This window comes from Vibrio sp. Vb2880 (assembly GCF_033337975.1).
In the GTDB taxonomy this organism is placed as follows: Bacteria; Pseudomonadota; Gammaproteobacteria; order Enterobacterales; family Vibrionaceae; genus Vibrio; species Vibrio alginolyticus.
On the sequence record NZ_JAWORT010000019.1, the window covers coordinates 1 to 57,671 of the forward strand.

A 57,671-nucleotide genomic window follows, 5' to 3' on the forward strand; every position below is an offset into this window, starting at 1 on the left:
TCGTTTCCGCTCGACTTGCATGTGTTAGGCCTGCCGCCAGCGTTCAATCTGAGCCATGATCAAACTCTTCAATTTAAGATTTTGTTCGGCTCAATGAATACTGAACATTACATAAAGTAATGCTTGAATTGACTGTGCTCTTATTGGTTTTTACTTTTGAAAAAGTAAAACAAAACAGCTCAAGGCTGCTTCCCAATTCGAATGGTCACTTCGTTTCATTGAAACCTAATTTGATACCGAAGTATCTAATTTGGATTATCATCAACGAGTGCCCACACAGATTGATAGGTCTATATTGTTAAAGAGCTTGCTTTGCGAGAAGTTTTTCTCTCAAAGCGGAGGTGCATTCTAGCGATTTAGTTGTTAGTGTCAAACACTTTTTTAAACTAATTTTTTGTAGAAGCTTTTTACCTCTTCGACCCTGCTGAAGCCTTGTGACGTCTGCCGTGTCGATGGATGCGCATTATAGGGAGAAGATTTTCTTTGGCAATACTAAAAATGCATTTTTTCTAAAAAAACATGCCAAATGGATACTTTCCATCCAACCCCAAAATTACCCAGAAATAACACTCAGGATTTATACAATTTACCCACAAAAAGCTGTGGATAACTACTCATCGCTATCAAAGAAATAAGAAATACGCGAACGCGGATTTAGATACTCTTTTACTTTATCCGGTAATTTTGACGGATGAATCGCGTTAACTATCTTTATATCTTTTGACGCAAGATCAATGATTGGCGCTTGCGTCCTTGGTACTGATGGATCGTAAACCAAGACATTCGGGAATAATAAATGCGATGCATTCACTGAGATAACCAGGCCGACCATATTATTAGAAAGCTGAACTACGGTACCCGGAGGAAACACGCCCATAAACTTAATTAGGATGTTCAGGTTCTCTTCTTTATATAGGTGTTTACAGTTCTTATATAAATGAGAGAGTGCGGTATAAGGAATCTTTTGGTCTGAGACTATCGGGGTATGACACAAGTTATCAAACGCATTGGCTACAGCAATAATTTGAGCAAACTCGTTGATCTCATCTCCTTTCAGGCCTTTAGGATAACCAGACCCATCTCTTAGCTCATGGTGCTGCGCAATCACAATTCTCGCGACTTCGGGAAAAGCCTCGATTTGACTCGCAAGATCGACGCCATATTTAGTGTGCAACTTTAAGTAGTTGGTTTCTGGCTCTGTTAGAGGTAGTTGCTTTCTTAATATTGCAGTCGGGATTTTTATTTTCCCGATATCATGGAATAGTGCGGAGAAGGAAAGCTCTTTCAACTGTGCTGCTGAGTACCCTTTAGCACGGCCAATCATCATCGAGATAACAGCCACGTTCAATGAGTGGAAATAAATATCTTCAAACTCATTTTTTCCGTTCATCAGATGTAACGTAACATTATCATCGCACATTAACTTCTCGACGATATCTTCAATAAGAAGCTTTGCTTCATCAACTGCTGCTGTCGGACGGTTACGGATTTTAGTCATGACTGAACGCATACGTGCCAGAGAGCGCTCAAACTCTTTTTCACACTGAATCACGCGTCGACGGTATGCACTTAACTTCTCTATGCGGTTCTGTTTTTCTTGCCACATTTTTTGAGTTTCATGATCTAACGACGCTTCATTTGTTACTCTGTCAGCTTGTCTTTGATCAACAGGGAGTGGAACGGCATCGCTTTGCTCTGGATTAAAGTAAACGAACTTTACGCCGAGGTGGCGGATCATCTCGACTTGCTCTTGGTCTTTAATCTTAAAGCTATTGAGTAGAAAGGGGTGATCGTTCCACTTTAGCGGAAGACGGATATGTAGTCCGGGTTGAATACGATCGACCGTTAGTTTAATGGCTGCCACTTATTCACTACTGATTTATATTTCTTAAGAGAGTTAGAATACTAGTAAATTTTGTGAATAAATTCATCAGTAACTATCAAAACATCAAACCGTTATTTCTAAGCGACTCACTTAATTAGATAGAAGTAAGCTACTTTAAGGAGCGATCTGCTTTGCGTATTTTAAGCTTGGCCTCGAACACTGGCTTGTCTATTACTTCTTGATCTTTGACTAGTCCCATTAACGTTTGTACCGCTACACGGGCCATGTCACTGATAGGAAAGTGCACTGCTGATACTGTAGGGTAAAGACTTTCACAAAGATCAACACTGTCAAAGCTAGTTAATGAGATTTGCTCTGGTACAGAAATACTGTGCTCGTGTAAGTACTGCATTGCGCCAACCGTCATTTCTTCACTGCACGAAAAGACAGCCGTCACATCAGGGTGTCGTTGTAAAATTGCAGCCATTGCATCATAACCACTTTGCCGGCCATAATTCCCTTCTTCACACCAGCTTTCATCAATATCTATACCAGCATCCTTCATTGCATCAATATACCCAAGCTTTCTCAATACACTGTTATGACGTTGGGATGGACCGGCAATACAAGCAATCTTTCGATGAGCACCAGCTAAAAGGTGCTCAACGGCAATACGACTTGCATGATGATGGTTAAAGGTAACACAACGCTCTTCTATTCCTTCCACGTAGCGATCCAGGAGAACGAAAGGTGTTGGCTGTTTAGCTAGTTCACGTAAGTCATCATCTGACAAATAACGACTATGAAGTACATAGCCGTCACAACGTAAATCATTAAAACGCTGAATTGCCTCTTTTTCACCTTGTGCAGAATGATGGCCTTGAGCTGTAATCAAAAACTTCTTATGAATATCCAGCTCGGTCTGAACCTGCTCCATCATCTCGCCAAAGAAGCCCCCCGTATAGTAAGTCACCAATAACCCAACCATATTACTGGATGAGGTTGCGAGTGAACGAGCAATTGCACTGGGACGATAATTCAATTGCGCCATAGCTTGCTCTACTTTTTTTCGAGTTTCCTCGCGAAATTTCCCCTCTCCATTAATAATTCGAGAAACGGTAGAGCGATTTACACCGGCGAGTTCGGCTACATCTTTAATCCTTGCCATAATGCTATTGGGTCCAACTGCAATTGTTATTAAATATTCGTTTGTGTAGAACGGCTGCCAGCAATTCGTAAGGTGCTATAGGGGGCGAAGCTGGCAGCCTTTAATCATACACCGACCATTTGATTGGTAGAAACAAGCTCAGAGTAATCCGTGACAGTTATACCATGCTGAGCTAACTGTTCTTTTAAAATGGGAGAGGTAAGAACTTGTAACTCTAGCTCTCGCTGAAGCGCATAGCCACTCTTTAAGATAAGCGCCTGATCGGCCTCTGCCGGGTGGCACATCACCTCAACCAAGTCATAGTCAGCTTTTAAGCTCAATAAATGTGCCATTAAACCATCCAAGCTCACTTTTTGGTCATAAAACTCATCAGTAAAGATATACCTGATTGTCATCGATTCTTGACACAAGCCAGTGCCCCGCAGTGGCACTCGGTATTCATTCGCTACTTCTTTAATAACGGGCAAAATTTGAGGGTGAGTATGCGCGTGATGATGGCTATCTAAGTGGCTTAGCTCTAACCCAAGCGATAAAAAATGTTCCACCTGAGCTTTTGTTTCATCATAAACGACCTGAGTTTCGAAGTCCTGCTTACTCCAAAGTTCGTCATAGTTGATAAAGTACGATCGGCCGTTGGTCAAGTTAGGATGCTTCGTTATAGGCACACCTGCTGTAAACCTAAGATGAACGCCAATTTTCAAGTCTGGATTATGGCGAGCTAGTTCTAAGGCATGTTGCTCAGCATCCATACCCACCATCATGGTGGTTGAACGAACCACACCTTGCTGATGAGCTTTAACGATGCCGCTATTTACACCTCTCGTTAAACCAAAATCATCAGCATTAAAAATGACTTTCATCGGCGCCCTTCCTTAGTCTTACAACGTCGTTAGTTTAAATTGAGGTAAATACGGAGCGTTCACCGCCAGAATATCATCCAGGATTGACTTGGCGCGGCCAATGTCAGGCACCAATGCGTTATTGGTTAATGCCATAAGCGCCTTGTCATAATTACCTTCGACAGCAGCTTCTATTGTTAGCTGCTCATACGCTTTAACTTGATAGAGTAATCCTTTGATATTGTTTGACAACTCGCCAACCGCAAGAGGTTTCGCCCCCCAGCTACCAATCACCGCACTACATTCAATCACAGCATCGTCAGGTAGGCCGTTGATCGCTCCATTATTTAAAACGTTAACAACATGAATACTATTACGATTGTTATAAATTGAATCAACTAGGTTCAGTGATGCATCAGAATAATAAGCACCACCCCGCTCCTCTAACTCTTTCGGCTTATGATCGAGGGTAGGATCTTGATAGAGCTTAAATAGCGCATTTTCTGTTTCCATTACCTGCTCAGCACGAGTGCCTTTTTCATCGGCACTTTGTTTCTCTTCAGCAAGCATGGCATCAGTTTGGTAGAAGTAGCGATGATAAGGACATGGTATCGCCCCCAGTGCTTTTAGAAATGCAGGATCCCACGGCTCTTCCCAGATATTCTTCATACTGAAGTTGGCACCATCACCGACTTTCTCTAATACCGTTTGAGTAATATCTTCCCCATTGAGCCATGCTTTGTGTACCCACACGAGATGGTTTAACCCAGCAAACTCAAGTTGTAGCTCTTTTGGCTCGCACTCCATCATTTCTGCAATCATCATTTCCATTGAAACGGGCACATTGCATAAACCAATACTCTTTACTTTGGTGTACTTACTGACCGCTTCGGAAACTAAACCCGCTGGGTTGGTGAAATTGAGCATCCATGCGTTTGGAGCCAACTCTTCAATGTCTTTACAGATATCAAGAATGACCGGAATGGTTCGCAGTGCTTTAGCAAAACCACCAGGGCCCGTTGTTTCTTGGCCGATGACGTCGTACTTGATTGGGATTCGCTCATCGTTAGCGCGTGCAGCAAGGCCACCAACACGAAACTGCGTCATCACAAAATCCGCATCTTTTATCGCAGCACGGCGATCGAAACCGGCTTTTATCTCAATTTTTGCTCCGGCTTTATCGACCATTCGCTGAGCCAATCCTTTGATGATCTCAAGCTTCTCAGCTCCTGACTCAATGTCCACAAAATGGATTTTCTTAACGGGTAAATATTCTAAGCGCTTAATAACCCCTTCAACCAATTCCGGGGTATAGCTACTACCACCGCCAATAATGGCAAGTTTGATCGCCTCTCTAGACATTTTCATCCCCCTTTATTTGTTCGAGATTTTTTTGTTCAGTGCGACGATTTCTACAGCCATCTCTTGAGCCAAAATCGTAGTCATTAGGTGATCTTGAGCATGCACCATCACTAACGTCATCGGGACTTTCCCTTCTCCCTGATCTTCTTCAATAAGCTGAGTCTGTATTAAGTGGGCTTTATTAATGCACTCTCTTGCTTGAGAGAGCCTCTCATCAGCCGCTTCAAAATCTTGTTCTCGAGATAAACGCAATGCCTCGTAGCTTAAACTTCTGGCTTCACCAGCATTGCAAATGATCTCCATTACAACCAATTCTTGTTCCATCATTTTCTCTCCGAAAATCGGGCCGCGGTAATTGCGGCCCATTAAGCACAGTTAAGCAGTAACGCCTTCGCCTGACGGCTGCGTATCACCTTTAGTTTCCTTCGTCGTTGGTAGTTCTTGCTCCAACATTTGCTTCTCAAACATTTTGAAGAATGGGAAGTAGATGATTAGATCAAGAATTAATAAACCAATGACGAGCAATACTGGCGCAAAGGTCCAACCGCTACCCCACGAAGCACCTATCAGTGCCGGTGTTGTCCAAGGTGTTGTAGCGACCCCCATACCCACAAAGCCGACATGCACAGCAAAATACGCAATCGTAGCGTTGATGACTGGAGCGAAGACGAACGGGATAAACAAGGTCGGGTTCATCACAACTGGGCTACCGAAGATCACAGGTTCGTTGATTTGGAAAAAGCCAGGCACCGCACTCATTCGACCAATGCTCTTAAGGTGAACAGAACGGCTAAACGACATCAGCATAACAAGAGCAAGTGTTGCACCAGAGCCGCCAATAAAGATGTAAAAATCCCAGAACGGTTGAGTAAATACGTTTGGAATCGGTTCACCTGCAACAAAGGCTTCAATGTTGGCACCAATGTTGGTCAAAAAGATTGGAGAAAGCAGTCCAACAACAATTGCAGCACCATGAATACCCGCAAACCAAAGCAGCTGGCAAAGCAATAAAGCGCCAATAATGGCAGGCAATGAGTTAGACGCACTAATTAGCGGTTTAAAGATAGCCATAACAGCATCTGGAATCAGCATGTCGTACTGGGTTTGTACAAAAAGGCTAAGTGGATATAAGGTAATGAATATCGCTAAGACTGGTAGCAATACTTCAAATGATCGCGCAATCGCCGGTGGCACCTGCTCTGGCATGCGAATCGTAATATTGTGCTTTTTCATAAAACGGTAGAGCTCCACCGAGAAAAATGCACACATCACTGCGGTGAAGATCCCGGTTCCGCCCATGTGAGACATAGACAACGCGCCATCTTTAGCTGGGGCCGCAATGAGTAAAAAAGACATTAGTGACAATACAGCACTCGTGATCCCATCCATCTTGTAAGCCTTCGCTAAACTATAAGCAACGCCCAGCGAAACAAAAATGGTCATGACCCCCATCGACATGTTGTATGGCATCATTATGGTATCAAAATGTGTAGTGGCGAAATCGAGCCAAATTCGACCAAAAGTAAAGGTTGTATCTTCGGCAAATGGGGGGAATGCAAAAATCAAAATGAAACTACCGACAATAATAAACGGCATTGCGACAATAAAACCGTCTCTCATTGCGCGAACATGGGGCTGATTCCCCACTTTAGCTGCTATAGGGGCTATATGCTTTTCGACTGCGCCTATAATTGCGTCATAAAGCTTCATAGAATCCATCCTTATTTTAGGCAAAAGAATCCCGCATCAAATATTTATATTTGATGTACAGTTATCTTTTTAATTTAAAACTATAGTTTAGTTAATTAATTCTAATGCTTGCTCTAGTACTTCTTCTCCCTTCATCATTCCATAATGCTGAGGAGAAATAGCATCAATGTTTTTACCATGCTCTTGCGCCGTTTTTCTTAGCTCTTCTAGCTGAAAACGTACTTGAGGCCCGAGAAGACAAACATCGTACTCTTTAATTGCATCTTCAAACGCATTCACTGACATTGCATCAATTTTGCACTCAATTCCTTTATTTTCAGCAGCTTGCTCCATTTTCTTAACAAGCATACTGGTGGACATCCCTGCGCTACAGCATAAAAGGATCTTTTTCATAGCCTTACTCCCGTTGTGTAAATTTCAACCTGTAAAAACTGTAGCAAAAATAACCAAGACAAAAAAGCGCAACCGGTTGCATTATTCGTGAACACAATCCCAATTTAGAAAATACCACCTATTTTTTTGTAATTATTTAGGTCTAGGATAAAAGTCATAAAATAATTTAAGACATCACATTAAGTTTCAAATTATCAATATTTTACTACTGACAACGTCGTTATTAATTTCTTAAAAGGAATAGAGAATGAAATTTAATAAATTGGCTATTGCAACGCTTGTAAGTGCCGCACTATCACAACACTCATTTGCTCAAACCGACTCTAAAGGCACAATTTATCTAACGTTTGATGATGGACCAATCAATGCATCTATTGACGTTATTCAAGTACTTAACCAGGAAGATATCAAAGCGACGTTTTACTTTAATGCTTGGCATTTAGATGGAATTGGTGATGAGAATGAAGACCGTTCCCTAGAAGCCTTAAAGCTCGCATTAGACACTGGTCATATTGTTGCGAACCACAGTTACGATCACATGGTGCACAACTGCGTGGATGAGTTTGGACCGAACAGTGCTGCGGAGTGTAATGCGACCGGGGACCACCAGCTTAACTCGTATCAAGACCCTGTTTACGATGCCTCAATGTTTACGGAAAACTTATCTGTGTTAGCAAAGTATTTGCCGAACATTACAAGCTACCCGAACTACAAGGCAACAGAGTTTGCTAGACTGCCCTACACCAACGGTTGGCGCGTGACGAAAGACTTCAAAGCAGATGGGTTATGTGCCACGTCTGATGACCTGAAACCTTGGGAACCAGGATATGTATGCGATACATCCAACCCATCCAACAGTGTAAAAGCAGCTATCGAGGTTCAAAATATCCTAGCGAATAACGGCTATCAAACTCACGGTTGGGATGTGGACTGGGCACCTGAAAATTGGGGCATTGAAATGCCAGCAAACAGCCTTACAGAAGCAGAAGCATTTCTTGGATATGTGGATTCCGCGTTAAACACTTGTGCACCAACAACGATTAACCCGATCAACTCCAAAGCTCAAGAGTTCCCATGTGGTACACCTTTACACGCCGATAAAGTTATCGTATTAACTCACGAGTTCCTATTTGAAGATGGTAAGCGTGGCATGGGGGCAACGCAAAACCTACCTAAGCTCGCTAAGTTTATACAGTTAGCAAAACAAGCGGGTTATGACTTCGACACAATGGATAACTACACACCGAACTGGCAAATTGGTCATAACTACGACGCTGGCGATTACGTCTTACACCTAGGTACTGTATACCAGGCTGTAACAAACCATACTGCACAACAAGATTGGGCACCGTCTCCAACCTCTAGCCTCTGGACAAATGCGGACCCAGCCACTAACTGGACTCAGAATGTTTCCTATAAACAAGGCGATGTGGTGACTTATCAAGGCTTGCGTTATCTAGTTGATGTACCGCACGTGTCCCAAGCAGACTGGACTCCGAACACTCAAAATACCTTGTTCACAGCTCTATAGGCTGTTCCTACTATCACCATGTAGTAGTTTGCGCGAGGCATACCCCTCGCGCTTTTTTGTTTTGAAGATCCAGATACAACAAAGCCCCGACTCTCATCGAGGCTCTGTCTTAAAATATGGTACCGGTGGACGGAGTTGATTGGACTGGCATTCCTGCCGCCACCGCGAAGGCAACGCTAACTTTCTTTTGATATTTACGAACACCTAAAACGACGAAAGGCCGCTATAAAAGCGACCTTTCTAATATGGTACCGGTGGGCGGACTTGAACCGCCACGCCCGAAGGCAACGGATTTTGAATCCGTCGTGTATACCAATTTCACCACACCGGCATCTTTGGGCTATTGCCCTTTGATGGTTGGCATTATACGTAAGCTTTTGACCTGCGCAAGCAGAAATACCTTAAATAACTATCGTTTGCTGATAATTTCGCCACAAAGTGTGACAAAGCTGTACTCATAAGAAACGTACGCTCCATTTTCTACTACTCTTCCAGATGAAAATGAGTATACGAAACTCTTTTTAAGTTCTATTCACTGTAATATCAGAAACATAACCATTCCCAATGCTCGACAACGCATTATGGAGCATCTCTGCGGTATCTTCTGCTTGCATGAAGTGACTCGTGTCTATCGTGTTGCCGCTTGTTTTCCAGAATTCCGTATCCATTCCACCAGGATAAACCGCGATAATTTTCATAGGTTTTCCTTTTAGCTCCAAACGAACCGACTCAATTAATCCTTTGACGGCCCATTTCACTGCACAATACGTAGACTCTTGCGCTTTAGGTTGTTGCGCGGCTGTGGACATGATCATGACCACTTTTATTGGATGATCTTTGTAACGCTTTACTAACTCTCTTAGCACATGAATCGCAGTATTCAGGTTGTTATCAATCAACTTTTGAATCTCTTCCGGCTCCTGCTCTTCCAGTAAGCCAAAATAACCACTTCCCGCACTATGAATGACCATTTCAGGCGGCTGTTTCATCCCATCAAAGAGCTGTTTCACACCTTGATGTAATGAGAGGTTGCAAGCTTGATAACCAACGTTATGAGAGAGTTGTTTTGCTAGTGCGGATAGTTTTTCTGTATTTCTTCCTATTACATACGTCTCTTTGCCTTCCGCATCATAACGCTTTGCTAGTTCCGCCCCTAAACCGCTACTTGCACCTGTAATTACAATCATGCGCTACCTCTTTTCAATCACATACTTTTAATTCATCTATCAATTAAGGTAACAGAATCGTGGTAATTCACACCTCAAGAGCACCATTCTTTGAAGCAAGCAGCTTTCTTACTTTCGTGATGCATGAAATATCAAGCAGAACGACGGGCATTTAACCTATGCTTAAGCAAGAATAACTTTCTGAATTTTCTATCGACTTTCTAGTGAGAACTGAATAGGAGCAAAGAATGACTGGGTCAAAATGGCAGTGGTTACTGAAACAGATGACACGAAAACTGTGGGTCCGGACGTCACTCTACGCATTACTAGCTGTTGCTACCGCCTTAATGTCGATTGTTTTAAACCAGTTCATTACTCTGCCCCCTGCCATCAACGTCAGCAAGGATTTGTTGAACAACATATTAAATATCCTCGCAACCTCCATGCTTGCAGTGACTACATTCTCTCTCAATATTATGGTCTCAGCGTACAGTGCCGCTAGTGCAGGGGTAACGCCGCGAGCGACAAAACTGTTGATGGAAGACAGCACAACACAAAATGCCTTAGCAACCTTTCTTGGCTCTTTTCTATTTAGTTTGGTAGGAATTATCGCGCTAGGTATTGGGGCCTATCATCAACAAGCACAAATTTATCTGTTCATCGTGACTATCGCCGTAATCGTGATGATCATACTCACTCTGCTACGTTGGATTCAGCACCTTTCCGTACTAGGAAGGGTCAGTGAAACCACTTCATACGTGGAGCAAGCCTTGTTAGATGCGATAAGAAAACGGGGCAAAGAGCGTTGGCTAGGTGCTCACCCGTGGAGCCACCCAGAACATAAACCCAGAGGAAGTAAACCTATTTTGAGCCAAGAAATTGGCTACTTACAGCATGTTGATATGCATCATCTCGATAGTATTGCTGAAGCAAACCAATGCACCATCTACCTTGAGCGACAACCGGGAAGTTTTGTGTACGTAGGTCAACCATTGGCTTGGGTTTGTGGAGAATTGCCAGACGAAAGCGAAGTAACGGCAGCCTTCACGATTCGAACAGAGCGTTCATATGATCAGGACCCTCGCTTTGGTTTAGTCGTTATGGCGGAAATCGCCTCACGAGCACTATCTCCGGCTGTAAATGATAATGGCACCGCGATTGACGTTCTTGGGCGTTCTGTACGAGCACTTTCATTATGGGGAGACCTACTCAGTGAGCCGCCTACCAAAACTCGATATCCTAGACTATTTGTGCCCGCATTGAGCTGCCAGGATTTGTTTGATGATGTCTTTTTGCCGATAGCACACGATGGTGCAGCGCAACTCCAAATACAGATTCGCCTACAAAAGGCCTTGCTAGCTCTCTCTAGTATGCACCCTAAGTTATTTTTGTCACCAGCAATCAAGCTGTCAGAAAAAGCTTTAGAGCTTTCATTAAGCCAACATTATACCGAAGATGAGAAACACCAACTCTCTCAGCTATCTAATCTGGTCACAGACCAAAAAGCCAATGGTTAAGAGAGTCGAATTCAGTTGAAACATATTGCTGCACGGCCTCGTGTATCATGACATGTGCTGATAACGTAGGGCAGAAAAGTCTCTTCGTTTATACACAATTAAAGACTCTGTGCGTTAGGTCTCTTTTCTCTTGGTGAGGGAATCTATATTCTGACGCACAATTTTTAAGGTAAGTGATGGAATAATGACAACGTCTACAACTCTTCCACCTGCTGGTCTCTTTCGTCGACTTGCAGCGTTGATTTACGACACATTGATTATTATCGCAATTGAAATGATGGCCGCAGGTATTGTTATGGCCGTTGTGTTTGCACTAAATGCAGCAGGATTGTTGAGCTATGGCGAGTACGCTGATGCCGCAGATATGCTCGGAAAGCACCCTGTATTGAGCCCTCTATTTACACTTTATCTTGCGGGTGTGTGGATATATTTCTTTGTGTTCTTCTGGACGCGAGCAGGACAAACTCTTGGGATGCGCGCTTGGAAGCTTCGAGTTCGCAATGCCAAAGACGGAGCACCAATTACGGTAACTCAAGCTCTGATTCGTATTTCGACATCTGGCTTTGGCTTGGCAAATTTGACTGTACCGATTGATCCGAAGAAACGTGGTTTCCACGACATTTGGGCCAAAACAGAGGTTGTTGTATTACCTAAGGCAAATTAACTTGTCTAGGAACACAAAAAAGGAAGGCGTAATGCCTTCCTTTTACATTTGGTTCGGTAAAACTTGGTTTATTCGATGATGCTTCAGTTATAGCTTTCTTCGTAGCAGTGCAATCGCAATAGCTAAGAACACCAAACTCGGGGCCAAAGCACCAAACACTGGGGATATGCCATACACCAAGCTTAATGGGCCAAAGAACTCACTGGATATGTAAAAAGTAAACCCGGCAACCACGCCCGACAATACCCTTGCCCCCATGGTCACGCTTCTGAGTGGACCGAAAACAAAAGATAGCGCCATTAACATCATCACAGCAATTGAAAGCGGCTGAGTCAACTTACGCCAAAACGCCAACTCATAGCGAGATGCATCTTGTTCCGATGCTTTCAGGTAAGTCACATAATCATACAAACCGCTCAGTGACAATTCCTCTGGCTTCACGGTCACCACAGCTAGCTTATCTGGTGCCAAAGAGGTGTGCCACTCCATCTGTTCGATGTCTTGCTTTGAAATTACGTTTTCATTTTCCATGTCCGTAATCTGTACGTAGCGCATCAGCCAGTTGTTATCTTGTTGGTAGTCGACTTCTTCGGCGAAAATAACTTTTTGTAGATTCTTATCATCATCAAAACGCCACATATTTAAAGCATAAAGCTTGTCGTCTTCGACTTTACCGATAAAGATAAAGTCGTTTGCGTCACGAGCCCACACACCTGAGCGCACAGACACAATGCTACCACCTGATATCGCAAACGCACGTAAGTCACGGGCCATCTTCTGGGCCTCAGGAGCGCCCCATTGACCTAACGCCATAACGACAATCATGAGCGGGACGGCCGTTTTTAGTACCGATAACCCGATATCCAGCTTAGAGAAACCAGCAGCTTGCATCACCACCAGCTCAGAGCTTGAAGCCAACATACCTAAGCCGATCAGGGCACCGAGTAATGCCGCCATTGGAAAGAACATTTCGATATCACGCGGCACACTGAGTAACACAAAGTACAACGCATGAGTGAGGTCGTATACACCTCGCCCTACTTTACGTAGCTGTTCTACATATTTGATGATGCCCGATAAGCCAACAAACGTCGCTAAAACCAAGGCAGTGGTAGAGATGATGGTTCTACCGATGTAAAGGTCTAAGATTTTGAACACAGCTTACGCGAGCCTCTTCTTGCGGAATTTGTCTTTTATTCGTCTAGCAGCAACGCTGTCCATCATATTCGCCATGATAGCAACAATCAGCAACATCGCATTGATTGGCCACATACCAATAGCAGCCGGGATGTCACCATCTTCTAATGCAGATTTGGTTGCACTGATCGCCAAGAAATACGCTAGATAGATCAGAATCGCAGGCCCCATTTTGGCAAACCGTCCCTGACGCGGATTCACCGCAGACAAAGGAATAACGAGCATTGTTAAGAGTGGAATACACACAAATAACGAAATTCGCCATTGTAGCTCCGCTTGCGCCTCTGGATCTGGGTGACCTATCAAGTCAACCGTTGGGTATGCTTCCCAGTCTCGCCCTTTCTTTTTGACCTCACGTTGGCCGATAACACCTTCGTATTCATCGAATTTCGTGATCATATATTCAACGCGAGTAGGCACACCTTCATAACGCGTACCTTCTTTCATAGTGATGATCTGACGACCGTCCGAAAGCTCTTTTACTTCACCAGAAGATGAGAACATCACACTCGGTAACACTGAATCTCGAGGGCGCATCTGCGCAACAAAAACGTTGCTCAAGGTATTGTCTTTAATGTCATCGATGAACACAACCGATGAACCGTCTGGTGTACCTTGGAACTGACCTTTTTTAAGTAGGTCAACGCTGTTTTCTGACGCTACCTGCTCATAAAGCTGCTCAACGCGGTCTTGAGACCACGGCGATAGCCACAACGCATTGAAAGCCGCCACCGCTGAAGTAATCAACGCTAGGTATAAGGCCGCTTGAACCAAGAATTTATTACCAATACCTGTCGCGTTCATTACGACAATTTCGCTCTCTGCATACAGACGACCAAATGTGATCAATATGCCGATATACAGACTTAAAGGCAGCATTAACAGACCCATTGCTGGCATGTTCAAACCAACAATCGAGAAAATCAATCCAGCAGGAATATCCCCATCAGAAGCATCAGCAAGAACACTTATGAATTTCTGGCTTACAAACACCAAAAAAAGTACGAAAAAAATCGCAAATTGGCTCTTGAGTGTTTCGCGGATCAAATATCTAACAATAATCACGCTGAAATTACCTATACAAAACTTGTTTTTTTGGTCGAATCACTATAGTTTCCCGTTGAACCATTTATTTTTTTAAAAATTATAAACTAGATGTTAGTCGCTTAATCAGCTCTGCATGTAAGCCTGGAGCTAAAATTCAACAAGTAAGCGATCATTATCTAACATTTAGAGCAATTTGTCTTCAGGATGTAGGAGTACGCATGGAGTTCAGTGTAAAAAGTGGCAGTCCAGAGAAACAACGTAGCGCATGTATCGTTGTTGGTGTGTTTGAACCACGTCGCCTTTCTCCAGTAGCCGAACAACTTGATAAAATCAGTGACGGTTACATCAGTTCACTACTTCGCCGTGGTGATCTAGAGGGTAAACCTGGTCAGATGCTGCTACTGCATCAAGTACCAGGTGTTTTGTCAGAGCGCGTTTTACTTGTCGGTTGCGGCAAAGAGCGTGAACTTGGCGAGCGCCAGTACAAGGAAATCATTCAAAAGACGATCAGCACACTTAACGAGACAGGCTCAATGGAAGCGGTATGTTTCCTAACTGAACTGCATGTTAAGGGTCGTGATACATACTGGAAAGTGCGCCAGGCTGTAGAAGCGACTAAAGATGGTCTATACACATTTAATCAATTCAAGAGCGTGAAACCTGAGACTCGCCGCCCACTGCGCAAGCTTGTTTTCAACGTACCAACGCGTCGTGAATTGAACTTGGGTGAAAAAGCAATCACTCATGGTCTTGCTATCGCATCAGGTGTCAAAGCCTCAAAAGACCTTGGCAACATGCCGCCAAACGTAGCTAATCCAGCTTACCTTGCTTCTCAAGCTCGTCGTCTAGCGGACGATTACGAAACCGTAACCACCAAAATCATTGGTGAGCAAGAGATGGAAAAACTGGGTATGACCTCTTACCTAGCAGTAGGCCGTGGTTCTAAAAACGAATCTATGATGTCTATCATCGAGTACAAAGGTAACCCTGACTCAGATGCAAAACCGATTGTGCTCGTAGGTAAAGGTCTAACCTTCGACTCAGGCGGTATCTCTCTAAAGCCGGGCGAAGGTATGGATGAGATGAAGTACGACATGTGTGGTGCGGCATCGGTATTCGGTACAATGAAAGCGCTAGCGAAGCTAAACCTACCAATCAACGTTATTGGTGTTCTAGCGGGCTGTGAAAACATGCCTGGCAGCAACGCTTACCGTCCAGGTGACATCCTAACGACCATGTCTGGTCAAACTGTAGAAGTTCTGAACACGGATGCTGAAGGCCGTCTTGTTCTTTGTGACGCACTGACTTACGTAGAGCGTTTCGAACCAGACTGCGTGGTTGACGTTGCAACGCTAACTGGTGCTTGTGTTATCGCACTAGGCCACCATATCAGCGGCGTAATCTCTAACCACAACCCTCTTTCTCATGAGCTAGTAAACGCTTCTGAGCAAGCGAGTGACCGTGCATGGCGTCTACCAATGGCAGACGAGTACCACGAACAGTTGAAGAGCCCGTTTGCGGATATGGCAAACATTGGTGGTCGCCCTGGTGGCACAATTACTGCGGGTTGCTTCTTATCTAAGTTCGCGAAGAAGTACAACTGGGCACACGTCGATATCGCAGGTACCGCGTGGAAATCAGGCGCAGCGAAAGGCTCAACGGGCCGTCCTGTCTCAATGCTTGTCCAATTCCTTTTGAACCGCAGCGGCCAAGAGACAGAAGAGTAATTTCTGAACAGAATCTAAAAGGGCCGCAAGGCCCTTTTTTATTATCCTAATTTTCTAAAATGAAAGTGGGACTTAAGATGGTCTTAGGAAGAGACCCAAGGCAAGTGAGAGAATGATGCAAACTGCAACCTTCTACATCATTAACGAAGAGAGCCCGCAAGCAACGGTGGCTGGCTTTGAAGAATACATCGTGTTTTTGGCTCAGCACTTTGCTCGCCAAGGCGCTAAAGTGTATTTAAACTGCCAAGACAAACCACACGCCGAGCAGCTCGCTGAAGCCTTTTGGCAAGTTGATGCAGACAAGTTCATGGCACATAACCTCGTAGGCGAGGGACCGAAATACGCCACCAATATTGAAATCGGCCATGAAGGTGTAAAACCTAATTGGAACCGTCAGCTGGTAATTAATTTGGCGGAAAATGAGACAACCTTTGCGAACAAGTTTGCTCAAGTGGTAGACTTCGTGCCCTGCGAAGAAAAAGCTAAACAACTCGCAAGAGAAAGATATAAAATTTACCGTCAAGCAGGTTACCAGCTGCAAACGATCGAAATTCAATATCCTTAACGGTCAATCCTTATAGTTAAGGCGATCTTGTTAAGATCCCTCACTTATAAAGATTGACTAAGATTCAACCATCAACGTATCCATTAAAAGAGCGCTATGGAAAAGACATACAACCCAACTTCAATCGAACAAGCTCTGTATCAGACTTGGGAAGAGAAAGGCTACTTTAAGCCACACGGTGACACTACTAAAGAATCATACAGCATCATGATCCCGCCACCGAACGTCACTGGTAGCCTACACATGGGCCACGCGTTCCAAGATACGATCATGGATACGCTTATCCGTTGTGAACGTATGAAGGGTAAAAACACCCTTTGGCAAGTAGGTACTGACCACGCTGGTATCGCAACTCAGATGGTTGTTGAGCGTAAGATCGCTGCAGAAGAAGGCAAAACAAAACACGATTACGGTCGTGAAGCTTTCATCGACAAAATCTGGGAATGGAAAGGCGAATCTGGCGGCACTATCACTAAGCAGCTTCGTCGTCTTGGCGCATCTGTAGACTGGGATCGTGAACGCTTCACGATGGACGATGGTCTATCTAACGCCGTTCAAGAAGTGTTCGTACGTCTATACGAAGACGATCTAATCTACCGCGGTAAGCGTCTAGTTAACTGGGATCCAAAGCTACACACAGCGATTTCAGATCTAGAAGTAGAGAACAAAGACACTAAAGGCCACATGTGGCACTTCCGCTACCCACTAGCAGATGGCGCTAAAACAGCGGATGGCAAAGACTACATCGTTGTTGCAACGACTCGTCCAGAGACCGTGCTAGGCGATACGGGTGTTGCAGTTAACCCAGAAGATCCACGTTACAAAGATCTTATCGGTAAAGAAATCATCCTTCCTATCGTTGATCGTCGCATCCCAATCGTGGGCGATGAGCACGCAGATATGGAAAAAGGTACTGGCTGTGTGAAAATCACACCTGCGCACGACTTCAACGACTACGAAGTAGGTAAGCGCCACCAGCTACCAATGATCAACATTCTGACTTTCGACGCGAACATCCGCGACTCAGCAGAAGTATTCAACACTAACGGCGAAGCAAGCGAAGCTTACAGCACTGAACTACCAGATAAATACCACGGTATGGAGCGTTTTGCCGCTCGTAAAGCTATCGTTGCTGAATTCGACGAGCTAGGTCTACTTGAAGAAGTGAAAGATCACGATCTACAAGTTCCTTACGGCGACCGTGGTGGCGTGGTTATCGAACCAATGCTAACTGACCAATGGTACGTGCGTACTGCGCCTCTAGCGAAAACTGCAGTTGAAGCAGTAGAAAACGGCGACATCCAATTCGTTCCTAAGCAATACGAAAACATGTACTTCTCTTGGATGCGTGACGTTCAAGACTGGTGTATCTCTCGTCAGCTATGGTGGGGTCACCGCATCCCAGCTTGGTACGACAACCAAGGTAATGTTTACGTAGGTCGCACTGAAGAAGAAGTTCGTAAGAACAACAACCTAGAGTCAGTCATTGAACTGCACCAAGACGAAGACGTACTGGATACGTGGTTCTCTTCTGCACTATGGACGTTCGGTACTCAAGGTTGGCCAGAGCAAACTGACGACCTGAAAGTATTCCACCCTTCAGACGTTCTAGTAACTGGTTTCGACATCATCTTCTTCTGGGTTGCGCGCATGATCATGATGACCATGCACTTCGTGAAAGACGAAAACGGCAATCCACAAGTACCATTTAAAACGGTTTACGTTACTGGTCTAATCCGTGACGAAAACGGCGACAAGATGTCCAAGTCGAAAGGTAACGTACTTGACCCAATCGACATGATTGATGGTATCGACCTAGAGTCTCTCGTAGAGAAGCGTTGTGGCAACATGATGCAGCCTCAACTAGCGAAGAAGATCGAGAAGAACACTCGTAAGACGTTTGAAAACGGTATCGAAGCATACGGTACAGACGCACTGCGTTTCACTCTTGCAGCAATGGCATCAACAGGTCGTGATATCAACTGGGATATGAAACGTCTTGAGGGTTACCGTAACTTCTGTAACAAACTATGGAACGCAAGCCGTTACGTAATGATGAACACAGAAGAGCAAGATTGTGGCTTCAACGGTGGTGAGATTGAATACTCACTAGCAGACAAGTGGATCGAGTCTCAGTTTGAACTCGCAGCGAAAGCGTTTAACAACCATATCGACAACTTCCGTCTAGATATGGCTGCGAACACGCTTTACGAATTCATCTGGAACCAATTCTGTGACTGGTACCTAGAGCTTACTAAGCCAGTTCTATGGAAAGGTACTGAAGCACAACAGCGTGGTACTCGTCGTACATTAATCACGGTTCTTGAGAAGACTCTACGTCTAGCTCACCCAGTGATTCCTTACATCACTGAAACTATCTGGCAAAGCATCAAGCCATTAGTTGAAGGTGTAGAAGGCGAGACAATCATGCTGCAAGCACTGCCTCAATTCGACGAAGCAAACTTCAACCAAGAAGCGCTAGACGACATTGAATGGGTGAAAGCGTTTATTACCAGCATCCGTAACCTACGTGCTGAATACGACATCAACCCTGGTAAGCCGCTTGACGTTATGCTGAAAGCAGCAAATGCAGAAGATGCCTCTCGTCTAGAAGCAAGCAAGCAAGTACTGATGTCACTAGCGAAGCTAGAAGCAGTACGCGTGCTTGAAACTGGCGAACAAACTCCTGCATGTGCGACAGCACTGGTTGGTAAGTCTGAGTTGATGATCCCAATGGCAGGTCTGATCGACAAAGATGCTGAGCTTGCTCGTCTAGATGGCGAAATCAAGAAGACTCACGGCGAAATCAAGCGTATCGAAGGCAAACTAGGTAACGAAGGCTTCGTAGCGAAAGCACCTGAAGCAGTTGTTGCTAAAGAGCGTGAGAAGCTTGAAGGCTACAAAGAGACACTAGCTAAGCTAGAAGAGCAGAAGACAACGATCGCTGCGCTTTAAGCCTCAGTGAAAGAGAAGAATTAACACTTCTCACTTTTGGTTCAAAGGTTGGTCATCATGGCCAACCTTTTTTGTATACATTTCACCAAAACCATCATCAATAGCTTCCCCCTATCACAACAATACTCATTACCCATTAGCATTAATGAGAATTATTATCGATAATGAACTCATCGAAACAAACACGATTGAGTAATTATCATGAAAAAGACACTAACTTTCGCAGCACTGCATTTTACTATCGCATTTAGTGTCGCTTACGTACTCACAGGCGACATTCTAATTGGTAGTTTAATTGCCATGATTGAGCCTTCAGTGAACACCGTAGCCTTCTACTTTCATGAAAAGGCATGGGCAAAAGTCCCAGCACTTAAAGCTCGTCAGTGGATGACCAAATTAAAAACCGCAAGCTTTGCGACCGTGCACTTCAGCGTCGCTTTTACCGTGGTTTACTTACTAACAGGTGATGCATTTGTCGGCGGCGTAATGGCGATGCTAGAGCCGAGTTTGAACACGGTGGCTTACTACTTCCACGAGAAAGTATGGATGCGTAAATCATCAGAAAAAGCTCCAGCACCGCAGTTTTGTTTACATCACCACGCTTAAACATGGAGGCTCACTACGTCTCCTAACGAGAAAAATGACATTTACCATTGACAAGGTTGCGCACCGCAATTAATTTAATTGCGGTGCGCAACTTTATTTTTAGAGGTAAGTGATAATGAACGCTCGTCAACTTCGACACTACTCCCGTCAAGCCGTCCGATTGCTTGGTATGCTTGATAAACAATGCGGCGATGTCGCTCTCACTCCAGTGCAAGCGCACGCATTGGGTGAAATCCAATTGCAGCCATTGACCATCAATCAGCTGGCACAGCAGCTTAATGTCGACAAGTCCAACGCGAGCCGAACCGTTACTGGTTTGATTAAATTAGGTTTGGTCGAGAGCATCGAAAACCCAAAAGACAAACGTAGTCAACTCGTAGCGATTACAGAGCAAGGCCAACAGGCGTTATCACAACTGGACCAACAGCAAAACCACTTCTTTGAACAACTGCTTACCCAACTCGATGACAGCGAGCAAGAGCAACTCAAACTTGGTCTAGAGACTTACCTAAAAGGGCTAACAAAAGTGTGTCAGTCTGAGGAATACGTTCTTCGGCCTCTTACTAAAGCAGACAACCCGCAAGTCGCAGATGTGATTCGTAAAGTCTCTGCAGAATACGGCTTAACCGCAGACAAAGGTTATGGTGTGGCCGATCCAACGCTTGATGATATGTATTCGGTTTACAATCAATGCGGGGCCGCCTATTGGGTCATTGAACATCGCGGAGAGATCGTTGGTGGCGGTGGCTTTGCCCCTTTAGCTGGCGAGCCAAATGTGTGTGAACTACAAAAGATGTACTTCTTACCTCAAACACGAGGACACGGTTTAGCCAAACGCATCGTCGCATTGAGCTTACAATTGGCGGAACAATTTGGGTATCAGCAGTGCTATTTAGAGACAACTGAATGTCTGAGAGAAGCGGTAAGCTTGTATGAAAAGCTAGGCTTTGAGCATCTCGATGCCCCGCTTGGACAAACAGGGCATGATGCATGTGAAGTCGTAATGCTTAAGATGCTGTAATAGATAATATTATTAGAAGTTAAAGCACAACATGGGTAACACAAAGCTCCTGGCTCAAGGCAACAGTGAAGTTTTGGTGCTGCCCATCCAACTCAACAGACAATTGGTAGAGATCACTTGGATCAGGATCAGTAAGATCGGCATACTTTGGCGCTTCGATCTGGAATAAAGCGCTCGCATGCTCCGCTCGGACATCAATAGGAATATGGTAAGTCATACCATTAAACTTAACCGATGCCGATACTAAACCCGGCGCAAAAGTTTGGTAGTACAAATCCACCTTAAACTCACAACCACCACCGTGGTGCCAAATCTGCTCGGTTGCCACGCGGTCTAAACGTACATTGCGAATGAACTGCAGATACGGTTCTTGCCATACCCCTAAGCGCTCATCACTTTTTTTATATTCATGATCGGACAGAGAGCACAGCTCAGGTTTATCTTCATCAAACAGAAGATCCTCTTCTTCCTCTAAGAACAAGATTTCAAAGCGGTTACGCCCCATTTGCATGAACGGGCGAATGTCTTTCTTGTAGACATTTTGAGAACCGTCACAGTCAAACAATGCTACTCCGTTCAAACGCACTTCTGCATGGTAATCCACACCACCCAACACCATTTCTACCGCTGGGAATGCCATCATGGATTCATCCACTTCAATGTCATGCATCAGGTGCCACTCTTGCTGACGAATTGCTTCTTCTGTCATTTCAACTGGCAATACCTGACTCAAAGGAGCAGGGAAAGTAATGTCATCCTGTGGGATAGAAAGGTCCGTCAGTGGAGAGACTTGCCATAAACCGGCGAGTGAGAGTTGCATATACACCTTGAGCTAGATCAATTTTCACGCATTATAGGGAGAAATCCCCTATAAACTCAATGTGAATTATTTATCGCCTCCACATTCGTCAGTTTTTCAAGGTATAAAAAAACCAGCGTTAAACGCTGGTTTTTCCAAAAGTAGTGAGCTTTGATTACTCGTCGTCTTCATCTTCTTCAGGGTAAAGCGCATCTTCGCCTTCGTAGTACGTACCCCAACCGTCATAGATGATGTCGTATTTTTCTGCCAAGTGAATCAATTTTTCAACTTGCGCATCAATCGCTTCTGCATCTAGTGCGGACTCCATAGTCGCATCACAGCAAAGCAACTTGTTACCATCTTCATCTTCAGTTTCTTCTGCTTCAAGAACTTCAAAGCCCATCTTGAATGCTTCAACTACCGCTTTTTCTAGCGTGTCAAAATCTTCTGCAAACAGGTGGTGCTCAATTTCGTATAGCGAATCTGGATCGCTGCCATCTTCTAGCAATGCTGCAATGATATCGCGAGTCTCTTCCTTTTGAATCTCAATTAATTCTTCTACTGATAGATATTCATCTTCGTGAGACATGTTTTGGCTCCAGATTAGTTACTTGATGGAAACACAATACCCTATACTGAGTATGCTGATCCGGTGAAATATGGCATGGATTGCGATGAAAAGCCACAAACAAACATCATACCACTGCGATTCTTATCGGTTATTTGAATCTAAATATTAAACCGACCACACAAAGAAACAAAAAATTAACAAAGAATGGCGTTTTTTAATATTCAGAACATCCTAATTGACACTTAATGTGGTTATTTTCTCTTTCTATGCGTGTTTATGATGCTTTCTTGAATACACTCACGTGTAAAACGAAGATGCATAACGAATAAATTCACTTTAATAATGCATAATTTAGAATAAAAATGCACGTTTTATGCACTGTGCATGTATTCTTTCTCAACGGGAAAATTAGAATAAAAACGCACGCACTCTAATTTTAGTAAAATAGCATTTATATCTAATAATAAATTTCATAAGAATAAAAATAAAAATAAAAAACTCACAAAACCAGAAATACCAGAATATAAACAAAGCTTGATAACTTGCATCTTTCTAGGAAGCTTGTCATAACTAATGGCTGGAAAATTTGTAAGGATACAAAATGAGCAAGCTGTACGTTGGATCAGAAGTTGGTCAACTTCGACGAGTTCTATTAAATCGCCCTGAACGCGCCCTAACCCACTTAACTCCGTCAAACTGTCATGAGTTGCTATTTGATGACGTTCTTGCTGTAGAAGCGGCAGGTGAAGAGCACGATGCATTCGCACGTACGCTGCGCGAGCAAGACGTTGAAGTGCTTCTCCTCCACGATTTACTGGTCGAAACCCTCGCTGTTCCAAAAGCAAAACAATGGCTGCTGAACACTCAGATTTCTGACTTTCGTTACGGGCCAACCTTTGCGCGAGACCTACGCCAATACTTTTCAGAAATGGATGATGAACATCTTGCCTGCATCTTTTTAGGTGGCTTAGCTTACTCAGAGCTACCGATCTCCTCATCTTCTATGCTGCCAAAAATGAAGCGTCCTCTCGACTTTGTTATTGAGCCACTGCCCAATCACCTCTTCACTCGTGATACCTCATGTTGGGTTTATGGTGGTGTATCGCTCAACCCAATGATGATGCCTGCACGCCAACGTGAAACAAACCACTTACGTGCGATTTATCGTTGGCACCCAATTTTTGCTGGCCAAGATTTTATCAAATACTTCGGTGACGATGATCTGCATTATGATAATGCGAATGTCGAAGGCGGTGATGTGTTGGTTATTGGTAAAGGTGCAGTTCTTATCGGTATGTCTGAGCGTACGACTGCTCAAGGTGTAGAGAACCTTGCAGCGAGCCTATTTAAAGCAGGCCAAGCTACCGAAGTTATTGCAATTGATCTGCCTAAACACCGTTCATGTATGCATTTAGACACTGTGATGACCCATATGGATGTAGATACTTTCTCTGTCTACCCAGAGATCATGCGCAAAGATCTCGACACATGGCGCTTAACACCAAAAGGCAACGGTGAAATGCATGTTGAAGCCTCACATAACTATCTGCACGCGATTGAGTCCGCTCTTGGCTTAGATCAGCTGAAAATCATCACCACGGGTGGTGACAGCTATGAAGCGGAACGCGAACAATGGAATGATGCCAATAACGTTCTAACTGTAAAACCGGGCGTAGTAATTGGTTACGAACGCAATGTATACACCAACGAAAAATACGATAAAGCTGGCATCAAAGTACTGACAGTACCTGGTAACGAGCTTGGTCGTGGTCGCGGTGGCGCTCGCTGTATGAGCTGTCCAATAGAACGAGACGATATATAACTTACTCGTCCCTTTACATTAGGTGAATCAAAACTAAGGTTGATGTGAATACATCAACCTTTTTTAGCTTTAATTAAAAATAATTATTCACAATAAAAGCATTTATATGTTTTAATGAATTCTATTAATCTAATCACATGTACTAAGGGACGAGCTATGGCTTTCAATTTACGTAACCGCAACTTTTTGAAGCTATTGGACTTCTCAACCAAAGAAATCCAGTTTTTGCTCGAACTGTCTGCAGAGCTAAAAAAAGCTAAATATGCAGGAACAGAGCAGAAGAAACTTCAAGGTAAAAACATCGCACTAATCTTTGAGAAATCTTCGACTCGTACCCGATGTGCGTTTGAAGTCGCTGCCTTTGACCAAGGTGCTCAAGTCTCTTACATCGGCCCTTCTGGCTCGCAAATCGGTCATAAGGAATCGATGAAAGACACCGCTCGTGTTCTTGGTCGTATGTACGACGGGATTGAATACCGAGGCTTTGGCCAATCCATTGTTGAAGAGCTTGGTACTTATGCTGGTGTTCCAGTGTGGAATGGTTTAACGGATGAGTTCCACCCAACCCAGATCCTTGCTGACTTCCTGACTATGCAAGAGCACGGCCGTGGTAAACAGCTACATGAAGTAACCTTCGCTTACCTAGGTGATGCGCGCAACAACATGGGTAACTCACTTATGGTGGGCGCAGCGAAAATGGGCATGGATATTCGCCTTGTCGCGCCAAAAGCGTTCTGGCCTGAAGAAGATCTCGTGGCAACTTGTCAAACTATCGCGCAACAAACCGGTGCAAAAATCACGTTAACAGAAAGCGTTGAGGAAGGTGTGAAAGGTTGTGACTTCCTATACACCGACGTTTGGGTGTCTATGGGTGAGTCTGCCGAGGCATGGGATGAACGTGTAGCGTTAATGACACCTTATCAAATCAATATGGACGTGATTAAGCAAACGGGTAATCCACATGTGAAATTCATGCACTGCCTTCCAGCTTTCCACAATGATGAAACCACCGTCGGCAAAGAAGTCGCTGAAAAATACGGTATGAAAGGCCTTGAAGTAACAGAAGAGGTATTTGAATCGGAATACTCCATCGTATTCGACGAAGCTGAAAACCGTATGCATACCATCAAAGCCGTGATGGTTGCGACGCTAGGAAGCTAAACCAGCGCGCAAAAACAGCCGATAAAAACCATGATGTAATCGCTTGCGCTCACGAAAGTTAAGCGTATAATGCTCGGCAATTTGTCTGAGGATTAAGAAATGACCACGCTGATTGCTGACGTAAAAACGCGATTTGCTCTCGCTAAGCGACTACGCTTACGTGGTGTTATTTTCGTTAATTCTATTGAATTTTAAAACCTCCCCATTGGGGAGGTTTTTTTATGTCCAAAATTCCTTTCGGTTATTTGGATGTAGTCATCAATGTTATAGGGAAGAAGATCATGGCGAACTCGCTTTACCAGAAGCACATCATCTCTATTCCAGAGCTTTCACGCGAAGAACTGGAACTTATCGTAGAAACAGCAGGTAGCCTTAAAAAAGCACCTCGACCAGAACTGATTAAAAACAAAGTCGTTGCAAGTTGTTTCTTTGAACCATCAACACGTACACGTTTATCGTTTGAAACAGCGATTCAGCGCATTGGTGGTGACGTGATTGGCTTTGATAATGATGGTAATACCTCTCTGGCGAAAAAAGGCGAAACACTCGCAGATTCAGTACAAGTCATCTCTTCTTACGTCGATGCCTTTGTGATGCGTCATCCACAAGAAGGCGCCGCTCGCTTGGCCTCTGAATTTTCAAATGGCGTGCCAGTGATCAACGCGGGCGACGGTGCAAACCAACACCCAACTCAAACGCTACTCGACCTATACACCATCGCGGAAACACAAGGGCGTCTAGACAACCTGAACGTCGCATTCGTAGGTGACCTAAAATATGGCCGCACAGTGCACTCACTGACTCAAGCCTTAGCAAAGTTTAACAACATCCGCTTCTTCTTTGTTGCACCAGATGCGCTGGCAATGCCAGATTACATCTGCGAAGAACTAGATGAAGCTGGAATTCAATATAGCCTACACACAGACATGGAAAGTGTGATTCCTGAACTGGATATTCTGTACATGACACGCGTACAGAAAGAACGTTTTGACGAATCGGAATACGCACATATTAAGTCGGCTTACATCCTAACGGCGGCACTACTAGAAGGCGCGCGTGAGAACTTGAAAGTGCTGCACCCACTACCACGTGTGGATGAAATTACAACTGATGTTGATAAAACGCCTCATGCTTACTTCTTCCAGCAAGCTCAAAATGGCGTGTATGCTCGCCAAGCACTGCTGGCGCTTGTTCTAAACGAAACACTGTAATCGAGGGGAAAAATCATGGCTAAAGAAACTCAATTGCAGGTAGAAGCAATCAAAAATGGTACGGTCATCGACCACATCCCTGCGCAAATCGGCATCAAAGTATTAAGACTGTTCGATATGCACAATTCATCACAACGCGTAACGATTGGACTGAACTTGCCATCATCAGCACTCGGTCATAAAGATCTACTCAAAATCGAAAATGTGTTTATCAATGAAGAGCAAGCGAGCAAGCTAGCGTTGTATGCTCCTCACGCGACCGTGAATCAAATCGAGAATTATGAAGTGGTGAAAAAGCTCGCGTTAGAGCTTCCTGAGCGCATCAATGATGTATTTGAATGCCCGAATTCAAACTGTATTTCTCATAATGAACCAGTAGAAAGCAGCTTTAGCGTGTTCGAGAAGAAACAAGAAATCCGCCTAAAGTGTAAATACTGCGAGAAAGTGTTCTCACGCGAGATCGTAACCGAGCGATAAACACGCCGCACGACTAGGCTGTGATACGTTTAAAATACCCTGCAATGTCAGGGTATTTTGCTCTTTACCTACCGAGGGTTTAGAGGCAAACTGAGAATCTTTATTCCCTACAACTGATGGAAAAAATCAAATGACGAAAGTACTTCACACTGAGTCTGCACCAGCAGCAATCGGTCCTTACGTTCAAGGCGTAGATCTAGGTAACATGGTTCTTACTTCAGGCCAAATCCCAGTAAACCCAGCGACAGGTGAAGTGTCTGCTGATATCGCAGAACAAGCTCGTCAGTCTCTAGAAAACGTAAAGGCTGTAGTTGAATCTTCAGGTCTTAAAGTATCTGATATTGTAAAGCTAACGGTTTTTGTTAAAGACCTAAATGACTTTGGCACAGTGAACGAAGTTTACGGCAAGTTCTTTGATGAGCACGGCGTAGCAAACTACCCTGCACGCTCTTGTGTAGAAGTGGCTCGCCTACCAAAAGATGTTGGCATCGAGATTGAAGCAATCGCTGTTCGCAAATAATTGCACTTGCTGACAAACATAAAAAAACGGGTAGCTCAGGCTACCCGTTTTTTATTGTCTTTTCGTGATGATATCGCAGTAAAACTTAAGCAGCATTACGCTGTTTGACTTCTTCATCTAACGATTCAAGCTTCTCTTTCATCTGTTCACGACAGATATTCGCTAACTCGCGAATGCCCTCTTTACCATAGCCTTCAGTGCTGATTGGAGGTAGCATTTCAACAATCACATGACCATTGTTCCAACGGTTCAGCTTAATTTTATTCGTCGAGCTACATACGATAGGAATGATTGGCACACCTGCTCCAATTGCCGCATGAAAAGCACCTGTTTTGAATGGCAGCAAACCACGCCCACGAGAACGCGTGCCTTCTGGGAACATCCACACCGAAACATCACTTTCTTTCATGCTGCTCACGACCTGATCGATAGTACCTTTTGCTTTAGAGCGATTCGCTCGGTCAATCAGAATGTTACCCGTAAGCCAGTAAAGCTGACCAAACAGTGGCATCCAAGCCAAGCTCTTTTTACCTACTGTCACAACTTTCGGAGTCACAGCCGCAGAAACAGTAAACATGTCCCAGTTGTTCTGGTGGTTAGCAATGTAAACATGTTGGCCGCGTGAATACGCATCTTCAGGGATACGCAACTCTAACTTAATCCCAAACACACGAGACATCTTGGCAAACAAACGGCCAAAAGTGAAAACGTGCTTAGGGTTTCTAGGGCTTAATAGGCAGTAACCACAACCACCAATAAACATAACAATCGCAAAGATAGCGACAGCAAATACACGTAACAGTGCAATCATTCTTGTTCTCCAGGAACCGGCTTTTGCCAGATACAGCTATTAATATCTCTCTTTCCATAAAGGGAAAATATGGTCATGAGAGTGATATAAAAAAGCCGAAACTCAGGTTTCGGCTCTCTTGATATCCAAGTTACCTGCGGTGCAGTTTAACTTGCCTAGCTCACTCGCTCAATATTTGCGCCAAGTGCAGCCAGTTTATTTTCGATTTTGTCGTAACCACGGTCGATATGGTAAATACGATCAACGACGGTTTCGCCTTTAGCAATGCAACCTGCAATAACCAAACTAGCCGAAGCTCGTAGATCGGTTGCCATCACTTGCGCACCGCTGAGTGACTCAACATCACCACAGATAACCGTATTGCCTTCGATCTCAGCTTTAGCGCCCATACGCATGAGTTCTGGTACGTGCATAAAGCGGTTTTCAAAGATAGTCTCAGTGATTACGCCGCCACCTTTCGCCATCATGTTCAGTAGCGTAAATTGAGCTTGCATATCCGTCGGGAAACCAGGATGTGGCGCAGTACGTACACTTACCGCTTTTAGCTCGCGGTCGGTCATATCAACGGAGATCCAATCTTCACCCGTTTCGACAAGCGCGCCAGCTTCTTCCAGCTTGGCGAGAACCGCTTCAAGCAAATGAGCATTAGTGTTGCGACATACCACTTTACCGCCAGATACTGCTGCTGCGACAAGGAATGTTCCCGTCTCAATACGGTCAGCAACCACGTTGTGTTTACAACCGCCTAGGCGCTCAACACCTTCAATCGTAATGGTATCTGTGCCAGCGCCAGAGATTTTTGCGCCAAGCTTATTTAGGAAATCAGCGGTATCGACGATTTCAGGCTCACGCGCAGCGTTATCTAGTGTTGTTGTGCCTTCCGCCAGCGCTGCGGCACACATGATGGTGATCGTCGCGCCTACGCTGACTTTATCCATCACGATGTGCGCGCCTTTTAGACGACCATCCACTTCTGCTTTCACATAACCATCTTCTAATGTAATGGTTGCGCCAAGCTGCTCTAAACCAGAAATATGCAGATCCACAGGACGAGCGCCAATAGCACAACCGCCTGGTAAAGAAACCTGACCTTGACCAAAGCGCGCCACCAAAGGACCCAAAGCCCAAATAGAAGCACGCATGGTTTTCACCAAATCATAAGGCGCGCAGTATTCTGTAATACTGCTTGGGTCAACATGAACAGAGCCATTGCGGCTTACTTTCGCGCCTAAACGCTTAAGCAATTCCATGGTTGTATCGATATCACGAAGGTGTGGTACGTTTGCCACTTCTACTGGCTCTTCCGCCAAGATAGACGCAAATAAAATCGGCAGTGCTGCGTTTTTTGCACCTGAAATGGTCACTTCACCAACTAGTGGTTTATCTGACCCAATAACTCGAAACTTTTCCATCAATAAACCTTAAAGCGACATCAATTTCTTATCACGAGCCCACTCTTCTGGTGTGAACGCTTTGATTGATAATGCGTGAATGTCGTTACGCTGGATGTATTCCATCAGAGGAGCATAAATTAGCTGCTGCTTCTTAACGCGGCTCATTCCATCGAAACAAGCATCAACAGCAACCACTTCATAGTGGCTACCTTCACCTTTCACATGCACTTCTTGAAGGTTTAGTGCTTCTTCTAATAACTGTTGTACTTTTGCGCTATCCACAATTTACCCCTGATAATTCTGTATGTGTTTGGCCACTAAAGATTCAACATTGCTCAGTTGAAACAAAGTGCGCAGTTGCGCCGGCACGAAACTGAGCATTATATGACAGTTTTGCTTTTTTGCATGCTCTAATAAGTGGATTAACATCACCATTCCTGCAGAGTCGACGCGCTCTATCTCTTTTAGCGAGCATTCCAGCTCCGATTGAGCAGGTTGCCATTGCTGTGCATACGCCCACAATGAAGGCACTGTATCTCTATCAAGTGCCCCTGTTAGCTTAAGAATGTTTTGATCCAATTGCCACTGAGCGGGAGTCTGGGCCATTATTTCTTCGCCTCGAAGCGGATCGGTTCTGCGGCCAATTTTTCTAGGTCTTTAGCAACAGATAGAATGCCTTCTTGACGAATTTTACTGTTCCATTCGGATTGTTTACTAGAAAGCAAACTAATGCCCTCTGCAATCATATCGAATGCTTCCCACTCACCAGACTGGTTGTCTTTACGCAGTTTAAACTCAAGTTTGATGTTTGGACGCGGAGTATCGATGATATCAACTTTAATGCTTGTAATACGCTTAGAGTCATCAATGCTAGGCTCAGGACCAAACTCAATTTTTTGGTCAGAGTATTGCGTCAACACTTGTGCATAAGACGCAATCAGGTACGCACGAAATGCATCGATAAACTCAAGTACATCTTCACGCTTAGCACCTTTTAAGTTTGGACCAAGAAGTTTTAACCCTGCATAGCGGTAGTTGACGTAAGGCATTAGCTCTTCTTCAACGATCACTTTAAGTAAATTTGGATCTTGTTTGATTTTCGGCTGTTCGGCTTTCAATCTTTCGAACGTGACTTCAGCTACCTGCTTCATCATCTTATAAGGTTCAGTTTTATCCACCTCTGCTGCTATTGCTCCAAAGACGCTAAACACAGCACAAACTGAAAGTAGTAATCTCGCTAACATAGTTATTCCTTACTTGAGTCGTCTGAACCACCTACGCTGTATAGTACTTGACCAATTAAGTCTTCAAGCACAAGCGCCGATTTGGTGTCTTCGATGGTATCACCATCCACCAGCATGACTTCATCATCAAAAACGAAGCCAGGTACTAAACCAATGTATTGCTCACCAATCAGGCCAGATGTCAAAATTTGTACGCTCGACGTTTCTGGGAACTGATTGTATTTGCTATTGATAGATAGTGTTACAACTGGCAATAAGTTGTCTGGGTTAAGCGAAATACTACTTACTCGACCAATCACAACGCCCCCCACTTTTACGGGAGAACGAACTTTTAAACTGCCAATATTATCGAACTCGGCTTTGAGGGTATAAGTATCACCAGAGCCAATGCTTTTTACGTCAGCAACTTGAAAAATCATCACAAGAATCGCGCAAATTCCCGCTAATACAAAGCTGCCAACCCATAATTCAGTTTTACGTGTTTGTTGCATGATTAATTCCCAAACATCAATGCGGTCAGTACAAAGTCTAATCCTAGTACTGCTAAAGAAGAATGCACAACAGTGCGCGTAGTTGCTCGGCTGATCCCTTCCGATGTTGGAATAGCATCATAACCGTTAAATAGAGCGACCCAAGTAACCGTAATTGCAAACGCAAAACATTTGATCATACTGTTACCAATGTCTTGCCCTAGCTCAACAGAGGACTGCATCGCTGACCAAAAACTGCCGTGATCAACGCCTTTCCAGTCAACACCAACAAGCTGAGCGCCCCAAATTCCCACAGCCATGAAAATCATAGCCAGTAAAGGCATTGAGATAACCCCAGCCCAAAACCGTGGTGCAATCACTCGTTTCAATGGGTCTACCGCCATCATTTCAAGGCTAGACAGTTGTTCCGTTGCTTTCATTAGACCTATCTCTGCGGTTAACGCAGAACCGGCACGACCAGCAAACAAAAGTGCAGTAACAACGGGTCCTAATTCACGGAGTAACGAAAGCGCTACCATTTGCCCCAAACTGCCTTCTGCGCCGTAATCCACCAACACAACATAGCCTTGTAGACTCAAAACCATTCCAATGAACAGACCAGATACGACGATGATCGCCAGCGACTGAACACCAACAGAATAAAGTTGCTTAACAAGCAGAGGAAAGCTTCTGATCGGTTGTGGCTTAGAAAATAGCGCCCCAATCAACATGAAAGTCGCACGACCAAATGCTCCGCAAATAGAAAGCGTGCGTCGACCCAGCGAGGCGACAAAGTGAATGAAGTTATCGACCATCAAATAAGTCCTTTTCGATACTTTGAGAAGGGAAACGAAACGGTACAGGACCGTCGGCATCACCTTGTAAGAACTGCTGGACACGAGGATCAGAGTTTTGAGTCAGCTCTTCTGGCGTACCATAGGCGATGATTTTTCCATCGGCCATCAGGTATACCCAGTCAGCAATACTCATGACTTCAGGTACGTCGTGAGAAACCACAATAGAGGTCAAACCTAACGCTTGGTTTAGATTACTAATTAGCTCAACCAAAACGCCCATAGTGATTGGGTCTTGCCCCACAAACGGCTCATCGTACATGATCAGGTCAGGGTCAAGTGCGATTGCACGAGCCAAAGCTGCGCGTCTTGCCATACCACCTGAAAGCTCACTCGGCATTAATTGCGCCGCGCCGCGTAGACCGACAGCTTCGAGCTTGAGTAACACCATGGTGCGAATCAAATCTTCCGATAAATCGGTATGCTCTCTCAATGGAAAGGCGACATTATCAAAAACATTCAAATCAGTGAATAAAGCCCCTGACTGGAACAACATGCTCATTTTCTTTCGAGCATGGTAGAGTTTTTTACGCGAGAGAGAGGGAATATTGTCGCCATCAAACCAGATCTCTCCTTGCTCGGGATACAACTGACCACCAATCAAACGCAGCAATGTTGTTTTACCAATTCCCGATGGTCCCATAATGGCCGTCACTTTGCCCTCAGGAACATGCAGATCAATATCATCAAAGATCATGCGTTCTCCCCGTGAAAAAGTGAGGTTGTTCACGGTGACTAAATCGTTGTTCGACATATCATCTCTTCTACTGTAGGAGCGTTGCAACTCACGGAATCATCAAGCAGATACTCATCGGAGTTGAATTCTACGTTTAATAAAGTAACGTCGGTACATTTATTAGGCTGCAATCATAAGCACATTGGCGTTGAATTTAAAGCACTGTTCAATTAAATAAAGTCGACTATATCCCTGCAATTTCTCATGGTTTATGACCTAATTAGCACGAAGTGTTTAAATCCTAGACCAGAATTGCTCATTTAAATGAGTGAGATTTACATACATTTTCGTTACTAACCTTTAATTTATTCTTCGTTTATCTTCCATTTTAGGCCGCAAAAGGTCAAAATTAGCGGTTATTCATTTTACTTATTTAATACTTAGGAATTCTCATGCTCGAAGCCGTTGCGTTGCTTATAGTCGGTCTTGTTTTGCTTGTTTGGAGTGCAGATAAACTTGTTTTTGGCTCTGCAGCGATAGCCCGCAACGTCGGTATTTCCCCGCTTGTCATCGGCATGACAATCCTTGCGATGGGCTCATCCGCCCCTGAGATGATGGTATCTGCAACCGCCGCTTGGGATGGCAAAACAGATACAGCGGTGGGTAACGTATTAGGCTCAAACATAGCGAACATTGCGTTAATCTTAGGTATTACAGCGCTGATCAAGCCTTTGTCGATTAGCTCCGCCGTCATCCGCCGAGAACTTCCACTCATGATAGCCGTAACCGTACTCGCTGGTATTCTGCTTTGGAATAGCCATCTCGGTTTTTATGAGGGTGTCTTATTGTTTGTACTCTTTGGGGCATTTTTATTTGCTATGTTGCAAATCAGCCGCAAAGAGCAAAAATCAGGTGATGTTTTTCTTGATGACCAAGAGTCAGAGATCCCAGAAGGCGTCAGTAACCCTAAAGCAATCATGTGGGTGGTTATTGGCTTGATACTGCTTCCTTTGGCAGCCAGCATGCTGGTTGATAACGCGGTAATCATTGCTAAACACTTCGGTATGAGCGACCTTGTTATCGGTCTAACTATTATCGCCATTGGCACTAGCCTGCCTGAACTGGCCGCATCACTTGCGGGTGTTTTAAAGGGTGAAGACGACATGGCGGTCGGTAACATTATCGGTTCGAATGTGTTTAACATTCTGGCGGTAATGGGGATTCCTGGCATCATTAATCCATCGGTGCTCAGTGAGTACGCGATGGGACGTGACTTCTGGGTCATGTTAGGCGTTTCATTGTTACTTGTCGCGATGTGTTTGGGTAAATCACGCAGTATTAACCGTATTGAAGGTGCCATCTTGTTTGTGTGCTTCTTAGGTTACCAAGTGTACTTATTCGCAAACATGACCGCTTAATTACCACGATCAATAAGTAGAGATCTGATATGTCCAATCAATTTGATTTTCGCGCTGCTGCTAAACAAGTTCTTGATATCGAAGTTGCTGCTCTGCAAGAGCTAGATACCTACTTTGATGATCAATTTGAAAAAGCGTGTGAACTTATCCTTTCCAACAACGGCAAAGTTGTCGTTATGGGTATTGGCAAGTCAGGCCATATTGGTAACAAGATTGCCGCCACTCTGGCAAGCACTGGGACTTCTGCGTTTTTCGTTCATCCAGGCGAAGCCGCACATGGCGACTTGGGTATGATTAGCCCTGGTGACATTGTGCTGGCAATTTCTAACTCTGGTGAATCAAACGAAATTCTGTCTCTATTTCCAGTATTAAAGCGCCTGAATATTAAGATCATCAGCATGACAGGTAAGCCAGAATCAAATATGGCCAAGCTGTCTGACTTACACCTGCAAATTACGGTACCTCAAGAAGCTTGTCCGTTAGGCCTGGCGCCAACTAGCAGTACGACTGCCACATTAGTGATGGGAGATGCATTAGCCGTAGCTCTGCTTCAAGCTCGTGGTTTTTCTGCCGAAGATTTTGCCCTGTCTCACCCAGGTGGTGCACTGGGGAGAAAACTGCTACTTAAGTTGTCTGATATTATGCACTTTGGAGAAGCGTTACCTAAAGTTTCTCCTGACGCATTAATTCGCGATGCCCTGCTCGAAATTTCAGAAAAGGGGTTAGGCATGACAGCTATAGTCGATGAGCACGATGCTATGCTTGGTATATTCACCGATGGTGATTTACGTCGTACCTTAGACAAGCGTATCGATATTCATACGACGGCAATTGGCGAGGTCATGACGACAAACCCAACCACAGCACACCCTGATATGCTGGCGGTTGAAGGTTTGAACTTGATGCAGAATAAAAACATTAACGCTCTGATTTTATGTAAAGACGAAAAAATTGTGGGTGCACTGAACATGCACGATTTACTAAAAGCTGGCGTGATGTAATATCAGCACAAACATTTAAATCATTTATTAGACGAATAAAGGCAATGGTCAGGGAAGTACTGAGCTAAACGATAGGCCTTCATTATATGAGTTTTACTCGCCTTATTTATTTGCTCTTGATCTTCGTTGTAGCGTGGTGCGGTTATTACCTACTAACCCCTAAAGGCAACGACGCAATTCAAGTAGCACCAGATTCTGAACTGCCCATGTTCAGTGGTTCTGGATTAGAAAACATCACCTACGGTGAAGATGGTGTCCGCAGTTACATCATTCGCTCCACTAACTTAGACCATTATGCTAAGAGTGGAGATACTATTTTTAATAATCCGACTTTGATGGTTTACCGTGAAGGTAGCGTCATTGAATGGAAGGTGACTGCCACAAGAGCAGTGTTAGATGAAGACCAAGTTTTGACTTTATATGACAAAGTCTTAATGCAAAATCTTCTGCCTGGTGCGAGTTTTGATACCATGGCAACAGACAAATTGGTCATTAATCTAACCAATCGTGATTTTAAAGCTGACCAACAAGTAATGTTGGTTGGGCCACAATTTGAAACTACTGGAGGCGCAATGCAAGGCAACTTAAAACAGCATACTGCGACTCTGACAGATGAAGTTCAAGGTCGATATGAAACCGTTACACCTTAGCCTACTGGCACTGGTATTGGCGGCGCCTCAAGCGCTGGCACTCAAGTCGGATACTCAACAGCCGGTTTACATAAACTCAGACACCCAACAGGTGGATATGAAGAGTAACCAGGTTGTTTTTGAAGGCGATGTATCTCTTAAGCAAGGGAGCATCAATATCGATGCTGATAGAATCGTGGTAACTCGCGATCCTAAAACCGAAGCAATTAAACAGATTCAAGCATTTGGTAAACCTGCGAAGTTTTCTCAGCTGATGGACGATGGTAAAACACTTAGTGGTCAAGCTACGGAGTTGGATTACCGTATTTCTACAGACGAACTGACCATGAAAGGTCAAGCGCAGCTGGCGCAAGACAACAACACCATCAAAGGTTCTTCGATTCGTTACCAAATTGGTAAACAAAAGCTAGTCGCAGATAGCTCTAAGGAAGAGCGCGTTACGACCATTTTGCAACCCAATCAGATAGAGAACTAATATGGCAGTACTGAGTGCGAAAAACTTGGCGAAAAGCTACAAAAAACGCAAAGTCGTCACTGATGTTAGCTTAGAAGTTGAATCTGGTCAGATTGTTGGGCTGCTCGGTCCAAACGGTGCGGGTAAAACCACCTCGTTTTACATGATTGTCGGCTTAGTACCTCGAGATGAAGGCACCATTACCATTGACGACAATGACATCAGTATTTTGCCGATGCATAGCCGTTCACGACTTGGCATTGGCTATCTTCCGCAAGAAGCGTCGATTTTCCGTAAGCTTTCAGTAGAAGATAACATCATGGCCGTACTTGAAACTCGTCAAGAAATGACGAGGGAAGAGCGCCAAGATAAACTGGAAGATTTGTTGGAAGAATTCCACATCCAGCACATCAGAACCAGTGCTGGTATGGCACTATCAGGGGGTGAGCGACGCAGGGTGGAAATCGCTCGAGCTTTAGCGGCCAACCCTCAGTTCATTTTATTGGATGAACCTTTCGCTGGTGTTGACCCAATTTCGGTTAATGACATCAAGAAAATCATTGAGCATCTGCGCGATCGTGGTCTCGGAGTGTTAATCACTGACCATAATGTACGTGAAACACTGGACGTATGTGAAAAAGCCTATATCGTGAGCCAAGGGCACCTAATTGCATCGGGAACTCCGGCAGAAGTTCTCAATAATGAACAGGTGAAACAAGTTTATCTCGGCGAACAATTCCGTCTATGATTATATTAGGAACGGTAAGATTCTGAGCATTACAAGGTAAGTAACACTGAATGAAACCTTCATTACAACTCAAGCTAGGTCAGCAGTTAGCCATGACGCCACAGTTGCAGCAAGCGATTCGCTTATTGCAATTGTCGACACTCGATCTTCAACAAGAAATCCAAGAAGCGTTGGACTCAAACCCATTATTGGAAGTTGAAGAAGGCCAAGACGAGCCTCTAGCAAACGGTGAAGATAAGTCAGCGGTCGAGGCTGCTGATAGCAACAGTGCTAGCGAACCAACAGAAATTGACGTTCCAGATAGCTCCGATGTGATAGAGAAATCAGAAATTAGCTCTGAACTTGAAATCGACACGACTTGGGATGACGTCTACAGCGCGAATACTGGTAGCACTGGCTTAGCTCTTGATGATGATATGCCCGTCTACCAAGGCGAAACCACTGAATCATTACATGATTACCTCATGTGGCAGCTTGACCTAACACCATTCAGTGAAACCGACCGCACGATTGCATTAGCGATTATTGACGCTGTTGACGACTACGGCTATTTAACTTTGTCGCCTGAAGAGATTCATGAGAGCTTCGATAATGAAGAGATAGAGTTAGACGAAGTAGAAGCTGTTCGTAAACGCATTCAACAATTCGATCCTCTTGGCGTTGCATCGCGTAACTTACAAGAATGTTTGTTACTGCAACTGACGACCTTCCCAGAAGACACGCCGTGGCTTGCTGAAGCCAAAATGATACTTGCGGATCATATTGATCACCTAGGCAACCGAGACTACAAGCTCGTCATCAAAGAGACTAAGCTGAAAGAAGCCGACCTTCGTGAAGTCTTAAAGCTTATCCAACAGTTAGATCCTCGTCCAGGTAGTCGCATCACTCCTGATGATACCGAGTACGTAATTCCAGACGTATCCGTTTTTAAAGACAATGGCAAATGGACCGCTTCTATAAACCCGGATAGCGTGCCAAAATTAAAAGTAAATCAACAATATGCTCAATTAGGCAAAGGTAATAGCGCGGATAGCCAGTACATCCGCAGCAATTTGCAAGAGGCAAAATGGTTAATTAAGAGCTTAGAGAGTAGAAACGAGACGCTACTCAAAGTTGCAAGATGTATTGTTGAACATCAACAAGATTTCTTCGAGTATGGTGAGGAAGCCATGAAGCCAATGGTGCTCAATGATGTCGCTTTGGCTGTGGACATGCATGAATCCACGATTTCTCGTGTAACAACGCAAAAATTTATGCATACACCACGTGGTATTTTTGAATTGAAGTACTTCTTCTCTAGCCATGTTAGTACTGACAACGGCGGAGAATGTTCGTCAACAGCAATTCGTGCACTCATTAAAAAACTGGTCGCAGCAGAGAATACTGCCAAACCACTGAGTGATAGCAAGATTGCTGCTCTTCTGGCTGACCAAGGGATTCAGGTCGCAAGACGTACGATAGCCAAATATCGCGAATCCTTGGGAATTGCCCCTTCAAGTCAGCGTAAACGCCTATTATAAGGCACTAACTGAAAAGGAAAGTCTATGCAAATCAATATTCAAGGCCATCACGTTGATCTTACCGATTCAATGCAAGACTATGTAAATTCTAAGTTTCAGAAGCTCGAAAGGTTCTTCGACCACATCAATCAAGTGCATGTTGTACTAAAAGTTGAAAAAATTACTCAAATCGCGGAAGCTACGCTTCACATAAATCAAGGCGAAATCCACGCATCAGCCGATGACGAAAATATGTATGCCGCGATCGATTCGCTGGTAGATAAATTGGTTCGCCAACTTAATAAGCACAAAGAAAAACTAAACAGTCATTAATCATGCAACTGAGCGAAATACTGTCATTGGACTGCACCAAAAGTGCGGTCCACTGCACGAGTAAAAAACGCGCCCTTGAAATGATCAGCCGTATCGTGGCTGATCAAACGGGCCAAGATTCTACCGAGCTGTTCGAATGCATGCTCAATAGAGAAAAAATGGGCAGTACCGGTATCGGAAACGGTATTGCGATCCCTCACGCGAGAATGCAATCAAGCGACAAGGCCATTGCTGTCTTACTGCAATGTGATGAAGCAATCGAATTTGATGCGATTGACAATCGACCTGTCGATCTTCTTTTTGCGCTCCTTGTACCAGAAGAACAGTGCAAAGAGCACCTCAAGACTCTATCCTCTATGGCAGAACGTCTGAGCGATAAGCAAGTATTGAAACTACTGCGTAATGCTCAGAGTGATGAAGAACTTTACGACATCATGATTCACCAATAAGCAGGACTAACTTCATGCGACTAATCGTTGTTAGCGGGCACTCAGGTGCCGGTAAAAGTATTGCGCTTCGTGTACTGGAAGACTTAGGTTACTACTGTGTTGATAACCTACCAGTTAACTTGCTGGACGCATTTGTTCATTCTGTTGCTGACAGCAAACAGAATGTTGCAGTCAGCATTGATATTCGAAATATTCCTAAAAAGCTAAAAGAACTGACGAGTACACTAGAACAGTTAAAAACTGAGCTTGATGTGACCGTGCTTTTCTTGGACGCCAATAAAGAAACGCTACTCAAACGCTACAGCGAAACACGCCGAATTCACCCGTTATCTTTAGGTGGCACCTCCCTCACGCTCGATCAAGCCATCGAGCGTGAGAAGCAAATTTTGACGCCACTCAAAGCGCATGCAGATCTGGTCCTAAATAGTAGTGGGCAGTCTTTGCATGAATTGAGTGAAACCGTGCGTATGCGTGTTGAAGGCAGAGATCGCAAAGGGCTCGTTATGGTATTTGAGTCTTTTGGTTTTAAATACGGCCTGCCTTCCGATGCCGATTACGTATTCGACGTTCGCTTCTTACCTAACCCACATTGGGAACCAGCACTACGCCCGCTTACAGGTCTGGATGCTCCTATCGCCGCATTTTTAGAGCAACACCAATCGGTGTTAAGTTTGAAATATCAAATTGAAAGCTTTATAGAGAATTGGTTACCTCTGCTTGAGAAAAACAACCGCAGCTACCTGACCGTTGCAATCGGTTGTACTGGTGGTAAGCACCGCTCGGTGTACTTAACTCAGCAAATCGGTGAATACTTCGCCAACAAAGGACACCAAGTACAAATTCGCCATACCTCACTAGAGAAAAACGCTAAGGAGTAGCCGTGGAGTTAAGTCGTAAAGTATTGATTCAAAACCGCCTTGGCTTACATGCTCGTGCAGCAGTCAAACTGGTCGAACTGGCACAGAGCTTTGAAGCGGTCATCACCATCGACAATGAAGAAGACAAAACCGCCACAGCAGACAGCGTAATGGGCCTGTTAATGCTAGAGTCCGCTCAAGGACAATACGTCACGATCCACGCAACGGGTGGGCAAGCGGAAGAAGCACTGGATGCCGTTTGCCACTTGATCGAAGATAAATTTGATGAAGGCGAGTAGTTTACTCGCTTTTTTCTTACCTCCCATTATCTTTCTCTTCCCTGACCTAATAAATAAATTTGCTTAGTATCATAAGTTGTTATTAAAAGGCGCCTAGAATTAAGTTATTATTCAACGCATTGTAAATATCAGGAATTGGGAGGAATGAATGGCAGAGCAAATTGAATTCGACCAAGCTCACCAAGCCCTCCAAGAAGTCACAGAAGCGCTAGAAAATGGCCGCTTCGTCCATGTTCGTCGTCAATTACAGGACATGGAACCTGAGGATATCGCTCACCTTTTAGAAGCCTCCCCACGGAAGAGCCGTGAAGTTCTTTGGCAACTCACCGACCCTGAAGATTATGGTGAAATCCTTGACGAGCTGAACGAAGACGTCAAAGACAGCCTCGTATCCAAAATGGCACCAGAAGCGCTTGCAGAAGCGACAGAAGGCATGGATACCGATGACGTGGCTTACGTACTGCGTAGCTTGCCTGACAACCTGTCACGCGAAGTCCTGTCGCAAATGGACTCCTCTGACCGTCTACGGGTCGAAACCGCCCTATCCTACCCAGAAGACACCGCGGGTGGACTGATGAACACCGACGTCATCACAATTCGTGGTGACGTCGATGTGGACGTAGTTTTGCGTTATCTACGTATGAAAGGCGAGCTTCCAGAAGCTACGGATGCCCTGTATGTGATCGATGAAGAGAGTAAGCTCATCGGTGAACTGCCGATCACGACGCTTATTACCACTCAGCCAGACGTAAAAATCATTGATGTAATGGAAGACGCGGACGAGGCCATCACCGTCGATACTAGCGACTCAGATGTTGCGAGTCTGTTCGAACGCCGTAATTGGGTATCTGCACCTGTTGTTGATGAAAACTTGCATTTGGTCGGCCGTATCACCATCGATGACGTGGTTGACGTTATTCGTGAAGACGCGGAACACTCGATGATGAGTATGGCGGGTATGGACGATGACGAAGATACTTTCGCGCCTGTTGTAAAATCAGCTCGCAAACGCAGTATCTGGCTTGGCGCTAACGTATTAGCCGCCCTTGCTGCTGCTTCCGTTTCTAACATGTTTGAGGCCACATTAGATCAAATGGCGGCCATTGCGGTATTGATGACGATTGTTCCGTCCATGGGTGGTGTCGCTGGTAACCAAACCGTCGCACTAGTGATTCGTGGTCTTGCTCTTGGTCATATCGGTGACTCAAACAAACGCGAACTGTTAATGAAAGAAGCCTCGATCGGCTTACTTAACGGCATCATGTGGGCGCTGATTATTGGCGGTATTGTTGTTGCTTGGAAAGGTAACTGGATGCTCGGAGGAATCATTTCCGCCGCCATGCTGACCAACTTATTGGTCGCAGGTATTGCAGGAGTAACGATTCCAATCCTATTGAAAAAAATGAACATCGATCCTGCTTTAGCTGGTGGTATGGCATTAACAACGGTGACGGATGTGATTGGTTTATCTGTCTTCTTAGGGCTTGCCACAATACTGATTACCTAACAGAAAAAACGAAAAAGCCTGATGAACACATCAGGCTTTTTTGATTCTGAATTGCTAGAAAAGCTTATTCACCCGCCACTTTCATGGTATCCAGTAGGATAGAGCCCGTTTGGATTTGTGAGCGCGTTTCAATATCACTACCAACCGCCACAATCTTGGTGAACATGTCTTTTAGATTACCTGCGATGGTAATTTCTGATACTGGGTATTGGATTTCGCCATTCTCAACCCAGAAGCCTGCGGCACCGCGAGAGTAATCACCCGTTACCACGTTCACACCTTGTCCCATGACTTCAGTCACTAGAAGACCAGTACCGAGCTCTTTAAGCATTTGTTCGAAGTTTTGGCCTGTCGACTTCACGTACCAGTTATGAATCCCACCAGCGTGACCTGTCGGCGTCATCTTCATTTTACGTGCGGCATAACTGGTTAACAGATAAGTTGCTAGTACACCGTCGGTAATGATTTCACGGTCTTGAGTGTACACACCTTCACTATCGAATGGACTTGATGCCAAACCACGCAATACATGCGGACGTTCTGAGATATTGAACCATTCAGGAAGCACTTGTTTGCCTAGATGGTCAAGTAAGAAAGAAGATTTTCGGTACAGGTTACCACCGCTAATCGCCATAACGAGATGGCCAATCAAGCCTGTCGCAACATCAGCCGCAAACATGATTGGGTATTGACCAGTTTTTAGACGCTGCGCATCTAAGCGGTTAACCGTATTCTCTGCCGCCTTACGACCCACCGTTTCTGGGGTCCATAAGTCATCACGATGACGTGCCACGGTGTAGCTGTAATCACGTTCCATCTCGCCGTTTTGACCAACGCCAATTACACAACAGCTAGTACTATGGCGGCTAGACGCATAACTAGCTAATAAGCCATGGCTATTGCCATACACTTTCACGCCGTAATGACTATCATAACTCGCGCCATCACTTTGCTTGATTGCACTGTTATAACTTAGCGCTTCTTTCTCAGCGGCAATCGCCACATCGGCAGCATAGTCTGGATCGGGTGCGTCAGGGTGGAAAAGATCAAGCTCAGGGATCTCTTGCACCATGTATTCTTTCGCTGCAGGGCCTGCAAATGGGTCTTCAGATGTGTAATGTGCAATATCTAGCGCCGCTATAACGGTTTGCTCGATTGCAGCTTCACTTAAATCAGACGTGGAAGCACTGCCTTTGCGTTGACCTCGGTAAACGGTAATGCCCAGCGCACCATCGCTGTTGAACTCGACATTTTCTACTTCACCCATACGAGTTGAAACACTTAAACCAGTGCTTTTAGTAATTGCGACTTCGGCGGCGTCAGATTTTGCCGATGCAAGCTTTAAGGCTCTTGCGACGGCTTGCTCTAGCTCGGTACGTTGCTCAGCAACCTGCTGTTTAATATCCATTGTCTTTCACATCTTGTCTTTGATGAACAATAGGATAACAAGAATTTCGCTTTCTCCCCATGATTCTTGTTAAAATAGTCATAATATTAATCAAAACACAGGCAACTGAAATGGCACGTAAGAATCAAAAAGCGCCATGGGAACCAGAAGAAGAGATCATCTGGGTAAGTAAATCCGAGATGAAGCGAGACATGGAAGAACTGCAAAAGCTAGGTGAGGAGCTTGTCGGCCTCAAACCTTCAGTTCTAGAAAAGTTTCCATTGAGCGAAGATTTGCGAGAAGCAATTGCTGACGCGCAACGCTTTAAAAATGAAGCGCGTCGTCGCCAATTGCAACGTATCGGTAAATTGATGCGTTACGAAGATCCAGAGCCAATCCAAGCCGCACTGGATAAAATTCGTAATAAGCACTCTCAATTAACGGCTGTATTCCACAAACTTGAAGCGTTGCGTGATCGCGTAGTGGAAGAAGGTGACAAAGCCATTGATGACGTAATAGAAATGTACCCAGAAGCGGATCGTCAGCGTCTACGCCAACTTGCTCGCCAAGCAGCGAAAGAGAAAAAAGCAGGGAAACCAGCAAAAGCGTACCGCGAAATCTTTCAGATCCTTAAAGGTCTAAACGAAGAAGAGTTTTAATTCGACGGCTCACGCAATGAGCATTCGATTTAAACGCAAAAAGCAGACGTCAATGTCTGCTTTTTTTATCTTTGGTTTTACAGTCAGCGTTACACTAAGCGATTAACGCGGTCTCCGCGCTCGAAAGCGTTAATGTTCTCAATCAGGATTTCCGCTAAACGTTGGATAGATGAGTCGCTGCCCCATGCAACATGCGGTGTCAGTAACAAATTAGGTAAACTCATATTGGCAATCAGCGGATTGCTCTCATCAACCGGTTCTTGTGTAAAAACATCAAAACCAGCCGCTGCAATTTCTTGCTGTTTTAAGGCATCCACCAGCGCGCTCTCATCCACCAAACCTCCACGCCCTGTATTAATCAAAATGGCGTTGGACTTCATTTGTTGCAACTCTGCTTGACCAATTAAATTCTGAGTATGATCGTTGAGCGGGCAATGCAAAGTCAGCGCATCGGAGCATTTTAATACTTCCGCAAACGACACATAACCTGGTCTACATTCTGCCGCCCCTTTACGCTCAGAAAACAAGACGGTCATTCCTAACGCTTGAGCCAGATTCGCCGTCGCTTGCCCTAGTACCCCACTACCAACAACACCTAACGTGCTACCACCAATATCCCCGATTGGGTGCGTAAAAAAACAAAACTGCTGGTTACGCTGCCACTCACCTGCGGCAATATCTTGGTGGTACCCAAATAAATTTCGTCTTAAAGCGAATAACATTGCCATCACGTGCTCGGGCACCGAACGCGTCGCGTAACCACGTACATTAGCAACCGCAATACCATTATTAGCACAGTAGTTCACATCGACGTTGTTAAAACCAGTTGCGGCAACCGCGATCATCCGTAATTTTGGTAGTTGCTCTAATACATGTTGGTCAAGCACGACTTTATTGCTAATCACGATATCGGCATCTGCTAACCTTTCTATTACCTGCCCAGGCGCAGTTAGGTCGTACTCACGCCAGTGGTGCGGAAAGCCAGGTCGTGGGATCTCAATATGTTCTGGGATGGTCGCTCGGTCTAAAAATACGATGCTTGGCAAAGACATAACAACTCCTTGTTCACGGCTGAAAGACAGGATACATCAACCACAGTAACGAAATAGCCAAAAATAGCGAACTAGAAAGAACCGCTGTTGAGTGCAATTGGCATTAAGGGTGTGGCAACGTTTTATAATCAGGCAATGTACGCTCTGGCGAAAAATAGTTAAAGATCATCGCCTCGGCTTCAGGATAAAAGTCACAGGGTACAAAAATACTGCTCAACTGTTCTGTGACTGGGTGATAAAAACTTAACTCCGCAGCGTGCAACTCTAAACGCTCTGAAAACTGATACGCCTCTTCAGTTGCATAAAACTCATCACCAATAATCGCATGACCAATCGCCATCAAATGCACGCGTAACTGATGCGATCGACCAGTAATGGGCAGTAGTCGCACAACGGTCGTATGGGTGCCATCAGGGTGTACTTCACGCTTCACTACTTGGAATAAAGTTTGAGATGGTTTGCCGTCGTCAAAACATACTTTTTGTCGTGGACGATTTGGCCAATCACAAATTAATGGAAGATCAATATTCCCTTCTTGCGGCTCAACATGCCCCCAAACACGTGCGTAATACACCTTGTGAGTGAGGCGATATTGGAACTGCTTTTTTAATGCTCGCTCCGCGGGTTTGTTTTTCGCCAGCAACATCAACCCTGATGTCGACATATCCAAGCGATGCACAACTTGAATTTCTGGATGCAACTCTTTGAGGCGGCTCCACATGCTGTCGTAATGCTCTGCAAGGCGACCAGGGACAGACAGCAGCCCTGATGGCTTATTCACTGCCAGAATGTCGTCATCCTCAAAAACGATATCAACCCAAGGATTGGTGGGAGGGGTATATTCAAGCATTGCCATGGGAGATCTCTACAAAATAAAAACGCCGCGATTATATACCCAAATAGCACCCAGATGCAGGGTTCGGAAGAAAAGTTAAAACCAATAAAACAAAGTCAATCCTTTAGCATAAAAATAGAAAGTAGCACATTGTAAATTTAGTTTGACAACAAGACGCATAACTGAATAGAGTGCTAGATGCACACAGCATGATATTCGCAAAGAATACTTAAAATAAATACATCAAATACAGCATTTAAAAGACATTACCGTTGCGCAGTATAGGGCGAGCGCTCAGCTTGTCATGTACTGCGGTATGTATCTCTTTAGAAAGATACATAAGATAAAAAGGACAATAAGCAATGGACTCCGCCGTTATAGATAAACCCCAATCCAAACTTTCCTTATTTTTTCGTTCGCTAGGCCCCGGCATATTAATGGCATCTGCTGCGGTCGGTGGCTCTCACCTCGTGGCATCAACCAAGGCTGGTGCGATTTATGGTTGGCAATTGGCTGCACTGATTCTGCTCGTAAACCTGTTTAAATACCCTTTTTTCCGAGCGGGCGTACAGTACACCATGGGGACAGGGCTCACCTTGGTTGAGGGCTACGCGAAATTAGGTCGGCCTTATCTATGGCTATTTCTATTTCTGAGCGTGGTATCGGCCGTCATCAATACCGCCGCTTTGTTGATGTTTAGCGCTAGCTTGCTGGGCTACTTCATTCCGTTTTCACTATCAATGGCATCACTCAGTATCATTGTGATTGTCACCTGCCTGAGCATATTATTTGCTGGCCATTACAAAGCGCTCGATACGCTATCTAAAGTGATCATGTCGGTGTTAACCATCGCGACTTTACTCGCTGTTTCTATCGCCTTTGGTAACCCTGTTGAACAAGTGGCCAACTTCGAGCCGCCGTCACCTTGGTCTATTGCGGCTATTGGTTTTATCGTCGTGACAATGGGGTGGATGCCTGCACCGATAGAGATCTCCTGTTTAACCTCAGCATGGCTAAAACGCCAATCAAGCCAGCAAGAAGTAACATACCGCTCTGCTCTATTTGACTTTAATGTCGGTTATATTGGCACGGCGTTTCTTGCCATTATCTTTGTATCGCTAGGCTCTTTGATGCTTTATGGATCTGGCGTTGCGCTTGAAAGCTCTGGCGTTGGCTTCTCCCACCAATTGGTTGGCTTATATGCGGCAACGATTGGCGAATGGTCTCGTTACTTGATCGCGGTAATTGCGTTTTTCTGTATCTTTGGCAGCACGATTACCGTTATTGATGGCTACTCGCGCGTTATTTCGGATTCTCAACGCCTACTGCGCTCACAACCAGACACTAACCCTAAAACCACTTCAGCGATCATGCTGGTAGTCTCCTTACTTGCATTAGGTATTGTGGTTTTCTGGGCTTCTGCGTTATTGCCTATGCTGAACTTTGCGATGATTCTCGCCTTTATGACCACGCCATTCTTTGCTCTGCTAAATTACACCTTAGTGAGCAAAACTGAGTTACCTGAGCCTTTGGCTATTGGACCTAAACTAAAGTGGTTGTCGATTGCAGGCCTGATTTACTTGTTTGGCTTCTTGGCTGTATTTATCTGGTGGAAGTGGTTGATGTAAATGAGATAGCTATCAGTGATTAATGCATTCCGCATAAAGAAACTAAACCGTAAATAAAGAAAAAGGTCTTCAACTGAAGACCTTTTTTAATGAGCAATAAATACTTACTTAGTTGTGGCTCACCACAATCAAACGCAGCGAGTCGAGCTGAACCTGAGCTTGGTTGATATAACCAGTAAGCTCTTTAATTTGTGCGTCGATAGCTTCAATTTCTTCGTCACGAATATTTGGGTTCACCGCTTTCAGTGCTTGCAAACGCTCAAGCTCTGCATTCAAACTGTGCTGCATATCTTGATGAGCTTGTTTGCGTACTTCTTCGACCTTCTCTTCAATAAGAACATCACCGGCTTCAATTAAGCGGTGTACGTCTTTCTGTACCGACGTAACCAACTTGCTACCTAAGTGACGGTTTACAGGGCTGAGCTGGCGGTTAAAGCTTTCAAACTCCACTTGAGCAGACAAATCATTACCACGCGAGTCCATCATTAAACGGATTGGCGTTTTCGGTAAGAAGCGCGCGATACCACTGCGTTTTGGCGCTTGCGCATCTACCGCGTAAATCAACTCAAGAAGAATAGTCCCGACTGGTAACGCTTTGTTTTTCAATAGAGATACCGCAGACGTCCCCACCCCTTCACTCATAAGAAGATCGATACCACCCTGGATCATTGGGTGTTCCCAACTGATAAAGTGCATATCTTCACGAGATAAAGCCGTATCACGATCAAACGTGATCGTCGCTCCTTCGTATGGCAGACCTGGATAGCTTGGCACCATCATGTGCTCAGATGGGGTCACAATCAGGGCGTTTTCACCTTTATCGTCTTGATTCAAGCCAATCGTGTCAAAAAGAGAAAGTGCGAAGGTGACCAGATTGGTATCGCCGTCAGTTGATTCAATTTTCTCAACGATTTGTTGTGCTTTTTCCCCGCCATTTGAATGCATTTCTAATAGGCGATCACGGCCTTGCTCCAATTGGGATTTCAGCTCTTTATTCATTTTTGCTGACGCTTCAATGATCTCATCTAGCGTGCTGGTATCACCAGAGGCAAGAATTTCAATCAGATCATCGGAGTACTTATCGTAAACAGCACGGCCTGTTGGGCAGGTTTCCGCAAAAGCGTTCAGGCCTTCATCGAACCAACGTGCTAGGATCGCTTGCGATGTGCCTTTCAGGTAAGGAACATGAATGTCGATATCGCGATTTTGACCGATACGGTCCAAACGACCAATACGTTGCTCAAGCAAGTCTGGGTTAAATGGCAAGTCGAACATGACAAGTTGGTTGGCAAACTGGAAGTTACGACCTTCAGAGCCGATTTCGCTACAGATAAGAACTTGTGCTCCACCTTCTTCTTGCGCAAAGTAAGCCGCCGCTTTGTCACGTTCAAGAATCGACATACCTTCGTGGAAAACGGTGGCGCGGATACCTTCACGCTCACGCAGTGCTTGCTCCAATTGCAGTGCGGTACTCGCACGAGAAGCAATCACGAGGATTTTCTCGCTGCGCTTCTCTTTTACTTTTTCAAGCAACCAATTCACACGCGAGTCAAACTGCCACCAGCTCGCGTCATCGCCTTCAAATTCTTGGAAAATTTCTTCCGGGTAAAGGTTCTTCATCGCACGTGCTTCAGAACTCATCTTACCGCCAATCATTCCAGCAACACGCATTGATGTAGTGTATTGCGGTGGAATATCCATTGGCATCAGATGCACGTTACGCGTAGGGAAGCCTTTGATGGCCGCGCGCGTGTTACGGAACAAAACACGCCCTGTACCATGACGATCCATCAAGTTATCGATCAGCTCTTGGCGTGCCGACGCTTTAGCTTCTTCGTCCGCTTCACTTTCAATAATACGGAAAAGTGGTTCTACGTCTTGTTCAGACAACAACTCAGTAATCTGGTTTTTTGCTTCATTAGGTAGCTTTTCACCGGAAAAGAGTGAAGTAATCGCATCTGCTACGGGCGCGTATTGCTCTTCTTCCTCAACGAATGCTTCGTAATCATAGAAGCGGTCTGGATCCAACAAACGCAGACGAGCAAAGTGACTCTCACGACCAAGCTGCTCTGGCGTTGCAGTCAGTAGCAACACACCTGGAGTACGTTCAGCCAAGCCTTCTACCACTTGGTATTCGCGACTTGGTTTGTCTTGGCTCCACTCTAGGTGGTGCGCTTCATCGACAACCAGTAGGTCCCATTCACCTTCCAGTGCTTGTTCAAAACGCTTGCGGCTCTTGCGTAGGAAATCCAAAGAACACAGCACATATTGCTGAGTATCAAATGGGTTTTCTGCATCCGCAAAAGCTTCGATACAGCGCTCTTCGTCAAAGATAGAGAAATGCAGATTGAAACGACGCATCATCTCAACCAGCCATTGATGCTGCAGTGTTTCAGGCACCACAATCAAAATGCGTTCGGCACGACCAGACAGAACTTGTTGGTGGATGATCATACCCGCTTCAATGGTTTTACCCAAACCTACCTCATCCGCCAACAAGACGCGTGGCGCGTGACGACGGCCAACTTCGTGCGCGATGTAAAGCTGATGAGGGATCAAACCTGCACGCATACCACATAGGCCACGCATTGGGCTCTTATGCTGCTCAAACTGGTTGGTTAGCGCACGGTAACGCAGAACAAAGTTGTCCATACGGTCGATTTGACCGGCGTACAACTTATCTTGAGGTTTGTTAAAACGAATTTGGTTGCTAAGGAAAATCTCACGCAGAACAACAGCGGTTTCTTGCGTGTCTTCACGAGTACCGAAATAGGTGTAAAGACCTTCATCTTCCAGTACTTCTTCTACTTTTAGAGACCAACCTTCTTGGCAATCGATGACATCCCCAACATTAAAGGTGACTCGGGTAACAGGTGCATCGTTACGTGCGTAAACTCGGTTTTCCTCTGACGCTGCAAACATCAATGTCACAGTACGAGCATCCATTGCTACAACGGTACCTAAACCTAAATCGCTTTCCGTATCGCTAATCCAGCGCTGCCCCAAAGCAAATGTCATGAATTGACTACCTCGTTATTAGTTCTTGATTCGTATTTCTTGTTGGTCTACTCATGCCCGTGGGCATGGATAATAGTTTAGATCTGATTCTGGCTTCTGCTATGCCGATAGCATTCGTCATTTCAGTATGAACTGAGTATTTTTTAAGCCAGCTCAACATGATAAATCGGACGTAGCCTATACGCAGAAAAAGGTCGCTAATCTTACTTGAAGCTGTGATTTAGGTCACGCCGAAACCGCACCAAGCAGAAACTTTTTTTCCCAAACTCTAAATGCAATCAAATTGTAAAATACTCATGCCAATTATTAAGTTGTAGAACGTAAATATTACGTATACTTCTAATGAGGGGCGTTTAAAACCATTGCATATGATTTAAGCGCGTTAGTACACGATTAGGATCAACACGGGTTTGCAGTAAGTTGTCTTGCTACTCGGTTGCACACTAGCCGACATCAGCCCGACAACCTCTATTGCAAGCAATCAGAGTTAGGTCACTTCACACCTATTTGGAAACGACCTAACAACTCGCATGCAGAGCCGTACTACGGCAAGGAGACGCTATGGGCGATACCGATCGGAAACTGTTTGTACTCGATACCAACATTCTTCTTCATGAACCCTTTGCCATCTTCTCTTTCCAAGAACACGATGTCGTTATCCCCATGACCGTGTTGGAAGAACTCGACCGAATCAAAGACAGCAAGCGCGACGTTGCAAGAGATGCGCGCGTGGCTATTCGCACCTTGGAAGATTTGTTTAAAGAAGCAACGCCAGATGAAATCTCTGAAGGCATTCCTGTTTCTAAAGACAACCCCGACCAAGGTACTATTTCCATTTTGGCGGATTTTGAACTGCAGGAAACCGTCAAAGCCTTCGCCGACAAAGCCGGTGACAACCGTATTCTCAACGCGGTGCTTTATCTGCAAAATAAACGTGCACCACGTGAAGTGGTACTGATCACGAAAGACATCAACATGCGTCTGCGAGCCAAAGGGGCTGGTGTACGCTTTGTTGAGGACTATAGAACCGACCAACTAATTGATGACATTCAATACCTAACCAAAGGCTTTCAATTGCGTGAAGGTGATTTCTGGAGCGGTATTGAGGAAGTAGAAAGCTATGCACTGGGCGGAAAAACTTACCACAAACTCAGTCGCGAACCCTTCGACCCAACCTTTATCAACCAATACGTTATTGATGAAGACAGTGACTTTGCTGGTCGCGTAGAAACCATCAATGAAGACAAGCTAACGCTTCTCGACCTGAGCCGCGAACGTCTAATGCATCGTAAGGCTTGGGACATCACACCTAAAAATATCTACCAGGGAATGGCGTTAGATGCCTTACTCGATCCAGAAATTGACTTGGTGATTCTAACGGGTGCGGCGGGTAGTGGTAAGACATTACTGGCAATGGCAGCAGCATTGGAGCAAACCATTGAAAAAAGCATGTTCGATAAAATTATCGTAACACGTAACACGCCAGATATCGGTGAATCCATCGGCTTCTTACCCGGCTCCGAAGAGGAGAAAATGATGCCGTGGTTAGCGGCGGTGACCGATACCTTGGAAGCGCTACATAAACACGATCACTGCACTGAAGGCTCATTGAAGTACATCTGCGATAAAGCCAACATTCAATTTAAATCGATCAACTTTATGCGTGGCCGTTCAATTCAAAATGCGTTTGTACTGCTTGATGAGTGTCAAAACCTCACTGCATCACAAATCAAAACCATCATTACCCGCTGTGGTGAAGGAACCAAAATCGTCTGCTCCGGTAACTTGGCGCAGATTGACTCCCATTACCTCACCCCAGTGACCTCTGGTTTGACCTACATGGTTGAACGCTTCAAGAACTTTGAAGGCAGCGCGAATATTCACCTCAACGGCGTGGTTCGTAGCCGCTTGGCGGAATTTGCTGAAGAAAACCTGTAATTGACACCGACTCACAAAGCAAAAGAGCGCTCTAATGAGCGCTCTTTTTATAACGATTCAACTGAGTTACTCAGTGCCACCTACTGTCAGTGAGTCCAGTTTCAAGGTCGGCTGACCAACCCCAACTGGCACACTTTGACCTGCTTTACCACATACGCCAACGCCCTTGTCGATACTTAGGTCGTTACCGACCATAGAGACTTGCTGCATTGCTTCGATACCTGATCCAATCAACGTCGCACCTTTAACAGGGCGCGTAATTTTACCGTTTTCAATCAAGTATGCTTCGGATGCAGAGAACACAAACTTACCCGAAGTAATGTCCACCTGACCGCCACCAAAGTTTGGCGCATACAACCCTTTCTCGACCGTCGAGATTATTTCTTCTGGCGTATGTTCACCTGGTAGCATGTAGGTGTTGGTCATACGCGGCATTGGTAAATGTGCATAAGACTCACGACGACCGTTACCTGTTGGGTTCACACCCATTAACCGCGCGTTTAGCTTGTCTTGCATGTAACCTTTCAGCACACCATTTTCGATAAGCGTGTTGTACTGGCCGTTTACCCCTTCATCATCCACATTCAGTGAACCACGAAGGTCTTTTAACGTGCCATCATCGACGATGGTACACAGCGAAGACGTCACTTGTTGACCCATTTTGCCAGAGAAAACCGAAGATTCCTTCCGGTTAAAATCACCTTCTAGGCCATGACCTACCGCTTCGTGTAGCAACACGCCAGGCCAGCCAGAACCCAATACCACTGGCATCATGCCAGCTGGTGCTGCTTCTGCTTCAAGGTTGATTAACGCCATGCGAATCGCTTCGTCTGCGTAATGAAAAGCTTGTTTCACACCATTGCTTTCCGTTAAAAAGAAATCGTAACCGAAACGGCCGCCGCCACCAGCGCTACCGCGTTCACGTCGTTCACCTTTTTGTGCGAGCACGCTAATAGACAAACGCACCAAAGGACGAATATCGCCTGCATAAGTACCGTCTGTTGCCGCAACAAGCATCTGCTCATGCACACCGCTGATGCTGATCGAGACCTCTTTAATCAATGGTTCTTTAGTGCGGATGTAAGCATCTAGAGATTTGAGCAATTCTGTTTTTTGCTGCTTTTCCCATTCAGCTAGTGGATTCACAGCGGCGTAGTACGCTTGGTTTTCGGTGCGTTTAAACGCTTGGACTTTACCATTCTGCCCTTGCTGAGCAATACCGCGCGCCGCCATTGCACTCTGCTTCAGGCCTTCAGGCTGGATTTGATCAGAGTAGGCAAAGCCGGTTTTCTCGCCAGTTACTGCACGGACACCAACACCACAATCAATGTTAAAAGAGCCATCTTTGATGATGCTGTCTTCTAGAACCAGAGACTCATGCCAGCTGGACTGAAAGTAAATGTCCGCATAATCGATCTGGCGCGTCGCAATGCTGGCAAGCGTGTCAGCAATGTCTTGTTCTGTCAGACCATTTGGGGCAAGGAGTGCCTGTTCTATTTGGTTTGTGCTCATAGTTAGCTCTTTTATTTCCGTCTCAATTCATTTTGAAAGCGACTGTGTTGAGTCAGCGGCATATTCTGCCTTACTTGTTGGCTTTGTGACAAATCTATCTCAGTCACCAATAAACCTACTTCATCCTGAAGCTGTTTATGGATACGTCCCCAAGGGTCAACGACCATTGAGTGTCCCCATGTTTTTCGTCCACATGGATGCGTTCCAGTTTGTCCGCTTGCCAAAATCCAACATTGTGTCTCAATCGCTCTAGCTCGCAATAATACTTCCCAGTGAGCTTGCCCCGTCACAGCGGTAAACGCAGCGGGCACCACAATGATATCCGCCCCTTCTTGACGCAATACTTTATAAAGTTCTGGGAAACGTAAATCATAACAAATACTCAATCCAACACTGCCGATATCAGTTTCCGCAACGACTATTTGATTACCCGCCATAAACGTATCCGACTCACGATAACTACCATAACCATCGGCTACGTCGACATCAAACATATGCAGTTTGTCATAGTGAGCAATGCATTTACCGTGCGGCGGAAATACAAGTGTTGTGGTGGTGACACCTTTTGCGGTTTGAATGGGCATGCTTCCGACAATTAGCGTTAACTGGTTCTTTCTAGTGATTTCACAGAGCCGCTGTTGAATCATGCCACTGCCAAGTGGCTCTGCATGTTGATGATAAGCTTCGCGACTGGAAAATAGCACTGTATTTTCAGGAGTAAGAACAAGTTTGGCACCTTGCTTGCTCGCTAAAGCACACTGTTTTTCAATGAAGTCCAAATTCGCGTTAATATCCGGACCCGAAGTCATTTGAATAATGCCAACACGCTCCATGTGTTTCCTCCCTATTCCATTATATTCGGTGAGTTATTTGGCCTGTTCACGCAGTTTTTCTGGCAGCTTGTATTCACCTTTACTTCGCGAAATTTCTTTCACCGTTGGTGAATCTAGTGGGCCTTTCACTTCATAATTGACTTGAGTGAAGACCTCAACCACCGGAGATATCACCGTAGAGATGGCCAAGACATACAAAGCAGTTTGAGGCGCAACGGCAAACGCGGTCAGCATTGGTAGGCCTGATGTGATGTCTGGTGTGAATTTCACTTCCGCATCAACCATTCTGCTGTTCATATTAGCGATGCCGCGGATTTGCATTTCCCCTGCTAACGCATCCATTACGATATCATTGGTGATAAACACACCGTCTTGGATTTTGCCCGTTCCCGTGATCGAGTTGAATGCCATGCCTTTATCGAATACGTCGGTAAAGTCGAGCTGCATCTTACGGATGATAGAATCCAAGCTAAACAAGCCTAACAAGCGTGCCGCACCACTAACTTCACTGATCACGCCTTTACCAAATTCCGTTGAGACGTTTCCTTGCAAGGTTTGTGTCTTCATTGACCAAGGTGCGCCGTCCCATTCCATATTGGCATTGATCTCAAATGGTGCTTGTTGAATGCCTGATGTAATACCAAAGCGCTCCATAAGATCGGTGTTGTTATCACCTTTCATTTTCATGGTTAAGTTGGAATGACTACTCTCTTTCGTCAGGTCCCACCAACCACTCATATCAATGCGGTTTTTGCCGCTACTAAAGGTGATATTTTTCCACTCCAAGCGGTTCTCGCGACGCTGCAAATCAACATTAACTTTGCCCACTTTGTAACCTTGCAGCCAAAAATCATCGATGTTCAAAGTTAAGTTTGGCATCTCTGCGTGAAACTTGCGGTCAAAATTGGTAATCAAAGGTGCGTTTTGATCTTCACTCGCAAAGATTGAACTGCGCTCTTTGGTCATCTCTTCAAACCCTGGGATGTACAGATGCAAGTGCTCTAGAGAGACCGATAGATCATAGGGTTTCAGATAGTTAGCTTTCCCTTTAACCTCTTGACTGTCCACATCGAGTTGCCAACTCAAATTTTTCTTGCTTGCTGAAAAATCCACATCATGAAACTCAATCCCACCGAGCTGTAAGTTTGGCGTTTCAACTTCAATGCGTGTCGGCAATGGAATGGTCGGCGTTTTCATGCTTGCCAAAACAGACGATGAAGGCTTGCTCTCAGAGACCTGCGCAAGCTCCGCCCATTGGTCTAAATTCAGTTCTTCGACACGCACCGAAGCATCGTGCCCGACAATAGGACTAATCCGGAAGCCACCTTTGCCAACCATTAAATGAGTCGCAGTCAGAACCGGGACATCGCCAGCGATATCTATCTCAGTTTGATACTTCACATTTGGGATCTGTAGTCGTGCTGAAATACTCTCTTGGTTGCCGGATGCTTGCAGTTTCGCTCGCCCAGACTCACCAATTTTTTTCGCTAAAGGATAAGGATATTGACTAGCCAGACGATTTAGCTGCGCCAGCACTTCAAGCTGATAAGTGAAACCAACATCATTGAGTTGCAAGTCAATATCCATTTGCCACGGCGCATGGCCAGAAACAAGGTTTAACCAACGCTCACCGACATAGGGTTTGAGCGGCTCGACATCCCAATCTCCTAGTGTATTAATTGTCACGTTGTAGCCTTGCTCCGCACTCTCTCCATGGAAATCAAGAGAGATAGGCTGTTGTAATAATTCGGCCGACAAACCCGATGTGGTAACCACATCATTGTCGAAGGTGATACGCCCTGTGGCGTTTTCAAGCGTCATTGGCGGCGCTTCAACATCAACACGATTTTCTGTTAAATCGGCATAACCCCAAGCGCGAGACTCTTTCTCAAAATCAAACGGTATATTGAGTTGAAACTCAGAGTAAACGGGACCACTCACTTGCAGCGCTGTCAATGCGGCACCGACTGAATCCACTAATGGCGTCGCCATCATGTAGTCACGGACTTCATTACCCGGCGCGCTTGCTTTCGCTTCAATCTCGATGTGTCCACCTTCTGCCAACTCAGGGATTCGCCCAGTGATACGCTTGGCATGAACGCCATTTAGTGTGGCTGATTTTGAATCCAAATACATGGCATCATTTTCAAACAGCAAGTCTAGCTGCAAATCCGTGATGGTTGGCCATGCCGTATCAAAGCTAAATTTCGCGTCTTTTAATCCAACCCAAGCTTGGAACATGCCATTATGTTCTTTGTAAGGAAAATCACCTAACTCGCCATACCACAACA

Annotated in this window: 55 protein-coding genes, 1 tRNA gene and 1 rRNA gene (1 of these 57 running past the window's edge); 28 read left to right on the plus strand and 29 right to left on the minus strand. The window is 44.9% G+C overall.

The annotated features are described in order from the left end of the window. The 8 genes from R7M92_RS18310 to R7M92_RS18345 all read right to left on the minus strand — a co-directional run. Positions 1-75: ribosomal RNA gene (locus tag R7M92_RS18310) — 16S ribosomal RNA — on the minus strand; the annotation flags it as partial. 535 nt (positions 76-610) lie between these two features. Continuing rightward, positions 611-1,864 (minus strand): HD-GYP domain-containing protein, encoded by a 1,254-nt coding sequence (locus tag R7M92_RS18315; protein WP_005381029.1) that lies wholly within the window; start codon positions 1,862-1,864, stop codon positions 611-613. A 130-nt stretch (positions 1,865-1,994) separates the two neighbouring features. Beyond that, on the minus strand, positions 1,995-2,993 hold the full coding sequence (locus R7M92_RS18320; RefSeq protein ID WP_053303320.1) for a LacI family DNA-binding transcriptional regulator: 999 nt from the start codon (positions 2,991-2,993) through the stop codon (positions 1,995-1,997). A gap of 104 nt (positions 2,994-3,097) precedes the next feature. Further along, entirely contained in the window at positions 3,098-3,853 is a 756-nt protein-coding gene (chbG, locus tag R7M92_RS18325) for a chitin disaccharide deacetylase (protein ID WP_318133947.1), read from the minus strand. 18 nt (positions 3,854-3,871) lie between these two features. Continuing rightward, the gene (locus R7M92_RS18330; protein WP_318133949.1) at positions 3,872-5,194 is read right to left on the minus strand and encodes a 6-phospho-beta-glucosidase; all 1,323 of its coding nucleotides are present in this window, start codon (positions 5,192-5,194) and stop codon (positions 3,872-3,874) included. A 12-nt stretch (positions 5,195-5,206) separates the two neighbouring features. Next, entirely contained in the window at positions 5,207-5,518 is a 312-nt protein-coding gene (locus tag R7M92_RS18335; RefSeq protein ID WP_025767646.1) for a PTS lactose/cellobiose transporter subunit IIA, read from the minus strand. Between the two features lie 51 nt (positions 5,519-5,569). Continuing rightward, the gene (locus tag R7M92_RS18340) at positions 5,570-6,904 is read right to left on the minus strand and encodes a PTS sugar transporter subunit IIC (RefSeq protein WP_318133951.1); all 1,335 of its coding nucleotides are present in this window, start codon (positions 6,902-6,904) and stop codon (positions 5,570-5,572) included. A gap of 87 nt (positions 6,905-6,991) precedes the next feature. Further along, positions 6,992-7,297 carry a PTS sugar transporter subunit IIB gene (locus R7M92_RS18345; RefSeq protein WP_025767645.1) on the minus strand — a complete coding sequence of 102 codons (306 nt, stop codon included), beginning with the start codon at positions 7,295-7,297 and terminating at the stop codon, positions 6,992-6,994. Positions 7,298-7,544: 247 nt separating this feature from the next. Between R7M92_RS18345 and R7M92_RS18350 the strand changes: the two genes are divergently transcribed. Continuing rightward, positions 7,545-8,828, plus strand: a complete 1,284-nt coding sequence (locus tag R7M92_RS18350; protein WP_258480502.1) for a carbohydrate-binding protein — start codon at positions 7,545-7,547, stop codon at positions 8,826-8,828. A gap of 246 nt (positions 8,829-9,074) precedes the next feature. Here R7M92_RS18350 and R7M92_RS18355 read toward each other — a convergent pair. Further along, positions 9,075-9,159 (minus strand) — tRNA-Leu (locus R7M92_RS18355). Positions 9,160-9,349: 190 nt separating this feature from the next. Further along, positions 9,350-10,015, minus strand: a complete 666-nt coding sequence (locus R7M92_RS18360) for an SDR family NAD(P)-dependent oxidoreductase (RefSeq protein WP_137282380.1) — start codon at positions 10,013-10,015, stop codon at positions 9,350-9,352. Between the two features lie 227 nt (positions 10,016-10,242). Between R7M92_RS18360 and R7M92_RS18365 the strand changes: the two genes are divergently transcribed. Together R7M92_RS18365 and R7M92_RS18370 are read left to right on the plus strand one after the other, a co-directional pair. Continuing rightward, entirely contained in the window at positions 10,243-11,511 is a 1,269-nt protein-coding gene (locus R7M92_RS18365) for a DUF2254 domain-containing protein (RefSeq protein ID WP_005385537.1), read from the plus strand. A gap of 184 nt (positions 11,512-11,695) precedes the next feature. Further along, positions 11,696-12,175, plus strand: coding sequence for an RDD family protein (locus tag R7M92_RS18370; protein ID WP_005381070.1), 480 nt, complete (start codon positions 11,696-11,698; stop codon positions 12,173-12,175). Between the two features lie 87 nt (positions 12,176-12,262). Here the strand turns inward: R7M92_RS18370 and lptG are convergent, their stop codons facing one another. Beyond that, positions 12,263-13,333 (minus strand): LPS export ABC transporter permease LptG, encoded by a 1,071-nt coding sequence (lptG, locus tag R7M92_RS18375; protein WP_005381071.1) that lies wholly within the window; start codon positions 13,331-13,333, stop codon positions 12,263-12,265. 3 nt (positions 13,334-13,336) lie between these two features. Continuing rightward, the gene (lptF, locus tag R7M92_RS18380) at positions 13,337-14,437 is read right to left on the minus strand and encodes an LPS export ABC transporter permease LptF (protein WP_005381072.1); all 1,101 of its coding nucleotides are present in this window, start codon (positions 14,435-14,437) and stop codon (positions 13,337-13,339) included. A gap of 200 nt (positions 14,438-14,637) precedes the next feature. Between lptF and pepA the strand changes: the two genes are divergently transcribed. The 5 genes from pepA to R7M92_RS18405 all read left to right on the plus strand — a co-directional run bounded on the left by pepA (position 14,638) and on the right by R7M92_RS18405 (position 21,293). Then, positions 14,638-16,146: a leucyl aminopeptidase gene (pepA, locus tag R7M92_RS18385; protein WP_005381073.1), complete on the plus strand. Its 1,509-nt coding sequence runs from the start codon at positions 14,638-14,640 to the stop codon at positions 16,144-16,146. 115 nt (positions 16,147-16,261) lie between these two features. Further along, positions 16,262-16,711, plus strand: coding sequence for a DNA polymerase III subunit chi (locus R7M92_RS18390; protein ID WP_031777270.1), 450 nt, complete (start codon positions 16,262-16,264; stop codon positions 16,709-16,711). A 96-nt stretch (positions 16,712-16,807) separates the two neighbouring features. Next, the gene (locus R7M92_RS18395) at positions 16,808-19,666 is read left to right on the plus strand and encodes a valine--tRNA ligase (protein ID WP_248487084.1); all 2,859 of its coding nucleotides are present in this window, start codon (positions 16,808-16,810) and stop codon (positions 19,664-19,666) included. 201 nt (positions 19,667-19,867) lie between these two features. Then, complete coding sequence (locus R7M92_RS18400; protein ID WP_005381078.1) at positions 19,868-20,272, plus strand: DUF2061 domain-containing protein; 405 nt, start codon at positions 19,868-19,870, stop codon at positions 20,270-20,272. A 115-nt stretch (positions 20,273-20,387) separates the two neighbouring features. Next, a complete protein-coding gene (locus R7M92_RS18405) occupies positions 20,388-21,293 on the plus strand; it encodes a bifunctional helix-turn-helix transcriptional regulator/GNAT family N-acetyltransferase (protein ID WP_080996865.1) in 906 nt (301 codons plus the stop codon). Positions 21,294-21,312: 19 nt separating this feature from the next. Here the strand turns inward: R7M92_RS18405 and R7M92_RS18410 are convergent, their stop codons facing one another. Then, the gene (locus R7M92_RS18410; RefSeq protein WP_132937227.1) at positions 21,313-22,113 is read right to left on the minus strand and encodes a glycosyl hydrolase 2 galactose-binding domain-containing protein; all 801 of its coding nucleotides are present in this window, start codon (positions 22,111-22,113) and stop codon (positions 21,313-21,315) included. 154 nt (positions 22,114-22,267) lie between these two features. Continuing rightward, positions 22,268-22,681: a ribonuclease E inhibitor RraB gene (gene rraB / locus R7M92_RS18415; RefSeq protein ID WP_005381081.1), complete on the minus strand. Its 414-nt coding sequence runs from the start codon at positions 22,679-22,681 to the stop codon at positions 22,268-22,270. Between the two features lie 583 nt (positions 22,682-23,264). Here rraB and arcA point away from each other — a divergent pair. The 6 genes from arcA (at position 23,265) to R7M92_RS18445 (ending at position 27,854) form a co-directional block, all read left to right on the plus strand. Next, entirely contained in the window at positions 23,265-24,485 is a 1,221-nt protein-coding gene (arcA, locus tag R7M92_RS18420) for an arginine deiminase (protein ID WP_132937228.1), read from the plus strand. A gap of 156 nt (positions 24,486-24,641) precedes the next feature. Further along, positions 24,642-25,646, plus strand: coding sequence for an ornithine carbamoyltransferase (locus R7M92_RS18425; RefSeq protein WP_042523477.1), 1,005 nt, complete (start codon positions 24,642-24,644; stop codon positions 25,644-25,646). A gap of 99 nt (positions 25,647-25,745) precedes the next feature. Next, on the plus strand, positions 25,746-25,841 hold the full coding sequence (locus tag R7M92_RS18430; RefSeq protein ID WP_005381084.1) for a hypothetical protein: 96 nt from the start codon (positions 25,746-25,748) through the stop codon (positions 25,839-25,841). Between the two features lie 86 nt (positions 25,842-25,927). Further along, positions 25,928-26,857, plus strand: a complete 930-nt coding sequence (pyrB, locus tag R7M92_RS18435; RefSeq protein ID WP_005381085.1) for an aspartate carbamoyltransferase — start codon at positions 25,928-25,930, stop codon at positions 26,855-26,857. A gap of 15 nt (positions 26,858-26,872) precedes the next feature. After that, positions 26,873-27,334 (plus strand): aspartate carbamoyltransferase regulatory subunit, encoded by a 462-nt coding sequence (gene pyrI, locus R7M92_RS18440; RefSeq protein ID WP_005381086.1) that lies wholly within the window; start codon positions 26,873-26,875, stop codon positions 27,332-27,334. A gap of 130 nt (positions 27,335-27,464) precedes the next feature. Then, a complete protein-coding gene (locus R7M92_RS18445) occupies positions 27,465-27,854 on the plus strand; it encodes a RidA family protein (protein WP_005381087.1) in 390 nt (129 codons plus the stop codon). An 85-nt stretch (positions 27,855-27,939) separates the two neighbouring features. On the opposite strand, the gene R7M92_RS18450 is transcribed toward R7M92_RS18445, so the two are convergent. From R7M92_RS18450 to mlaF, 8 genes are all read right to left on the minus strand, one after another. After that, on the minus strand, positions 27,940-28,665 hold the full coding sequence (locus R7M92_RS18450; RefSeq protein ID WP_005381088.1) for a 1-acylglycerol-3-phosphate O-acyltransferase: 726 nt from the start codon (positions 28,663-28,665) through the stop codon (positions 27,940-27,942). 155 nt (positions 28,666-28,820) lie between these two features. After that, positions 28,821-30,077 carry a UDP-N-acetylglucosamine 1-carboxyvinyltransferase gene (gene murA, locus R7M92_RS18455; protein WP_005388419.1) on the minus strand — a complete coding sequence of 419 codons (1,257 nt, stop codon included), beginning with the start codon at positions 30,075-30,077 and terminating at the stop codon, positions 28,821-28,823. 9 nt (positions 30,078-30,086) lie between these two features. Next, positions 30,087-30,341: a BolA family iron metabolism protein IbaG gene (gene ibaG / locus R7M92_RS18460; protein WP_005381092.1), complete on the minus strand. Its 255-nt coding sequence runs from the start codon at positions 30,339-30,341 to the stop codon at positions 30,087-30,089. A 3-nt stretch (positions 30,342-30,344) separates the two neighbouring features. Further along, positions 30,345-30,665, minus strand: coding sequence for a lipid asymmetry maintenance protein MlaB (locus R7M92_RS18465; RefSeq protein ID WP_005381093.1), 321 nt, complete (start codon positions 30,663-30,665; stop codon positions 30,345-30,347). Continuing rightward, the gene (mlaC, locus tag R7M92_RS18470) at positions 30,665-31,303 is read right to left on the minus strand and encodes a phospholipid-binding protein MlaC (protein ID WP_248487086.1); all 639 of its coding nucleotides are present in this window, start codon (positions 31,301-31,303) and stop codon (positions 30,665-30,667) included. The genes R7M92_RS18465 and mlaC overlap by 1 nt, the downstream gene beginning before the upstream one ends. A 2-nt stretch (positions 31,304-31,305) precedes the next feature. Next, on the minus strand, positions 31,306-31,794 hold the full coding sequence (gene mlaD, locus R7M92_RS18475) for an outer membrane lipid asymmetry maintenance protein MlaD (RefSeq protein WP_005381099.1): 489 nt from the start codon (positions 31,792-31,794) through the stop codon (positions 31,306-31,308). Positions 31,795-31,796: 2 nt separating this feature from the next. Further along, on the minus strand, positions 31,797-32,588 hold the full coding sequence (mlaE, locus tag R7M92_RS18480) for a lipid asymmetry maintenance ABC transporter permease subunit MlaE (protein WP_005381100.1): 792 nt from the start codon (positions 32,586-32,588) through the stop codon (positions 31,797-31,799). Then, a complete protein-coding gene (gene mlaF / locus R7M92_RS18485; protein ID WP_005388422.1) occupies positions 32,578-33,381 on the minus strand; it encodes a phospholipid ABC transporter ATP-binding protein MlaF in 804 nt (267 codons plus the stop codon). Before mlaF ends, mlaE begins: the two co-directional genes overlap by 11 nt. Before the next feature lie 374 nt (positions 33,382-33,755). On the opposite strand from mlaF, the gene R7M92_RS18490 reads away from it, so the two are divergent. The 11 genes from R7M92_RS18490 to mgtE all read left to right on the plus strand — a co-directional run bounded on the left by R7M92_RS18490 (position 33,756) and on the right by mgtE (position 42,518). Next, positions 33,756-34,721: a calcium/sodium antiporter gene (locus R7M92_RS18490; RefSeq protein ID WP_005381102.1), complete on the plus strand. Its 966-nt coding sequence runs from the start codon at positions 33,756-33,758 to the stop codon at positions 34,719-34,721. Between the two features lie 29 nt (positions 34,722-34,750). Beyond that, on the plus strand, positions 34,751-35,722 hold the full coding sequence (gene kdsD / locus R7M92_RS18495; protein WP_005381104.1) for an arabinose-5-phosphate isomerase KdsD: 972 nt from the start codon (positions 34,751-34,753) through the stop codon (positions 35,720-35,722). A gap of 86 nt (positions 35,723-35,808) precedes the next feature. Beyond that, the gene (gene lptC / locus R7M92_RS18500; protein ID WP_005381106.1) at positions 35,809-36,372 is read left to right on the plus strand and encodes an LPS export ABC transporter periplasmic protein LptC; all 564 of its coding nucleotides are present in this window, start codon (positions 35,809-35,811) and stop codon (positions 36,370-36,372) included. Further along, complete coding sequence (gene lptA / locus R7M92_RS18505) at positions 36,353-36,847, plus strand: lipopolysaccharide transport periplasmic protein LptA (protein ID WP_005381109.1); 495 nt, start codon at positions 36,353-36,355, stop codon at positions 36,845-36,847. The genes lptC and lptA overlap by 20 nt, the downstream gene beginning before the upstream one ends. 1 nt (position 36,848) lies before the next feature. After that, positions 36,849-37,574 carry an LPS export ABC transporter ATP-binding protein gene (lptB, locus tag R7M92_RS18510; protein WP_005381111.1) on the plus strand — a complete coding sequence of 242 codons (726 nt, stop codon included), beginning with the start codon at positions 36,849-36,851 and terminating at the stop codon, positions 37,572-37,574. Between the two features lie 50 nt (positions 37,575-37,624). Beyond that, positions 37,625-39,094 (plus strand): RNA polymerase factor sigma-54, encoded by a 1,470-nt coding sequence (locus tag R7M92_RS18515; RefSeq protein WP_318133954.1) that lies wholly within the window; start codon positions 37,625-37,627, stop codon positions 39,092-39,094. Positions 39,095-39,118: 24 nt separating this feature from the next. Then, positions 39,119-39,406 carry a ribosome hibernation promoting factor gene (gene hpf / locus R7M92_RS18520; protein ID WP_005381114.1) on the plus strand — a complete coding sequence of 96 codons (288 nt, stop codon included), beginning with the start codon at positions 39,119-39,121 and terminating at the stop codon, positions 39,404-39,406. A 2-nt stretch (positions 39,407-39,408) separates the two neighbouring features. Then, positions 39,409-39,855 (plus strand): PTS IIA-like nitrogen regulatory protein PtsN, encoded by a 447-nt coding sequence (gene ptsN / locus R7M92_RS18525; RefSeq protein ID WP_005381116.1) that lies wholly within the window; start codon positions 39,409-39,411, stop codon positions 39,853-39,855. Positions 39,856-39,869: 14 nt separating this feature from the next. Further along, on the plus strand, positions 39,870-40,733 hold the full coding sequence (gene rapZ / locus R7M92_RS18530) for an RNase adapter RapZ (RefSeq protein ID WP_318133956.1): 864 nt from the start codon (positions 39,870-39,872) through the stop codon (positions 40,731-40,733). 2 nt (positions 40,734-40,735) lie between these two features. Beyond that, a complete protein-coding gene (locus R7M92_RS18535) occupies positions 40,736-41,011 on the plus strand; it encodes an HPr family phosphocarrier protein (RefSeq protein WP_005381120.1) in 276 nt (91 codons plus the stop codon). A gap of 148 nt (positions 41,012-41,159) precedes the next feature. Continuing rightward, the gene (gene mgtE, locus R7M92_RS18540; protein WP_005381121.1) at positions 41,160-42,518 is read left to right on the plus strand and encodes a magnesium transporter; all 1,359 of its coding nucleotides are present in this window, start codon (positions 41,160-41,162) and stop codon (positions 42,516-42,518) included. Positions 42,519-42,582: 64 nt separating this feature from the next. Here mgtE and pmbA read toward each other — a convergent pair whose 3' ends face one another. Further along, positions 42,583-43,926, minus strand: coding sequence for a metalloprotease PmbA (gene pmbA / locus R7M92_RS18545; protein WP_085570019.1), 1,344 nt, complete (start codon positions 43,924-43,926; stop codon positions 42,583-42,585). A gap of 110 nt (positions 43,927-44,036) precedes the next feature. On the opposite strand from pmbA, the gene yjgA reads away from it, so the two are divergent. Next, complete coding sequence (gene yjgA / locus R7M92_RS18550; RefSeq protein WP_005388426.1) at positions 44,037-44,564, plus strand: ribosome biogenesis factor YjgA; 528 nt, start codon at positions 44,037-44,039, stop codon at positions 44,562-44,564. 89 nt (positions 44,565-44,653) lie between these two features. On the opposite strand, the gene R7M92_RS18555 is transcribed toward yjgA, so the two are convergent. Together R7M92_RS18555 and R7M92_RS18560 are read right to left on the minus strand one after the other, a co-directional pair. Further along, positions 44,654-45,616 (minus strand): D-2-hydroxyacid dehydrogenase, encoded by a 963-nt coding sequence (locus tag R7M92_RS18555; RefSeq protein ID WP_318133958.1) that lies wholly within the window; start codon positions 45,614-45,616, stop codon positions 44,654-44,656. Between the two features lie 103 nt (positions 45,617-45,719). Continuing rightward, on the minus strand, positions 45,720-46,472 hold the full coding sequence (locus tag R7M92_RS18560; RefSeq protein WP_318133960.1) for a pseudouridine synthase: 753 nt from the start codon (positions 46,470-46,472) through the stop codon (positions 45,720-45,722). A 341-nt stretch (positions 46,473-46,813) separates the two neighbouring features. Here R7M92_RS18560 and R7M92_RS18565 point away from each other — a divergent pair, with 341 nt between their 5' ends. Next, positions 46,814-48,079: a divalent metal cation transporter gene (locus R7M92_RS18565; RefSeq protein WP_318133961.1), complete on the plus strand. Its 1,266-nt coding sequence runs from the start codon at positions 46,814-46,816 to the stop codon at positions 48,077-48,079. Between the two features lie 108 nt (positions 48,080-48,187). On the opposite strand, the gene rapA is transcribed toward R7M92_RS18565, so the two are convergent. Further along, positions 48,188-51,097 carry an RNA polymerase-associated protein RapA gene (gene rapA / locus R7M92_RS18570; RefSeq protein ID WP_005388434.1) on the minus strand — a complete coding sequence of 970 codons (2,910 nt, stop codon included), beginning with the start codon at positions 51,095-51,097 and terminating at the stop codon, positions 48,188-48,190. Positions 51,098-51,658: 561 nt separating this feature from the next. Here rapA and R7M92_RS18575 point away from each other — a divergent pair. Then, positions 51,659-53,035: a PhoH family protein gene (locus R7M92_RS18575; RefSeq protein WP_005381133.1), complete on the plus strand. Its 1,377-nt coding sequence runs from the start codon at positions 51,659-51,661 to the stop codon at positions 53,033-53,035. Between the two features lie 66 nt (positions 53,036-53,101). Here the strand turns inward: R7M92_RS18575 and tldD are convergent, their stop codons facing one another. The 3 genes in view from tldD to R7M92_RS18590 are tightly spaced (at most 33 nt apart) and all read right to left on the minus strand, a layout consistent with a single transcriptional unit that may run on beyond the window. Then, positions 53,102-54,547 (minus strand): metalloprotease TldD, encoded by a 1,446-nt coding sequence (gene tldD / locus R7M92_RS18580; RefSeq protein WP_005381134.1) that lies wholly within the window; start codon positions 54,545-54,547, stop codon positions 53,102-53,104. Positions 54,548-54,558: 11 nt separating this feature from the next. Beyond that, positions 54,559-55,380, minus strand: coding sequence for a carbon-nitrogen hydrolase family protein (locus R7M92_RS18585; RefSeq protein WP_115386310.1), 822 nt, complete (start codon positions 55,378-55,380; stop codon positions 54,559-54,561). A 33-nt stretch (positions 55,381-55,413) separates the two neighbouring features. Then, positions 55,414-57,671 carry the 3' portion of a YhdP family protein gene (locus R7M92_RS18590; protein WP_318133962.1) on the minus strand. The gene runs 1,624 nt beyond the window's last position, so only the last 2,258 of its 3,882 coding nucleotides appear in the window; its start codon lies off the right edge, out of view; its stop codon occupies positions 55,414-55,416.

Excerpts from the sequence above, each read along its gene's own strand:
- R7M92_RS18465 (WP_005381093.1), bottom strand. The coding sequence starts at position 30,665 with ATGGCCCAGACTCCCGCTCAGTGGCAATTGGATCAAAACATTCTTAAG.
- mgtE (WP_005381121.1), top strand. The coding sequence starts at position 41,160 with ATGGCAGAGCAAATTGAATTCGACCAAGCTCACCAAGCCCTCCAAGAA.
- R7M92_RS18330 (WP_318133949.1), bottom strand. The coding sequence starts at position 5,194 with ATGTCTAGAGAGGCGATCAAACTTGCCATTATTGGCGGTGGTAGTAGC.
- R7M92_RS18395 (WP_248487084.1), top strand. The coding sequence starts at position 16,808 with ATGGAAAAGACATACAACCCAACTTCAATCGAACAAGCTCTGTATCAG.
- R7M92_RS18560 (WP_318133960.1), bottom strand. The coding sequence starts at position 46,472 with ATGGCAATGCTTGAATATACCCCTCCCACCAATCCTTGGGTTGATATC.
- R7M92_RS18335 (WP_025767646.1), bottom strand. The coding sequence starts at position 5,518 with ATGGAACAAGAATTGGTTGTAATGGAGATCATTTGCAATGCTGGTGAA.
- lptB (WP_005381111.1), top strand. The coding sequence starts at position 36,849 with ATGGCAGTACTGAGTGCGAAAAACTTGGCGAAAAGCTACAAAAAACGC.
- pyrB (WP_005381085.1), top strand. The coding sequence starts at position 25,928 with ATGGCGAACTCGCTTTACCAGAAGCACATCATCTCTATTCCAGAGCTT.
- mlaD (WP_005381099.1), bottom strand. The coding sequence starts at position 31,794 with ATGCAACAAACACGTAAAACTGAATTATGGGTTGGCAGCTTTGTATTA.
- R7M92_RS18425 (WP_042523477.1), top strand. The coding sequence starts at position 24,642 with ATGGCTTTCAATTTACGTAACCGCAACTTTTTGAAGCTATTGGACTTC.
- mlaC (WP_248487086.1), bottom strand. The coding sequence starts at position 31,303 with ATGTTAGCGAGATTACTACTTTCAGTTTGTGCTGTGTTTAGCGTCTTT.
- R7M92_RS18360 (WP_137282380.1), bottom strand. The coding sequence starts at position 10,015 with ATGATTGTAATTACAGGTGCAAGTAGCGGTTTAGGGGCGGAACTAGCA.
- chbG (WP_318133947.1), bottom strand. The coding sequence starts at position 3,853 with ATGAAAGTCATTTTTAATGCTGATGATTTTGGTTTAACGAGAGGTGTA.
- R7M92_RS18585 (WP_115386310.1), bottom strand. The coding sequence starts at position 55,380 with ATGGAGCGTGTTGGCATTATTCAAATGACTTCGGGTCCGGATATTAAC.
- yjgA (WP_005388426.1), top strand. The coding sequence starts at position 44,037 with ATGGCACGTAAGAATCAAAAAGCGCCATGGGAACCAGAAGAAGAGATC.
- R7M92_RS18430 (WP_005381084.1), top strand. The coding sequence starts at position 25,746 with ATGACCACGCTGATTGCTGACGTAAAAACGCGATTTGCTCTCGCTAAG.
- mlaE (WP_005381100.1), bottom strand. The coding sequence starts at position 32,588 with ATGGTCGATAACTTCATTCACTTTGTCGCCTCGCTGGGTCGACGCACG.
- R7M92_RS18345 (WP_025767645.1), bottom strand. The coding sequence starts at position 7,297 with ATGAAAAAGATCCTTTTATGCTGTAGCGCAGGGATGTCCACCAGTATG.
- R7M92_RS18320 (WP_053303320.1), bottom strand. The coding sequence starts at position 2,993 with ATGGCAAGGATTAAAGATGTAGCCGAACTCGCCGGTGTAAATCGCTCT.
- tldD (WP_005381134.1), bottom strand. The coding sequence starts at position 54,547 with ATGAGCACAAACCAAATAGAACAGGCACTCCTTGCCCCAAATGGTCTG.
- R7M92_RS18575 (WP_005381133.1), top strand. The coding sequence starts at position 51,659 with ATGGGCGATACCGATCGGAAACTGTTTGTACTCGATACCAACATTCTT.
- rapZ (WP_318133956.1), top strand. The coding sequence starts at position 39,870 with ATGCGACTAATCGTTGTTAGCGGGCACTCAGGTGCCGGTAAAAGTATT.
- R7M92_RS18350 (WP_258480502.1), top strand. The coding sequence starts at position 7,545 with ATGAAATTTAATAAATTGGCTATTGCAACGCTTGTAAGTGCCGCACTA.
- R7M92_RS18365 (WP_005385537.1), top strand. The coding sequence starts at position 10,243 with ATGACTGGGTCAAAATGGCAGTGGTTACTGAAACAGATGACACGAAAA.
- R7M92_RS18340 (WP_318133951.1), bottom strand. The coding sequence starts at position 6,904 with ATGAAGCTTTATGACGCAATTATAGGCGCAGTCGAAAAGCATATAGCC.
- rraB (WP_005381081.1), bottom strand. The coding sequence starts at position 22,681 with ATGTCTCACGAAGATGAATATCTATCAGTAGAAGAATTAATTGAGATT.
- R7M92_RS18555 (WP_318133958.1), bottom strand. The coding sequence starts at position 45,616 with ATGTCTTTGCCAAGCATCGTATTTTTAGACCGAGCGACCATCCCAGAA.
- R7M92_RS18370 (WP_005381070.1), top strand. The coding sequence starts at position 11,696 with ATGACAACGTCTACAACTCTTCCACCTGCTGGTCTCTTTCGTCGACTT.
- pmbA (WP_085570019.1), bottom strand. The coding sequence starts at position 43,926 with ATGGATATTAAACAGCAGGTTGCTGAGCAACGTACCGAGCTAGAGCAA.
- R7M92_RS18490 (WP_005381102.1), top strand. The coding sequence starts at position 33,756 with ATGCTCGAAGCCGTTGCGTTGCTTATAGTCGGTCTTGTTTTGCTTGTT.
- hpf (WP_005381114.1), top strand. The coding sequence starts at position 39,119 with ATGCAAATCAATATTCAAGGCCATCACGTTGATCTTACCGATTCAATG.
- lptC (WP_005381106.1), top strand. The coding sequence starts at position 35,809 with ATGAGTTTTACTCGCCTTATTTATTTGCTCTTGATCTTCGTTGTAGCG.
- pyrI (WP_005381086.1), top strand. The coding sequence starts at position 26,873 with ATGGCTAAAGAAACTCAATTGCAGGTAGAAGCAATCAAAAATGGTACG.
- R7M92_RS18565 (WP_318133961.1), top strand. The coding sequence starts at position 46,814 with ATGGACTCCGCCGTTATAGATAAACCCCAATCCAAACTTTCCTTATTT.
- murA (WP_005388419.1), bottom strand. The coding sequence starts at position 30,077 with ATGGAAAAGTTTCGAGTTATTGGGTCAGATAAACCACTAGTTGGTGAA.
- mlaF (WP_005388422.1), bottom strand. The coding sequence starts at position 33,381 with ATGTCGAACAACGATTTAGTCACCGTGAACAACCTCACTTTTTCACGG.
- pepA (WP_005381073.1), top strand. The coding sequence starts at position 14,638 with ATGGAGTTCAGTGTAAAAAGTGGCAGTCCAGAGAAACAACGTAGCGCA.
- rapA (WP_005388434.1), bottom strand. The coding sequence starts at position 51,097 with ATGACATTTGCTTTGGGGCAGCGCTGGATTAGCGATACGGAAAGCGAT.
- ptsN (WP_005381116.1), top strand. The coding sequence starts at position 39,409 with ATGCAACTGAGCGAAATACTGTCATTGGACTGCACCAAAAGTGCGGTC.
- R7M92_RS18445 (WP_005381087.1), top strand. The coding sequence starts at position 27,465 with ATGACGAAAGTACTTCACACTGAGTCTGCACCAGCAGCAATCGGTCCT.
- arcA (WP_132937228.1), top strand. The coding sequence starts at position 23,265 with ATGAGCAAGCTGTACGTTGGATCAGAAGTTGGTCAACTTCGACGAGTT.
- R7M92_RS18405 (WP_080996865.1), top strand. The coding sequence starts at position 20,388 with ATGAACGCTCGTCAACTTCGACACTACTCCCGTCAAGCCGTCCGATTG.
- kdsD (WP_005381104.1), top strand. The coding sequence starts at position 34,751 with ATGTCCAATCAATTTGATTTTCGCGCTGCTGCTAAACAAGTTCTTGAT.
- R7M92_RS18410 (WP_132937227.1), bottom strand. The coding sequence starts at position 22,113 with ATGCAACTCTCACTCGCCGGTTTATGGCAAGTCTCTCCACTGACGGAC.
- R7M92_RS18400 (WP_005381078.1), top strand. The coding sequence starts at position 19,868 with ATGAAAAAGACACTAACTTTCGCAGCACTGCATTTTACTATCGCATTT.
- lptA (WP_005381109.1), top strand. The coding sequence starts at position 36,353 with ATGAAACCGTTACACCTTAGCCTACTGGCACTGGTATTGGCGGCGCCT.
- R7M92_RS18390 (WP_031777270.1), top strand. The coding sequence starts at position 16,262 with ATGCAAACTGCAACCTTCTACATCATTAACGAAGAGAGCCCGCAAGCA.
- R7M92_RS18450 (WP_005381088.1), bottom strand. The coding sequence starts at position 28,665 with ATGATTGCACTGTTACGTGTATTTGCTGTCGCTATCTTTGCGATTGTT.
- R7M92_RS18515 (WP_318133954.1), top strand. The coding sequence starts at position 37,625 with ATGAAACCTTCATTACAACTCAAGCTAGGTCAGCAGTTAGCCATGACG.